Origin of the sequence: Treponema berlinense, from assembly GCF_900167025.1 — a bacterium.
GTDB lineage: Bacteria > Spirochaetota > Spirochaetia > Treponematales > Treponemataceae > Treponema_D > Treponema_D berlinense.
Genome location: NZ_FUXC01000002.1, coordinates 57,672 through 114,907 on the forward strand (window position 1 = coordinate 57,672; position 57,236 = coordinate 114,907).

Below are 57,236 nucleotides of genomic sequence, written 5' to 3' on the forward strand. Positions count from 1 at the left end.
TTGCCTTCGCCCGGCATTTTTCCTTCAAACGCGACCGACTTGTCTTCAAGAATTTTAATGGAATCAAAATTCCATTTTTTTAACAAAATCTGTCCGTCAGCGCAAATTTCTGCCGCAAAACCGTCTTCTGCCAAAAGTTTTTCCAAATCAGTGCGCGCAAAACTCTGTTCAGCCAAAAATGAACGTAAAAAAATTTTATCTTCTTCAAAAAAAATGCAATCCATACAACAAATTTATTTGTATTGAAGATAAAAGTAAAGTCAAAAATTTTATGGGCGGATTTTTTTGAGCAAACTCAAAAAAAACGAGCTTTTCAGGGCTGCGGCATTCGCCTCCGACCAAACGCCTGCGTTTGAACGCCTGCGTTTGTTTTCGCTTGCGCTCACCCTTACAATCTCTTCCGCATTTTGTTTTTGTTATCACCTTAAATAAAACAAATTTTTACATTCATAAAATTTTGATAACACTTATAATATATAACCATATGAATTTAAAAAAGATTTTTTCTGGTCTTGAAAAAAAATATGTGATTTTTACTCTTTTTACTCCTCTTGTCATGATTGGCGAAGTCGTTATGGAAACTGTAATTCCGCTTATAATGGCGCATATAATTGACAACGGAATCGCAACAAAAAATATAAATTATGTAGTCCGCACAGGAATCTTTATGGTTCTATGCACACTTTTTTCGCTTGCCTGCGGAGTTTGTGGCGGACGACTTGCTTCCCTTGCTTCTTATGGTTTTTCAAAAAACTTGCGGGCAAATTTGTTTAAAAGAATCCAGAACTTTTCTTTTGCTGGGCTTGAGCATTTTGGAACAGGTTCTCTTGTTACGCGTTTAACGACGGACGTTACAAACCTCCAGAATATGTACCAGAATTTAATCCGCAGTCTGGTCCGAGCTCCGCTTATGATGCTCACAGGAACAATAATTGCCTGTTTTATAAATCTGAAGCTGGCGCTCTTGTTCTTTATTGCAATTCCTCTGCTTGCCTTTCTTTTGATTTTTATTTCTGCAAAGGCATATCCGCGTTTTCAGGTAATGTTTAAAAAATACGACGCGCTCAACAGTTTTGTCCAGGAATGTATGATTGGAATTCGCGTCATAAAGGCTTTTGTCCGCGAAGATTTTGAATGTGAAAAATTTGAAAAAATTGCCGCTCAGTTGCGCGATTGTCAGGTTCGTGCCGAAAAACTTGTAATCTGCTCAATGCCGATTATGAAATTTGTAATTTACATGTGCATAATCGCAACTCTTTGGTTTGGCGGGAACATGGTTATCCTCGGTTCTATGAAAACCGGAGAACTTGTAAGTTTTCTTACTTATGTAACTCAGATTTTAATGAGTTTGATGATGCTCAGTTCGATTTTTGTTCAGTTCATCCTCTCAAAAGCCTCAATTTCTCGTGTTATGGAAGTTCTTGCGTTTAATACCGAAGAAGATGATTCAACTGACTGCTCAAAAATCAATTCTGTCAAAGACGGTTCAATCGAGTTTTTAAATGTTGCTTTTTCTTACGAAGGCAAAAAAGGCAACTGCGTTCTGTCGGACATAAATTTAAAAATTCCTTCAGGTTCGACTGTCGGCATAATCGGCGGAACCGGTTCTTCAAAATCAACCCTGGTTTCTCTGATTCCCCGGCTTTACGACTGCACCTGTGGCTGCGTAAAAGTTGGCGGAGCCGATGTAAAAAATTACAGTTACAAGGCTCTTCGCGGTGCTGTCGGAATGGTTTTGCAAAAAAATGTGCTTTTTAGCGGAACAATTGAACAGAATTTGCGCTGGGGAAACGAATACGCAATGCCAAAGCAGATTGAGCAGGCCTGTCAGGTTGCAGATGCGTTCAATTTTATTTCGGAGCTTCCGTCCGGCCTCAAAACTGAGCTTGGACAGGGCGGAGTAAACTTGAGCGGAGGACAAAAACAGCGTCTTTGCATTGCGCGCGCACTTTTAAAAAATCCGAAAATTTTGATTTTGGACGATTCGATGAGCGCCGTTGACACCGCAACAGATTCAAGAATTCGCTCCGCACTTAGAAATTGTCTGCCTCAAACCACAAAAATAGTGATTGCGCAGAGAATTGCTTCTGTTCAGGAAGCGGATTTTATTGTCGTGCTTGACGAGGGCAAAATCACTGGAATTGGAACTCATAGCCAGCTATTGCAGGACAACAAAGTCTATAAAGAAATTTATGATTCTCAAATTAGAAAAAACTAAAAATCGTGGAGAAAAATAGATGTCGTCTGTAAAAATTCGGGGCACTCAAAAGCCTAATCACACGGTAAAAACAGTCTTGCGGCTTCTTTCTTACATGAAAGCTTTTAAAGTTTTGCTGCCTCTTCTTTTTTTCTGCATAATTTTGTCGGCAGGAGCAGAAGTTGCCGGTGCATATCTTTTAAAACCTGCCGTAAATAATTATATTCTTCCTCTTATGGGAAAACAAAATCCCGATTTAGCAGGATTTGCCGTTTTAATAATAAAAATAGCCGGAATTTACGCAATCGGCGCAATTTCGTCTTTTTTAACCCAAAGACTTCTTTTAAAAATTTCGACTTCGACGCTTTACAAAATCCGTTGCGAACTTTTTAACCATCAGTCTAAGCTTTCGCTGCGATATTACGATTCTCATACTCACGGAGTTTTAATGTCGCTTTATACGAACGACACGGACACTTTGCGCGACATGTTTAGTCAGAGCATTCCCCAGCTTTTGACAGGAATTTTTCAGGTTGCAGGAATTTTTTGCATGATGCTTTTTTTAAGCATTCCTCTTACTGCCGTTATGGTTTTGACAGTCGCAGGAATCATGCTTTTGAGCGCGACAGTCGGAAAAAAGAGCGCAAAGGCTTATCGTGTTCAGCAGGAAAATATCGGCAAAATAAACGGATATATAGAAGAAATGATTGAAGGCCAGAACGTTGTAAAAATCTTTACACGGGAAGAACAGGCAAACAGAAATTTTTCTAAATTGAACGAAGCCTTGTGCGAGTCAGGAACTCAGGCGTCAACTTATGCAAATATTCTTGGCCCGATTATGAATAACCTTTCGCATTTTCAGTATGCCCTGATTTCTATTTTGGGCGCGGTTCTCGTAATTACCGGTTACATGGATTTGGGAACAATTGCAAGTTTTTTGCAGTCAACAAGAGAATTTTCCCGTCCGCTCAGCCAGTTGAGCCAGCAGTTCAATTCAATCTTGAACGCTCTTGCCGGAGCAGAAAGAATTTTTGCCGCAATCAATCAAAAGCCGGAAAAAGACAATGGAACTGTTTCTTTGGTAAATGCTTACGAAGCGAAATTCAAAAAAGACGAAAAAGTTCTTGTTCAGAGTTTTGCGCAGACAGGAACCTGGGCATGGCATTGTCCGGAACTCGACAGATTAAAACTTCTTTGCGGCGATGTTGTTTTTAAGGAAGTCGATTTTTCTTACAACAGACGCAAAAGAGTTTTAAATGGAATCAGTCTGCACGCAAAACCGGGACAAAAAATAGCTTTGGTTGGTTCGACAGGTTCTGGAAAAACGACGATTGCAAACCTTTTGACACGGTTTTACGACATTGAAGAAGGTTCCGGCTCTATTACATATGACGGAATTCCTTTAAATGACATAAAAAAGCAGGATTTAAGGCGTTCCATTGCTGTTGTTCTGCAGGATATTCACCTTTTTACGGGCACGGTTCTCGAAAATATTCGCTATGGAAATCTTGAAGCAACGGATAAACAGGTTTATGACGCGGTAAAACTTGCAAATGCCGATTCATTTATCCGCCACCTTCCGCAGGGATTTGACACTGTTATAAAAGGCGACGGCTCAAATTTAAGCCAGGGCCAGCGTCAGTTGATTGCAATTGCCCGGGCTGCGGTCGCAAATCCGCCGGTCTTGATTCTTGATGAGGCGACAAGTTCAATTGATACCCGCACAGAATCCTTGATCGAAAAAGGCATGGGGCAGCTTATGAGAGGACGCACTGTTTTTGTAATTGCACACAGGCTTTCGACAGTGCGCAATGCAGACTGCATAATTGTTCTCGAAGAAGGATCTATAATCGAACAAGGAACTCACGATGAACTTTTGCAAAAGCATGGAAGGTATTATCAGCTTTATACCGGTGCATTCGAGTTGAATTAAAAATTCCTGCAAAAACAAAATTTTCACGCTTTTACGCAGTGTATTTTTGTGTTAAACTCATTGCCTATGAGAAAATACCGCAAGAATTTGTCAAAAAAACTTTTAAATTTATATTTTGTTTCTTTTGTTTTAGGAATTTTTGGAGTGCTGGGGTTTTCATCCTGCCAGACGCCCCAGGCAACTTATGCGTCTCTTTCTGCTGACGGAAAATTTTATAAATCCATCGAAAATTCGCTTAACGCTCCTGATTCACTTTTTTTGCAGGACAACTCTTCCGAACAGAGCATAAATGGAACTTATCCTGAGCATATTTTTATAAAAACGCGGACACAGACTTTTACAAAAGATTACGAATTTATGATCCGCAACGGAAAGCTCTTGTTTAAACCGAAAACAGAAAATTTATGGAAACTTTATTGCGAAACAGGAATTCCGGAAGGTGCGCAGTCAGTTGCAGAAATTTCTGGAGATTCAAACTGCGTCTTTGTTTTTGACGGGCAGGGCAGGCTTTACAGAACTTACACTGAAAAAGAAGTCAGAAAAACGGCTGCAAGTCCTTTTTACGTAAAACCGTTCACTTGGATTTATCTTTACGGCTGGCCTGAGAGCGTGGTTTTTAAACCGGGAGTTGTCGTAAACAATTATCGGGCCTGGGCAATGGGAGCAAGACGAAAAGATGTCCTTTGGCACGAAGATATTTTTAAGAACGAGCATCATTTTGGTACAATGGGACTTGAAACAATCTATTTTTTGACAGAAAAAGGAAACGAGATTCGCTTTACAGATTCAGGACTTCCTGCCGACCTTTCAAAAACTTTTTTAACTCCAAAAAACGGACGTTTTATCGCCGTAAATTTAAGCAATTCTGCTTCGACAAATTTTATAATCGGCGACAAGGGCTCAATGTACACAAGGCTTATTGATTTTGACACTATGGGCTGCGATCCAATGTTTTTTAAATATACTTACGAGCCGTACCAGTCAAAATATAAAGGAAATGAATACCGCTCAAATTTTGAAAGCTGGGGACTTCCGGCAGAAGACTGGTATAAACAGCCGGACATCAAGCTTGACGGAAAAGCCCGCCTTACAAAATTCATTTCGATTCACCAAAACGGGCATGGAAATTCCGCGCGTGAACTTCGTGTTGCAGGATTGGATTTTGAAGGCAATACAGGATTTTATTCAAAACAGATTTTTGACGCTGAATGGACTTTTACAAAATGCAATTTGTTTTTTACAGAGCAGGATTATCTGAGCGGAAAATCTGAATGGGGAGAATCCTGCGAATACGCTTTTAAGGGCAGTGTTTTTGAAAACGGAAAAAATCTCGAAAATATAAGCGTTCAGGTTGAAGATTTTACGCTTGCAAACGAAGGCAGTTTTAATTTAAGAATAACAATGAAAAAAGACGGTTGGCAGGAGTCAAAGTCGATAAAATTCTATGACGTGGAAATGTGGACTTATATGCCGCGCTTTGATCCTGGAAAAGACGGAGTTCCAAAGAATTTTTTTGTTACGCCGGATTTTTCAAAAGAAGACATAAACTGCGAACATGAAGAATTTACAGAGCTCCTGAAAAAAATGTTTGACGGAATAAACCGAAAAACTTTTTGTGTAAAAAGTTCAGCAACCGAAAACTATTTGGAATTAAACTGGAAAAACTCAAAAGGCCTTCTTTCTGCAAACGAATTTAAAATTTTTATGGACAAAAGCGGAATTTCAGGCGATCCGGGCGCCTTAAAAGCTGTTTACATGTACGAAAATCCGTTTCTGCAGGCATTCAATCTTCCGGAAATGACATTTGAAAAAGCCGTCTACACTGCGCAGGACACCGAAAACCTCAAAAAAGCGGCAGAATCCAACAGTCAGTATGCAAAACTTTTGAGCGGACAGATGAAAGTTTACAACGGATACCGCCACAATACAAACAAATCCCGCTGGGAATGGAACCTTGCGGATTTAGTTTTATCCGTTACTTTTTTGAATCAAATTGATTTTCCAAAAATAAAGACAGTTTCAATGCATTCAGGCGACATTTTTAATACAAACGCCGACAGTTACGGTCTGAATTATGAATATATGAGCGTCTTGTATCCGCATGTAATAAATCTTGCGGCACAGCGCGCCGAAAAATATTCAAAAATTCTCGAAAAACTGGAAAAAAATCAAACTGCCGAAAACTTACCGGAATACAAAAACGACTATTCAGAATATTTCGACAGCCTTTGCGTAAAAGATGAATACAAAGGTCAGATTGTTCAGGAAAAAAGAGAAGGAAAACTTCTGCGCTTAAAAGGATTTCCGCTTTATCCGGGATTTGTCCTTTACACGCAAAAAAAATCTGGCGAAGTTGAGCAGTACGTAATTCTTGAACTCAAAAATTTTGAAAAAGAGGCAATGCATTCACTCAAAAAAAACAAAACCGATTTTGAATGCGATGTAAATTTCTATATTACGGCAAAAAGCGAAAGTTTTTTAAGTAAATATTTTGGAATTCAAAAAATCGAAAAGAAAAAAGGCAAAATCCACATTGACGGCAAAAAAATAAAAATCAAGGCCGGCTTAAAAACAATTTTTGAAGCGGATTGATTGTGAAAATTTTACAATTTTTGCGATTTTTGCGATTTGTAATTTTTCGCTTTTCATAATTTTTCAATCAATTTTGCGATTTTTCAATTTTGTTGACGGAAAAACAAAATTCTTTTATATTTTCTTTGTCAGATAGAAAACAAACTTTGCAAAGACGCCAGGCTTTTTAGTCCGGCGTCTTTTTTTTTTCTGGAGGCAAACAAATGAAACACTTTACAATTACAATGGCCGCGAATTCGGCTGCAATGCCCGCGAAATCGGACGCCAGACAGCGGCCGCTCTTGGTGTAAAATTTTATGACAAGGAACTTGTAACTCTTGCGGCAAAAGAGGGCGGAGTAGAAAAACTAACATTTTTCGCTCCAAAAGAACATCCCGGCATAACGGACAATTTTCAGACAGAGTTTGGATATGGAATTTCAGGAATGTTTTATTCTCCAAAAGCGGTTGAAGCACAGGCCGGCGTGATTCGAAAAATTGCGGGCTCAGAAAACTGCGTCATGCTTGGACGCTGTTCTGACTATTTTTTGCAAGATTTAAATTCAACCTTGAGCATTTTTGTTTATGCGCCGCTTTCTTATCGCGTAACTCATATTTCTCAGGCATACGGCTTAACACAAAAACAGGCGCAAAAAATGATTGCCAAAATCGACAGAAAACGCCACAGATATTACAAATACATAACTGGCAAAAACCGGGGCGACCGTCACGGAAGAAATTTAATGATTGATGTCGAAAAATTTGGCGTGGAAGGAGCGGTAAAAATTATAACAGACGCGGCAAAACTGCTCTTTTCCGAATAAAACAAATACTTTTTTGATTTTTGCGGGCGTCATTTTATTTTAAAAGTTTGTTTTTTGCTGTTAAAAAAAACATCGGCTTAAAAACCGGCTGCTCTGGGTTCGGTAGCCCTCATTGCCGTTTAAGAACAGATTGATAAAAATCAATCCGTTCTTAAACACCAACTAAAGCCCGGCGCATCCGGCGCAAGTTAAAACTTAGTTAAAGTGGTAGGTAATGCCGCAATTTCAAAAAACGTCATTTTATTTTGTTCTCTGTCTGCGCGCGATTTTTCGAAACGTTATCCTTATAATTGCCGATAAAATAAAAAGGACAAAAAATATGAAAGTAAAAATCGATGTTGAATCAAACAAAAATGAACCTTCAAAAATTGACGGCTACAAGTTGTCTTTGCAGCTTTCAAACGATGTTTCAGTTGCAAAAATTTTAACCGAGTCTGAGATGAAATTTCTTTTGAAAGATATTACGCAGGCTTTGGGCTACACTCCGATAATCGAAAAATTCGGATGCACGGTGGAAGAAGCAAAAGAGATAAAAGAAAAAATCGACAAGGACCGCGACTGCAAAGACTGTACGCTAAAAATGGAAGAGTGCTACCGTTGCTGTAATGTCTGCGAAAGTCCTTTGGAGCGTGATTTGCTCAAAGCTCTTGTAAAAAGCGATATTCAGGTGGAATTGCAGTTAAGACTGAACAAGGACGGCGAAATTTCGCATTTCCCGGAGCCTGTACTCCCGGAAAAAATTCTGACAATTCCAGACTTTTATATCGAGACTGAAAACAAGAAAATCTGCGTTTATACTGACGGACACACTTATCATGAGCGAACTGAGTATCAAGCGGTGCGCGATAGAAGCATTGACCGTGAACTTCAGAATCTTGGATACGAGGTTTTAAGATTCACAACATCAGAAATCAAGAATGACATTCAAAAAGTTGTCGCAAGTATAAAAAAGACAATGGGAATTTTAGAGAAGAATGATTTTGATGATGCCGAAAAAAGGCCAGACGAGCAGACCGAAATAGACGAAGGAACTTGCATCAGATGCGGCGTGAAAATCGCTTACGACTGCGACAGACCGTTCTGCCTTTCCTGCTGGAAAAAGTGGACAATTTTTGACAAATCAAAAGAAAAATACTGTCACAAATGCGGAAAAGAAATGGACTTTATTGATTATAAGCATCCGATTTGCAGAAAATGTCTTTAGCAAAAAATCTGCATTGAAAATGCCAGTAATTGTCATTTTAACGCTTGCTGTCCGCGCATAATTTCAAAAAAACGCTCCGCTTCATAAAGAAACGGAGCGTTTTTTGTTCGCGTTTTCGCGCGCTTAGTTAAAGTGGTAAGTAATGCCGATTCCTGCGTTGATTACGTCTTTGCTCAAGACAGTTTTTGTGCTGTCTGATTTTGAACCGAGGTAATAGTCTGTGTCAAAGTAGTTTGCGTACAGACAAGAAAGAGAAACTGTAAGTTTGTCTGTCGGATAGATTTCAAATCCGCCACCAATTACAACGTTGTCGAGCACTGGGTTAAATGAAGAGTTTGAAGTGTCTGTTGTTCCCTGGTTTCCGTAGCTTGCTCCGATTGAGGCTCCCACGTACTTGCAGAAGCGGTAGTCAACACCGAGGGCAACTTCCCATGAGTTGCCGTAGTCTGTCTCGCTCAAGATAGAATCCTGATGAGCAAAGTCGTTAAAGTAGTAGTTAAAGCTTGTGCTTACATACAGGTTGTCAAGAACGTGGTAGCCGGCTCCGAGGTTCAATACTGCCGGAAGGTCAGTGCGGAAGTTTTTATCGTTTGTAATATCATAATACTGTGCAATGTCGCCTTTTACGTTGTCAACATTGTATTCAATACGGCTCAAAGTCTGGTACTGAAGAGAAAGGTCGAGTTTTGGAACAACTGGTGGCTTTGCGTGGATTCCAAAAACCATGCTCTGGCCGTATCCAACAGCATCATAAGAAATTTTGTTGCTTTTGTTGATATCCTTGAAAGTTGAGTCGTTGCATTTAAGAGTCATGTCCTGAGTTCCAATCGTGTAGCGGTAGGCTGCAGAAAGTGAGAGCCAGTCAGTAACGAGGTAAGCTGCTCCGAGCTGAAGTCCGTAAGTAATCGAAGTTACATCGAGCGAGTGGTCTTTTGCCATAGCGAGAGAGGCTGATGCAATTTCTCCGCTTTTTGTTGCTGTTGCTGCGTATTTATCAGACTGTGTTTTAAATTCAGTGGCTTTTGAAGCAAAGTCTTCTGCAGCAGCGGCGGCTTTTGTAGCTTCCTCTGTCAAGCCTGCTGCGGCATACTGTTTTGCAGCGTCAGCATACTGTTCAGCAACCTTTGCGCTTAATGCGGCCGCTGTTCCTGCTGTAGTTGCAATTTCCTTGTCAGTAAGTGCAGAGGCTTTATAATTGTTTGCGCCATTCAAGAACATGAGTGTTGTTGCGCTTGTGCCGTTTTCGTAAGAAAGAGAGCCGCCGCCTGCGTAAACTCCAAAGTTCGAGAAAATTGACCATCTGCCTTTTTTGTATACTGCGTTCAAATCTGGATAGAGATAAACGTTTGTGTCGTCTGTAGCTTCGTAATCTTTAATTCCAAGAGCAGAGTAAGAATTGTTTGTGTCGAGCTTGTTTGAATATTCCTTAAAAACAAACTGGTTTCCGCCGCCAATCCAAAGTCCTTCCTTCAAAAAAGCAGTTCCTGCAATGTTGTAAAAAGCTGCTTCCGGGCGTTCGTTTTCTGTGTTGCGGCTTGGGTTTCTTAAATAGCCTGTGCTCAGGTTTGTCTTGTTTTCAACTCCGCTGGCAAAGATAAAGCTTGCAGAAATTGCTGCAAAAATTGTAGAGGCAATGAGTTTTTTCATTGTTTGTTCTCCTGTAAAACACCTTTTTTTGGTGAAAAAAAAGAATCTGTAAATACTGAATGACACAATGATAAAAAGTGTCATTTTGTCATACAAAGCGTTAGTTTATTCTCTTTTTATTTTGATGTCTAGTGCAAAGCTATAAATTGTTGCAAAGCCAGTCGCAGAAAGTGCAGATGTCGTCAGTGCGGCCATTTCCCGGCATTTTTTTGCCTGTTTTTGCAATTTCTTTGGCGCATTTTAAAAGTCCTTTTTCGTAGCAGTTTTTTATCATTGGACTGTTGCGTGCGTTTTGCATTATTTTTTCAAAAGTGTCCGTAATTTTTCCTATAAAGAGCGCGCTGTCCTCGTTTGCAAAACCGCAGCATGGAGCAATGTCGCCGGTCGGATGCACAAAAAGAATCTGTCCAGGTCCCTGACAAAAATCTTCCTTAAACCATTTTTTGCTCTGCCAGCCACGCTCGTCGTTACCTTTGAATGTCTGCGGCAAGATAAAAATATCTGCGGCAAAATCCTCGCTCAAGGCGTTGAGTTCTTCTTCAAGTTTTTTTGTTTTTTCGTCATTTAAAAGAGGATCTGCCACCGCCTGAATATTTATGTTTTCTTCTCCGAAAATTTCATTCACCGTGGAACAAAAATGGCGGACTTTTTCGTAATCCTGTCCATGAAAGTTGTCGTAGCTGATTCCGATTTTTCCGTCGTAGCCGCAATCCTGAATTTTTTTTAGGGTGGTGAATAATTCATCTTCGGTTTTCCACCATACGCCGTTCGTCATAATCTGGTCGAACATGAAGTCGTTTTTTCGGGCAAAACTTATAACTTCGCACAAAAAATAAACTGCCAAAAACGGCTCTCCGCCGGAAAAACCAACTTTATCAATCTGACAGTCATTAAAAGCACGGCACGATGCCAAAAATTGAACAGCATCTTTTGCCGAAAGCGAAACTGTTGTCCGGTTTACAAAGCAGTGCTCACAGTGCAGATTGCAGAGCGTTGTAGAAGCAAAAATAATTTCGGCAGGTTCAAAACCATAAATAGAAGCTGTATTTTTTATATTCATAATGGAAGAAAGTATATCATAAAAATAGAAAAAAAATGCGAAAAATATAAAATTGTTGAATTTTCAGCCTAAACTTATTATATTTAGAACGATATTTCTATTCGTTAAAAAGGAGGCATGATAAAAATTACATCCCTGTAATTTTTATCATTACAGTTTGCTCAAGCGTTGCTTTCACAAACTGTGATTCTCGCCATCCGTGGCTCGCCGCTAACGCGGGGTTTTATTAAGGAGAAATAAATGATTAAGACTGTAAAAGATGTTGACTTGAAAGGCAAACGCATCATCATGCGTGTTGATTTTAACGTTCCTATGAAAGACGGTGTTGTTCAGGATGATACCCGCATTATGGCGGCTCTTCCTACTATAAAATATATTCTTGAGCAGAATCCACGCTCTCTTGTTTTGATGAGCCACTTGGGCGATCCTAAAAAAGATGTAAAAAAGGCTCAGGAAAAGGCAGAAAAAGCCGGAAAAACATGGACAGAAGCTGATTCTGAAAAATTCATTAACGGCAAAAACCGCATGAAGCCGGTTGTTGAATATTTTGCTTCAAAACTCGGAAAGCCGGTAACTTTCTTGCCAGACGCTCTCGGACAGAAATCTGCAATCGACGCTCTTCCTGAAGGTGCTGTTGCAATGCTCGAAAATGTCCGCTTCCACAAAGAAGAAACTTCAAAAGACGCTGCAGAACGTGAATCAATGGCAAAAGAGCTCGCTACTTACGGCGACATCTTTGTAAACGATGCTTTTGGAACTGCTCACCGCGATCAGGCTTCTACTGCAACAATCGCAAAATTTATGAAAGAACAGCCGGTTGGCGGTTTCCTTATGGAAAAAGAAGTAAAATACATTCAGCCAATGGTAGAAAATCCTCCAAAACCACAGGTTGCAATTATTGGCGGAGCAAAGGTTTCTTCAAAAATCGCTGTTTTGGAAAGCCTCTTAAAAAATGCATCTGCCTTGATTATCGGCGGTGGCATGGCTTACACATTCCTGAAAGCTCAGGGACACAAGGTTGGAATTTCTTTGGTTGAAGATGATTTTATCGATACAGCTAAAAAACTTCTTGCTGACGCAGCAGAAAAAGGCGTAAAAATTGTTCTTCCTGTTGACCACGTCGCAGCAGATAAATTCGATGCCAATGCAACTCCTGTTGCAGTTGACGGTGTTGATATTCCTGATAATCTTATGGCAATGGATGTTGGTCCAAAAACTCTCGAACTTTACAAAGAAGTTCTTTCAACAGCAAAATCTGTCGTATGGAACGGACCTGTTGGAGTATTTGAATTTGACGCGTTTGCAAAGGGAACTGCTGCTGTTGCAAACCTCGTCGCAGAAGCAACAGGCCGCGGCGCAATGACAGTTGTTGGCGGCGGAGATTCAGTTGCCGCTGTAAACAAATTCCATCTTGCAGACAAAATGAGCCATGTTTCTACAGGTGGCGGAGCTTCTCTCGAATTCCTCGAAGGCAAAACTCTTCCAGGAATCGCTATTTTGGCAACAAAATAACTGGCCGCAAAATAGATTTTTAAAATAATCTTAAAAAGAACCGTGTCGTCTACTTTTTGATGGCGCGGCTCTTTTTTTTATTCAAAATAAACAGATAAATCACGGCTTTCTTTTTCAAATTTTCGTTCAGACATATTCAAATATTCGATTTAAAAACACAAAAACCTATTATTTTGACATATATCAAAATAAGCAATAAAATAAAAATTCAAGACGATACTGCTTTTTATGGGAGAATTAAAAATGCGTACAACTTATGTAGCTGGAAACTGGAAAATGAACATGGATCGCGAAGGAACAGTCGCCCTCGTAAAAGAGCTTGTGGCCCAGTTAAAGAACTGCAAGAACAAAGTTATGATTGCGCCTCCGTTTGTTTATCTTGACCTTGTTTCTCAGCTTGTAAAAGGAACAAATATTCTTCTTGGAGCACAAAACTGCGCCGCAACTGACAATGGCGCCCATACTGGAGAGATTTCTGTCGCAATGCTCAAGGATCTTGGTGTCCAGGTTGTAATTTTAGGACATTCAGAACGCCGTTACGAATTTGGCGAGTGCGACGAACTTATAAACATGAAGGTTACAAGAGCGCTCGCTGCCGGTCTTGACGTAATAATCTGTATTGGAGAGCTTTTGGCTCAGCGCGAGGTAGGCCGTGCGGAAAAAGTGTGCGAACGCCAGTTAAATTCAGCTCTAATGGGAGTTTCAAAGGAGCAGCTTTCGCACGTGACCATTGCTTACGAACCTGTCTGGGCGATTGGAACCGGAAAAACCGCAACTCCCGAAGACGCTCAGCAAATCCATTCTTATGCAAGAAAAGTAATTGCAAAAATGTACGATCAGGAAGCGGCCGACAATATCATAATCCAGTATGGCGGCTCAATGAATGTAAAAAACTACAAGGAACTTCTTGCTCAAAGCGACGTTGACGGCGGTTTAATCGGCGGAGCCTCGCTAAAGGCAGAAACTTTTATTCCAATCTGTAACGGTTAATTTTTTTTAGTTTTATAAGCCGGAGGCATTTTTGCCTTTGGCAAAAACCGGGCTATCCGCACTTCCGCGTCTTCGCGCTCCATCCGGCAAATGCCGGACGCTTCGCGGTGCTACTATCCCTTGCCCAGTAATAAAAAGTCTTTTTTCTTCTATACTCTATAGCAATAAATTGACAGTTTGTTTATATTTCGATAAAATGCAATCTGCAATTAAAAAGTGGCTGGGAATTATCTGCCAGCATTTTGGAGAAATAAATGAAAGTTGTTTTGTTGGTAGCATTTGTAATTATCTGTGCTCTTTTGGTTCTTTTGGTTCTCGTACAGGACGAAAATAGCAGCGGAATGGGCGGACTTTTGAGCGGCGGAAACTCAGCTGCATTTGGTTCACATTCTGCTTCAATTCTTACAAAGACTACAGTTGTTCTTGCAATTCTTTTCTTTGTTGTAACTTTGGCTCTCGCAAAAGTTCTTCCTTCTAAAAAACTTTCTTCTGATTCAGAACTCTTAAAGGCTGCTCAGGCAGAAGGAAAGGTTTCTACTGAAGAAGTTGCTCCAGAAGTAGAAAAGACTGCAACAGACTCTTCTGACTGGTGGAAAGAAGCCGCTTCTGCAGAATAAAATTAAAAGGCGGATTTTGATTTTTCTAAGTTGAAATCTGCCTTAAAAACAGTATTTAAAAAAATCGGTTTTCCGGTATTCAAATAATTCAGAAAACCAAGGGGATAGTAATGGTTCTTGAGAATGTTTTTACAAAGGAAAGCATCATTATTGGTCTGGAGAGTACAGAAAAAGACGAGTTGTTTGAAGAGATGGTGGAAGCCATTCATTCATTGCATCCTGATTTTGACAGGGCAGAAGTTCTTTCTGCGCTCGAAGAACGTGAAGCTCAGATGAGCACTGGAATTATGCATTCTGTTGCTGTTCCTCATGCTTTTGCTCCTTCTATAAATGGTACGATCGGTGCTATCGGTATCAGCAAAAACGGAATCGACTACGATTCGCTCGACGGTTCACCTGTTCATGTTGTTTTTATGCTTCTTGCAGGAAATGGACAGACCGAAAAGCATATTCAAATTTTAAAATCATTAGCACTTCTTATTCAAAAAAACGGATTTGTAGATAAACTTGTTTCATGTCAGTCGCAGTCTGAAGCCTACAACTTAATTGTGCAGACGGAAGAGGCAGTCTGAGGAGGCTGAAACCATGGAAGAAAACGAGTCAAACGTAATTGAGCACCTTCTTGAAGTTGAAAATATCGCTTCTTCTTTTACAGTTGATGCTCAGAATAAAGCGTCAGAAATCCTGAATTCTGCGAAAGCGAAAGCGGAACAGGATTATCTTTCAAAATTTAATATTCAATCTGCAGAACTTGAAAAATCTTTCAAAGACGAGTCTGCAAAAATAAATGAAAAAATCGTTTCTGAAATAAACTCTTACAAAGAGAATATTTATCTGTCAGTTCAGGATAAGACTGCTTTTAGCAATCTTATGAATAATTTGGTTTTGCAAAAATAGGTGGCGGCGCGGTATGATGGATAAATCTGCTGCAGATGCTTATGTTTATGCAAAAGTATCCGGAATACTGGCCAATTCTTATTCTGGAAAAAATGCGGACAAACTGTATTCTGCAAAATCTCTGACAGAACTTTATAGCCTTCTTTTTAAAACCGAAGTTCCTTCAATTCCTGAAAATTTGCTTGCCAAAAAAATTGAAGAAAAATCAGTTTTTACTTTTGTAGAACAGTATTGCCAGCTTGTCGAGTGTTATGCTCATCCTCAAAAAATTCTTTTAACCTTGCTTCGGCTTTATGATTACAGCAATTTAAAAATGCTTGCCGGTGCATTGTGCATGCAGGAAACAAAGTGTCCCGAAGTAATCGATTTGGGAAAGTATTCTCTCTTAAATTACAAAAACTGGCCGAATCTTGCAAAAATTACCGAAAATGGCGAACTTTCCTGGTATAACAAGGTTCCTGATATTTCCGAACAGCAGGTTTTAGATACAAAACTCGATTTTCAGTATCTGCACAGTCTTTGGAAGGACGCCTGCGCTTCTGAACAGTCTGTAAGAACTCAAATAAAATCTCTCGTTGCCGAAGAAATAAAAATCCGGAACATTGTCTGGGCGCTCCGCTTAAAAATTTATTACAAAATGGACAACGAAAGCATCTGTCAAAAGCTCTTTTTTGAAAATCCAAAATCAGCCGAAACCGATGTTTTTGCTGGCGAAGCATTGAAAATTTTAAGCAAGGATATTTCTAATTTTGATGAATGGAAAACCTGGAAATACAGCAAGATGCTAAATCCGCACGAGGAAGGTGTTTTTTGGGAAGTTGACCCGCGTTGGCTGGAAAATTCTTTCCGCACAGGCCTCGTAAAAAAGTATTCTACGGCTTTTCACAAATATCCGCTTACTTCTTTGTCGCTTGTCTGCTTTTTTAGGATAAAGCAGGATGAATTGAATAATATCCGTCATATGACGGAAGAGTTAAGGCTTGGAGGCGAATAATGGCAAAAACTGCAAAAATGCGTCTTGTTGAATTGATGGTTCTAAAAGAAGACATTGATGAGGTTGTTGAATTTCTTGGTAAAAAAGGAAATTTTCAATTTCAGCAGAAACTTGAACTAAATCATTCTATTTCAAACCCTGACGAAGACATTCTTTCAAAACTAAAAAATGTGCGTTCATTTTTGAATTTGCCGGACGTTACAACAGAAGATTTGCAGGCTTCGACACGCCCTTCTGAATACGACAGAGTGTTGTGCCAGAAATTCCTTTATACTGTGGACGTTTTGCAGAAAAAAGAGCGAGATGCTGACGATGAGCTTAAGCGCGTTCAAGATGCCTATAAGGAAGCTCTTTCTTTTTCAAATTTAAAAGTTCCTTACAGCGAATTGGATCATCTTTCTTTTTTGTCGCTCCGCATTGGAAAAATAGATCCTGCTATTTTTGACGAGCTGGTTTTTGATGTTGGACAAAGGGCTGTAATTGTTCCTCTTGGTTCTGATAAGTCAAAAATTCTTGCGGCAACTTCTAAAAAGGGGCGTTTTTCTCTTGACAGCGAACTGCGCAAGCACGGTTTTGTGAATATGGAAATTCCTAGCGACTTTAAAGGTGTTCCAGATGCCGTTTTAAAAAGCTTGCAGCAGCAGGTAAAAGAAAAAACTAAGGTTTTTGAGAATATCGAAGAAGAAAAGCACAATATTGCAAAAACCCATGCAGATTTTCTTAAAAAATTTTTGTGCCAGTTCTCGATTGCCGCTCAGATTAAACTTTTGGAAAACAGCCTTGAGTCAACTGATTTGGTTTATCGTCTTACAGGCTGGATTCCTGAAGCAGACTGCCATTCTATGATGACAGAACTCGACAGGCTTTCTGAAGGAAGAATCGCAATTCGCCTTTTTGAACCGAACGAAGTTCCTGCTGTTCAGGCTGGGGAAGAAAAAGTTCCAGTAAAATTGCATCACGGAAAACTGATTAGTTCTTTTGAAAGAATGATTTTTAGTTACGGCTCTCCGGCTTATGGAACAATTGATCCTACACCGTTTGTTGCGTTGTTCTTTACCTTGCTTTTTGGAATTATGTTTGGCGATGCCGGACAGGGCTTTGTTTTCTTGCTCGCCGGAATTTTAATGTCTGCAAAGGTTCTAAAAATCGGCGGATGGAATAAATTTGCTCCGATTTTTATGGCAATCGGCTGTTCAAGCATGATTATGGGAATTTTAACAGGTGAATTTTTTGCGACCGAAGGAATAATGAAACCTGTTTCTCTGTTTATTACCGGACTTTTTGGAGAAAGCCGCTATCCGATTCTTGAAATGAAATTCTGGGAATCGGCAAATGCAATCGGAATCATTTTTGGAATTTTCGGTTTTACAATGGCAGTTGGTTTTGTAATAAACTCAATCGGTCTTTTAATAAACATTATCAACAAGTTTTCATGCAAAAAATACGGAAGCGCGATTTTTGGAAAAACTGGAATTGCAGGAGCGCTTTGGTTCTGGTATGTCGTAATCTTTGCTTTGAGAATTGGATTTGCGCATCATACTCCTACGACTTTTGACTGGGTTTTTATTGCCGTTACTCTTTTCTTTGCAGCCTTTGGCGAGCCGTTTGAAAGATTTTTTGACGGAGAAAAGCCGGCTGTTGAAGGCGGAATGGGCGGTGTAATAATCGGTGGCGCGGTTGAATTGATAGAAGTTGTTTCTTCTTATCTTTCTAATTCAATTAGCTTTGTTCGTGTCGGCGCTTTTGCTCTTGCGCACGCTGTTTTGGGATTCATCATAGAAAAAATGTGCAGTATTGCTCCGGCAGGTTTTGCACAGATTTTGATATTGATTATTGGAAACGGAATTGTTGTTGTTCTTGAAGGAATGATTGTTGCAATTCAGGTTATTCGTCTTCAGTATTATGAATTCTTCTCAAAATTTTTCAATGAAACGGGAAAGGAATTTGTTCCTTTTGCGTTTACATATAAATAGGGGTTTTGAAGTGAATTTAAAAACCCTGATAATTAAATAAATTTTTTGTGAGGTAAAAATATGAACAAAAAAATTATTGCGTTGGCAGCTGCTTTGCTTTGTTTTACAGTAGCTGGCTTGTTTGCTCAGGAATCAGAAACTCCTGCTACTACACAGACTGTTGCAGAAGCCCAGGCTTCAACTGTAGAAGCTAAGGCTGACAGCAATTCTAGTGCTATAAAATATGTAGCTGCGGCTTTTGCAGTTGCACTTGCATGTATTGCCGGCGGTATGGCAGTAGGAAAAATCGGTGCTGCGGCAATGGGCGCTATGAGCGAAAATGCTGAACTTTCAGGAAAAGCTCTTCCTTTTGTTGGTCTTGCAGAAGGTATCTGTCTTTGGGGATTCCTTGTTGCACTTTTAATTATCATTCTCTAGGTTTTTAGTAAACGAAAATTATGGAATACTTTACGATTGCTCAGCGGGAACTTGTTCTGGCTTTTAAACTCGTCGGAGTTGACGGTGCAGTTGCCCTTAACAGAAAAGAAGCTCTTGATGCATTTAACCGTGTAACCGGTCATGGCGGCGAGAATGCTTTGCCTGTTGATGAGCGACCGAAAGTCTTGATTTTGTCAGAGGATGTTTCTGCCATGCTTGAACAGGAAGTGCTTGCCTGGCAGAAAAGTGCTCGGTTTCCGCTTATTGTTGAAATTCCTCCGCTGAACGGACATCTGCAGGGAAAAAAATCCCTTACGGATTCGATTCGCGAAGCAGTTGGTATTTCTGTGTAGATTTTGACTCAGGCAAAGCCTGATTTTACGGGAATTAAAAAATGGAAGAACTTAGATCAACTGAAATACTCGACAAAGAAATTGAAGCCGATGCTCGAAAAAAAGCGGCTAAAATTGTCGCTAAGGCAGAGAGTGAGGCAAAGTCAATTATTGAAGGCGTTGATGAACGCGTAAAAAAAGCTGTTGAGGAAAAATCAGCCGTATATAAAAATAAACTTTCTCTTTTGGAAAAAAATGCGGATGCCTATATTCCTCTCGAAAAAGAACGGTTCCTTGTTGCTTTCTACGATGAGCAGGTTTGCAAGGCTATGAACGAATATTTTAATTCAATTGGAAAAGAAAAACGCCTGTCTTTGCTCGAAAATAAACTTGAAAAGTGTAAATTTGCGTTAGAAAATAAAAAAATTGCTGTCAGTTATTTTGGCGGCCTCGAAGAAGCAGATGCCAGAAAAGTTGTAGAAAAAGCGTTTGCAAAAAATATTACAGGTTATGAATCAATTCAATTTGAAAAAAGTGGAGAAGAAGCTGTAAAAGGAAACGAAATCCACGAAGGAATGATTCTTAAAAGCGATGAAAAAAATTCCGTGATTGTTCGTCTTACAATGGATGAGCTTGTGCGCGAATTAAAAGATAAATATTCATACGAACTCTCATCAACACTGTTCGGAGGAAGGCTCCCGGAATGATAAAAGGAAAAATAACTAGAATTTCAGGACCGATTGTTTATGCTGAAGGTCTTGAAGGTTGCGGTCTTTATGATGTTGTTGATGTCGGCGAAAAGAAAATAATCGGCGAAATCATTCGTCAGAATAAAGGCATTGCCACAATCCAGGTTTACGAAGACGATACTGGAATGAAGATTGGAGAAGATGTTGTTTCTAACGAAAGACCTCTTTCCTTAAAACTTGGTCCTGGACTTGTCGGAACGATTTATGATGGAATTCAGCGTCCTCTCGAAACTATGTACAAAGAATCCGGAGCATTTTTGGTTCCGGGACAGAGAAGCGAGCCGATTGACGCAACTAAGGTCTGGCATTTTGATGCCTGCGAAGGTGTAAAAGAAGGAACTCCGATAAAACCTGGTTTTGTGCTTGGAACTGTGCAGGAAACTCAGTCGATTTTGCATAAAATTATGGTTCCGCCGCAGATTCGCGGACGTGTTCTTGTTTCTTTTAAGGGAAGCGGAGATTACACTGTCGACGATGTTATTGCTAAAACTGAACTTGATGAAGAAATCCGTTTGAGCCATTACTGGTCTTTGAGAACCCCTCGTCCTTTTGCAAAAAAATTGACTGTAAGCCAGCCTTTGGTTACAGGTCAGCGCGTAATTGATGTTTTCTTTCCGCTTTCAAAAGGTGGAACGGCCGCAATTCCTGGTGGATTTGGCACAGGAAAAACAATGACGCAGCATGCAATCGCAAAATGGTGCGATGCGGACTTAATCGTTTATATCGGTTGTGGAGAGCGCGGAAACGAGATGACCGACGTTCTTACAGAATTTCCTAGCTTGATCGACCCTAGAACCGGCCGCTCGCTTATGGAAAGAACAATTCTTATTGCAAATACTTCAAATATGCCGGTTGCTGCCCGGGAAGTTTCTCTTTATGCGGGAATTACTCTTGCCGAATATTACCGCGACATGGGCATGCATGTTGCAATCATGGCGGATTCAACTTCGCGCTGGGCAGAAGCCTTGCGTGAACTTTCCGGCCGTATGGAAGAAATGCCTGCTGAAGAAGGTTTTCCTGCTTATCTTCCGAGCCGCCTTGCTTCGTTTTATGAACGGGCTGGCCGTGTAGACGCGCTTTGCGGACAGGAAGGTTCTGTTTCTGTAATCGGCGCAGTTTCGCCTCCAGGAGGGGACTTTTCTGAGCCTGTAACACAGCACACAAAGCGTTTTATCCGCTGTTTCTGGGCTTTGGACAGGGAACTTGCAAATTCCCGGCATTATCCTGCGATTGGCTGGATTGATTCTTATTCTGAATATGCTGACGAAGTAAAAGAATGGTGGGATAATCTTGATCCTCGCTGGGCAAAGGTTAGGCTTGAAGCGCTTGAACTTCTTAAAAAAGAGCAAAAACTTCAGTCCATTGTCCGTTTGATCGGACCTGACGCCCTGCCTGACTATGAGCGCATTGTTCTTATTGTCGCGGACATGATTAAAAACGGATTTTTGCAGCAGAATGCTTTTGACGCGATTGATGTTTATTCTGTTCCTGAAAAGCAGATCCAGATTTTGCTTTTGATGATGGAATTTTATAACCGTGGTGCTGCCGTAATAAAAGCCGGTGCTCCGCTGTCTAAGGTGAACTCTCTTCCGGTTAAGGAAGAAATTGTCCGCCTAAAGACAACTGTTCCAAACGATAAGCTCGAAATGATAAAAGAAACGGAAAGCCGTTTTGAAGAGCAGATGGGCGGACTTGAACGGATGTACTCAAAAGTTTAAGGACGACTTCCAGGGGCGTTGCGGGGAAGTTCCCCGCAGAGTGGGGTGTGTGAGCAACGAAGTGCGAACCTAGGGGAGAGACTTCTCCCCCTCAAAATTTAAAAACTTTGTTTGCTTTTAAAATTGGAGAAAAAATGAAAGGCGTAGAATATAAAGGTCTGAATTCGGTTGACGGTCCGATTGTTGTTGTAAAACGCAGCGAAAATATTTTTTATAACGAAATCGTTTATATTCGTGACCGCAATGGCGATAAAAAAACTGGCCGTATAATTGATTTGAACGAAGATACTGCGATTGTACAGATTTTCGGAACGACGACTGGTTTGGATTTGAACGAAACTTCGGTTGAATTTTTGGACGAACCAATGGAACTTCGTGTTGGCGAGGGTCTTTTGGGACGTATTTTTAACGGTCTTGGAGAGCCGATTGACGGACTTCCGCCGATTGTTTCTTCTGAAAAAGTTGATGTAAATGGAATGCCGATGAATCCGTTTGCCCGCGTTTATCCGAGGGATTTTATTCAGACGGGAATTTCTTCGATTGACGGCATGAACACTTTGATCCGCGGTCAGAAACTTCCGATTTTTTCTGGAAACGGACTTCCGCATAACAGGCTTGCGGCTCAGATTATTCGTCAGGCAAAAATCCGCAATTCTGACGAGCAGTTTGTAATGGTTTTTGCGGGAATGGGAATAAAATACGACCAGGCGCAGTTCTTTATCAATTCATTTGAAGAAAGCGGTGTTCTTTCCAAGGTTGTTATGTTCCAGTCTTTGGCAGACGCTCCTTCGATTGAACGTATTATTACTCCGCGATGTGCTCTTACCGCTGCCGAATATCTGGCGTTTAAAAAGGGAATGCATGTTCTTGTCGTAATGACTGATATGACGAACTACTGCGAAGCTTTGCGCGAAATTTCTACAACTCGTGGTGAAGTTCCTGGAAGAAAAGGTTATCCTGGCTATCTTTATTCTGACCTTGCGGAGCTTTATGAACGTGCCGGAAAAGTAAAGGGTTCAAACGGTTCTATTACCCAGATTCCGATTTTGACTATGCCGAACGATGACATTTCGCATCCAATTCCTGATTTGACCGGATACATTACTGAAGGACAGATTGTTTTGAGCCGTGAACTGAGCCAGAGCGGTGTTTATCCGCCAGTCAGCGCGCTGCCAAGTTTGAGCCGCCTTATGAAAGACGGTATTGGCGACGGAATGACACGGGAAGACCATTCAAGTGTTTCGAGCCAGTTGTTTGCTTCTTATTCAAAAGTAAAATCAATCCGTTCTCTTGCGGCGATTATTGGCGAAGAGGAATTGAGCAGCGTTGACAAGCAGTATCTGGCGTTTGGAGATGCGATTGAAAGCCAGTTCTTCTCTCAGGGCGAATACGAAAACCGCTCTATTGAGGAGACTCTTGATTTGGGCTGGAAACTTTTAAAATTGCTTCCACAGAACGAACTTTATAGAATTAAACCGGAATTTATTGAAAAATATCTTCCAAAAGATGAAGAGCAGAACTAATGGCAAAGTTAAATGTTGCGCCGACAAAATCTAATCTTCTCGCAATAAAAGAGCAGCTTGCTTCCGCTCAAAACGGTTATGAACTGCTCGAGCAAAAGCGCGAAATTCTGGTAATGGAGCTTATGCACATGGTTGAACGCGTAAAGCTTCTTGAATCAGAAATGGACAAAGAGTATGCAAAGGCTTATCCTGCATTAAAGAATATGCTTAAGACAGTAGGTGGTGATCGTGTAGAGCGGATTGCCCACGCTGTAAAGTATGATTTTAAAATGAAGAACAAGACAATTACTGCCGGTGGAATGAACTTTAATTCGATTGAAGTCGAACTTCCTAAGCAGCAATTATTCTATTCTTTTATGGAATCATTTGCAGACAGCGATAAAGTTATGGTAGAATTCTTTAACTTGTTAAAGTTGCTTACAAATATGGCGAGCATTCGCACGGTTGCATGGCGGCTTGCAGGCGAAGTAAAGAAAACTCAGCGGCGTGTAAATGCCTTGGACAAGATGGTTATTCCTCAGACGAGGGATACAAAGGTTTATATCGAAAGTGTTCTTGAAGAGCGCGAGCGTGAAAATACTTTCGTTTTAAAATCTTTGAAAAACAGGAAGTCATAATGATAAAACCTTTATTTCAAAAAATTGTAGTTGCTATTAACGGTTCAGAACAGTCGCTTCATGCGGCTATGTATGCGATTCTTCTTGCAAAGCAGTATAAATGCTCGCTTAAGGCAGTTTATGTCGTTGATACTGCGGCTCTCAAATTCCTGAGCATGAGCAAATTCTTCCTTAAAACAGAAAGTCAAAAGTACGAAGAAAATCTTCTCAATGACGGAATAAAATATCTTGAGCAGGTTGTTACTTTTGCAAAGATTAAGGGCGTAAAAGTCGAAACTGAACTTAGAAAGGGAAGTCCGTGGTCAGAAATTCTGCATGTTGCGGACGATTTTGGCGCCGACCTTATTTTGCTTGGCGGAAAAGAACATTCGGCTTCTTCACTTTCGAGCGAAGTTGCGCGCGACAGGGCAAGTTCAACAAATATGGACATTATTGGCAGCGCAAGATGCAATGTTCTTGTTGTCCGCCAGAAAGATATTGAAAAACTTTTTAAAATCGGCTGATAAAATTTAATCCGGCTGTATTTGCCGGGCTTTTTGCGAAAATGCAATTTGTATTTGAACTGGAGAATTTATGTTTTATTACGGTGGATTGGATTTAACATACCTTGTTTTTGCTGTTCCGGCTCTGCTTTTGGGACTTTGGGCGCAATCTGCCGTAAAAAGCCGTTTTTCAAAATACGACAAAATTTTGACAAAAAAAGGCATAACCGGAGCTCAGGCGGCGGCAATTTTGCTTAAGGCAAATGGAATTACAGACGTAAAGATTGCCCGCATAAACGGTTCTCTTACCGATAATTACAATCCGACAGATAAAGTTTTGAGCTTGAGCGAGGCGACTTATTCAAGTGCGTCGGTTGCTGCCGTTGGAGTTGCTGCTCACGAGACCGGACACGCAATTCAGCATAATACAGGTTATTTTCCGCTTGCTTTCAGGCGATTGCTTGTTCCTGTTGCAAATTTGGGTTCGACACTTGGCCCGGTTCTTGCAGTTGCCGGTCTTGGCTTCGGCTATTCTGCTCAGGTTGAATCTTATCTGCCTTTTTTCCAAATGATTACGAATATCGGACTTTTGCTTTTTGCCTGCGCAACTCTTTTTTATATTGTTACTCTTCCTGTTGAATTTAATGCTTCGTGGAGAGCTCTGAAAATTTTAAAAGGCGCTGGAGTTTTTACAGACAAAGAAGAGCTTTCTGGCGCACGCGAAGTTTTGTGGGCGGCGGCAATGACGTATGTTGCAAGCGCGCTTGGCGCAATTGGAAACTTTGTAAGGCTTTTGCTTTTGACACAAAAACGCCGTCGCCGTTAGAGTTTTTCTTTACAAGTGTTTTTCTTTAAGTTGACAATCCGCTGATTTTTTGTAAACTGTAAACTATATTTTTAAATAAAGAGGTTTACAATCAAAAATGAATAAATCTATCCTCCGTTCTGCAATTGTTGCTTTTTTTGCAGCGATTATCTGCGCTTCAAGTTTTTTTAGAATCCCGATTCCAGGAATTGCAAGCGGCATTGTAATTCAAAATGCGCTTTGCGTTATGACAGCCGTTCTTTTGGGTGGAATTTGGGGCGCTGCTCCGACCGCGCTTTTTTTTGCTGTCGGCGTCATCGGCCTGCCTGTTTTTTCTGGCGGTCAGGGCGGTTTTCAGGTTTTGATGAATATTAACGGTGGTTTTCGGATTGGCTGGGTTATCGGAGCGCTTGTAGCAGGTATGATTTCTGGCCGTCCATCTGTTACAGAAAAGCACATCACCGTAAAAAGCATAATCCGCCTTACTCTTGCGGTTTTGGTCGGCATGCTTGTTCTTTATCTTCCTGAAGTTTTTTATGTAATAGGTTTTAAAAGCGCGGAACTTGGAGTCTTGGGTGCTGTAAAACTTTTTGTTGCTGCATTTTTTGCTCCATTTTTGGCGGTTGATTTTGTTAAAGCGGTTGTTGTAATCTTAATTTCGTTAAAATTTCGTCCGGTTGTTGCAATGTATCTTTATGAGCCAGTAGAAAATGAATAAAATCGCAATCGACGGAATCACGAAAATTTACGCGACTTCTGAGGGCAATAAAACCGCCTTGAACAATGTTTCTTTTCAGATTGATGAAGGTTCGGTTACGGTGATTGGCGGAGAAAACGGTTCAGGAAAAAGTGTCCTTATGAACATTATCGCCGGACTTGAAAAACCGACTTCTGGAAAAATTCATTCATTTGCAAAGGCTGGACTTGTTTTTCAGGAAGCGGACACTCAAATTTTAGGCGAGACTCCGCGCGAAGACATCTCTTTTGGTCCAAAAAATCAAAAAAAATCAAAAATCCAGGTTGAACAAGCTGTGGAAAATTCTCTTGAGCAGGTCGGCCTTGCAAAAAAAGCAGACTATCCTGCAAGATTTTTGTCTGGCGGAGAAAAACGCCGGCTTGCTGTTGCCTGCATGCTTGCAATGGAGCTTCCCGTTATTATTTTTGACGAGCCTTATGCAAACCTTGATTATGGTGGCGTAAAGCAGGTAAATGCTCTTGTAAAACGCCTTCACGGGCAGAAAAAAACGGTGATTATTTTGACGCACGAGCTTGAAAAATGTCTTGGCTTGGCAGACAAATTTGTGGTTTTGTTCCGAGGCGATAAAGTTTTTGACGGAACTGCGCAAGAAGGGCTTTTGCAAAATCTTGAGCAGTGGAATATACGCAATCCGCTCAACGCTTATTCAAAAGTGGAAGATTTGGTCTGGCTGTAAAAAAATGAATCAGAATTGTTACGCGTTTAGCTACAAGGCTGGAAAAAGTTTTTTCCACAAACTGCCTTCCTGGATAAAAATACTTTTTATTCCTCTTTTTAACATTGCGATTTTTTCGTCCAGCTGGAAATTCGCTGTTTTTTTTGTATTTGCCCAAATCCTGCTTTTTTTCTGCCTTCATTTTTCCGTAAAGGAGCAGGTTGCCGACTTGACTCCTGTCTTGTGGTACGGAATTTTTTTATATCTTATAAATATTCTTTCCGACACATACTTGAATTATGCCGGATATGGAATTATAAAAAGTTTTGTTCAGGCGATAAAAAATTGCATTCACAACGAAAAGACATTTTCTACCGTTGTCAAATTCTTTGCCTGCAATCAGAGCGCTTCTCTTATGTTCAAGACCTCAACTTCTCTTGAGCTTCGCGAGGGAATCGAAAAAATTGAACTTTTTATCCGAAAGTTTCTTCCCTGCAAAAAAGAATCGAAATTTGCCACAGTTGTTTCTATGTTCATAAATTTTATTCCAGCAGTTTTTAAAATGTGGGCTCAGTTAAAAAGGGCATGGTTTGCACGCGGCGGAAAAGTAAGCTTAAAAATGTATCTGGCGCTTTTTCCGGTTCTTTTTAGCCTCGGATTAAAATACTCAATGGACACGGCAAAGGCAATTTTAATCCGCGGATAATCTTTTATAATTTATCGGATCAAGCTCCAAAATTTATTTTAAGCAAAAACAGTTGCGGCAAAACGACAATTGCAAAAAATGCAAGGCTAATCCAGGTAAAAGTTTTTATAAAGTCAAACGATTTTCCCGGAAATTCCTTGACATAAATCCGTAAATTTATGACAGAAGCCAGACTTCCGATTAGTGAGCAAAGACCTGCGCTGTCTAAACCGTACAAAAGCGCGCAAAGGCCGTTTTTGTCAGTAAAAGGCCAGAGAACGATTGCTGCCGGAACGTTTGAAATAATCTGGCTCAGCAAAATAGAGCAGACATATTCGTGTCCAGCCACAACCTTCTTCAAAAAGTCCGCAATCGCCGGATTCTTGCAAATCGAAGACGAAAAAATAAAAAAACACAAAAAAGTAAGCAGAAGAACATAATCGGTTTTTAGCAGAATCTTCCGGTCAAAAATCAAAAGTGTGGCAGCAACAAAAATAGTCACAAAAGGCCAAAAAACTGTCCTGCTCACGATTGTAAAAACAATTAGGACAAAAAGAAAAATATACAGAATTCTCTTTTTATTCCAAAATTTTTCGCCATCAGAAGCATTAAACATTTTAAAATCATTTTTGTTCAGACAAATCTCTTCGGTGCTGTTTTTCCTGTACAAAAAACTTATAAATCCGTAAAGCAGAAAAAAACTGAAAATACAAAGCGGACTCATTATTTTTAAAAATTGTCCAGCAGAAATTCCGCTCTGGCTAAACAAAAAAAGATTTTGCGGACTTCCAAAAGGCGTCAAAAGCGAGCCACGGACCGCCGCAATGTTTTCAAAAGCAAGAACGCTCAAAATATATTTTTCTTTTCCGCAGGCTCTGAACATTATAATCGTCAGCGGAACAAAAATTATGAGCGAAACATCGTTTGTTACAAACATCGATGAAAAAAAAACGCCGTAAACAAAAAAACATGTCAGGTTTTTGAGCTTGGAAATTCTTCCGGTTTTGCGTAAAAGAGGATTAAAAATATTTTCCTGCTTAAAACCTTCCAGAACCGACAAAAGCATAAAAAGCGTCGCAAGCGTCTTCCAGTCAATCTCAAAAAAAAGAGCGGAAGAAGGCGGAGTTATAAAAAGCGCGGCAAGCGCGGCAATAAGCGCAACTGAAAGCATCAGTTCCTTTTTAAAAAAAACAATAATCTTAGACAAGTTAAAACCCTGATTTTTTTGGACGGCATCTTTCTTAGAAAAAACATTTTTTTGTTTGGAAAAAAAATGTCCCAAAAACCGGCTGCTCCGGCTTCGCTTTTCGCTCACTGGCTAAACGCCAGCTTCGGTCTACGCATCCGGCGTAAGTTTTTTTGTTTCCCGAAATTTTTCTAAAAAAACATCCAATGAATTTAAAATAAAAAAAACTCAGTACAAAGTACTGAGTTTTTAACGGCTCCTGCTGGGCTTGAACCAGCGACACACGGATTAACAGTCCGTTGCTCTACCGACTGAGCTAAGGAACCAAACCTCATTCGCTTGAATGTGAATTTATAATATAAAAATTATAAAAATGTGTCAATATATAAAATGCAATTTTTTTAATTTTTTTTGCAAAAAGTTATTTAATAAGCGTCCAGACAAAAATCCAGATAAAACTTATTACGCAAAGCATTTTAATTCCTGTTCCGAGCAAAAATCCTATAAACGAGCCGGTTGCGGCTTTTAAGGCGCGTGAGGCGTCTTCTGGATTTTCAATCAGTTCGCCGATAAATGCTCCTGCAAACGGTGCAAGAATTATAAAAAACGGTCCTAAAAACATTGCAAGAAAAAGACCGATTGTCGCTCCAAGAACAGCTTTTTTGCTTCCGCCGAATTTTTTTGTAAGAAATGGCTGCAAAACCGAGTCGGCAATCGTTACAATCAGGGCAATAATTCCCGTAATCGTAAGGACAGTCGCAGAAACGTTAGAAAGCGTGCAAAAATGCGCTGTAAAAAGTCCTGCCCATGCAAGAGGAACTCCGGGCAAAATTGGAACTACGCAGCCGGCAAGTCCTGTCAAAAGAAAAATTCCGGCAAGAATTGAAAGTAAAATATCTAAATCCATAGTTTTATTTTATGATATAATCAGTCTGAAAACAATTGAGGAAAGTTATGGACTGTAAAAATGTTTACGAAGAAAAAAAACTTTTGCGTTCAAAAATGCGGAAGCTCTTAAAAGAAAAATATTCTGACGTAAAAAACATTCAGACTGCCGGAAATTCCGCCGCGCAAAAAATAATTTTATCTGAGGAATTTAAAAATTCGGATCTGGTTTTTTCTTATATTCCCTATGGATTTGAAATTGATCCTATGTTTCTTGTCGAATTTGCCTGGAAAATGAAAAAAACAGTTTGTGTTCCGCGCGTTGTTCCTGATTCAAATTTGATGGATTTTTATTTTTTGGAACCGGAACTTTCTATTCAAAATCAGCTCGAAAGCGGAGCATTTGGAATTTTAGAGCCAAAACTGACCTTAAAAAAAGTTTTGACGGATTCTTCCCTAAAAGGCAAAAAAATTTTTATGGTTGTTCCCGGACTTGCTTTTTCTAAAGACGGAGCAAGGCTTGGAAAGGGAAAAGGTTTTTACGACCTTTATATTCCCCGGCTTTTAAAAAGCGGCTGCTCGCTTTTTACAGCAGGTTTTGCTTATTGCGAGCAAATTGTCGAAAATATTCCTGTCGAAAAGACTGACTTTTTTTTGGACAGAATTTTTACGCCTTAAAATTTATCTTTTTGTGTCAGCGGAATAAATTCTCATCCGCGGAAAATCTTCCAGATACGAACTAAAAACAAGATAGTAATCTTCTGCCGTTGCCTTGCTTACGGCTTCGTATTGGTCTAGATATAATTCCGGATTGCCGGACGAAAGCCCTTTTTGAATTAAAAATGCGGTTCCTTCGTTTGTCGAAGTTTTTTCAAGTTCGTTTATAATCCACTGATTTTCAAGCTCCGATAAAAAATCATCTTTTTCTAAATCCTTAAAACCGTGAGTGTCGGTGTTTATTATTTTTTTGAGTTCCTGAGAAATCTCTTTTATTGCCTGCTCGTAAATTTTTTCTGTCTGAAGATAATGCTTGACTTTTGTAATTACGATTCTTGCATAAGGCAAATCCGAATCTGCTGGAAAAACCTTTGCTTCCTGCCCGAATTCTTCAAGTTTTTTTTGAAGACTGTCTTTTAGAAAATAGAGAAGCGCGTTAAAAATCGCATTGTCGGTCGAAGAAATGTCCGGCGTTTCGAGCATAAACAAAAGAGGATCGGAAAAATCTGTCGTCGGAACTAAAATCGCCGGTCTAGGACCTGCTTTGTCGGCGCTTACGTCTGTAAAAAACTGGTGACGGAGCGGAATTCTCTTTATTTTTTTTGGAAGCGGAAGTTTTTTTACTTTTAACTGAATGTTTTGTGTCTGGGAAAGGCTTTGCAGTTCTCCAAAAGTTGAATTTAACGAGGCTTTTAATTCTTCGCTCTGGTAAATTCCTCCAGTCAAAATAATCGAAAATCTGGTGCAGTCTAAAATTTTGGGATATGCCGCCTGAATTTCTGTAAATTCCATCTGAGCCGGTTTATCTTTTGTGTCCTCGTAAAGAGCGGAAACCGGTTTTTCGTATATTGTTCTTGCGGCTTCGCACAAAAGCTGAAAATCCGCAGAGCCTGTTTTTATCCGCCATTGTGTGCGTAAATCGTAACTGATTCCGTCTGCAAGAGCCGGACTTATGTCGCCAAAAATCGTGCAGTAAGCCATTGCTTCGAGGCAGGCGTTTATGTCTTTTGCCGAGCAGTTCACCGTCAAAACAGAATTTTCTGAATTTGTCCGGGCGTTTACGCTTGCCTGCGAGTTTAGTTTTCCGGTTTTATAAAGTTCGTCCAGTTGCCATTGAATCATTGCCGAAAGCGAATTTGCCAGCACAGAAGCAAGTCCTGCATTTTTTTCTGCAAAAAGCAGTTCTCCGCCTGCAATCGAAAGCATTACGGTTGCCGTATTTTTTGAAGAAGAATTTTTTATTGTTACCGGAATTCCGTTTTTTAAGGTGAATTGAGAGAATTCTTCCCTGCTTTTTTGAATAAATCGTCTGGCAGAAAAGTTAAAGTCTTCTTCTGACGGCTGGTTTTCTTTTTTATCTTGAAAATTTTCTTCATTTATGAAATTTTTGTATTGTGGCAAAAGGTACCAGGCGCCGTTTTTTTGGGTGATTCTTTCGTAGCCGTATTTTTTAAATTCATTCGCGTGTTTTGTGTAATTTTTTGTATTGCAAAGAATAAAAACGTAAGGCTTTGCGTTTTCGTAGGATTCGTTGAGCTTTTCGGCAGAAATCGAATTCAATTTGTCGTTTTTGGCAAAAAAATCTTCCGCCAGACCGCCGCTTGTCCGGTTAAAAATTGCAAGGTTTTTCATAAGAAGCGTAGAGTTGTCAGAAATTTTTGCAAATGAACTGTTTATTTCCCGGAGAACGGATTCTGCTTCTTGAGAGGAAATTCTCTCTTTTTCTTGCGACATTTCTAAAAAAAGTTCTCCCTGAACCGCAGGTCCAACCTTTGTTTTTTCGCAAATTGCCTGGATTATGAGCCTTTCGCGGCTGTTTTTCGGAACGGACGAAACGTCCATGTATTGTGGAGAGCGGATTGCAAGATTTCTTTGTTTTAAAAGCAGTTTTTTAAAAGACGAATTATTTTTGTTAAAAACGGCAGCCATCAATTCCGCTTCTTCTGGAAAAAAATCCGTGTATTGAAGTACAATTTGCGTCAAATCCAGCGAAAGCTGGTCGTCTGTAATTACAAATTTTTTCTGAATTTTCTGGTTTTCTGAAATTTTAAATTTTTTTTCTTCGGAAAAATGATTTTGTGGGCGGCGGACTGGCTTTTCAAAATATTTTTTTGCCAGGGAAAGTGCTGTCTTTTCTGTTATGTTTCCGCTTATGTAGAGAATTGCGTTTTGCGGACTGTAATATTCATCGTGAATTTGAGTTAAAATCGTGCGCGCTTCGTTTATTGAAACTGAATTAAAAGTTTTAGGAAAAATTCCGCTTTCTGTTTTCCACGGCTCTTCATAAAAAATTCTGCTGTCGATTGCCTGGTTTATAAATCCTGCTGGCGAAGATGCAAACTCCTTGAGAGAAAATTGGGATTTTTTTAGTTCTTCGTTCAGTTTTTTGTCGGAAATAAAATTCGGCTTAAAATATTCTGCAAGGCCGATGAAAATTTTTTCGGTTTGGGCAGGAGCCACTGTCTTTTCGATTTTTACGCAGTCTGGAGAAATTTCGAGTCCCAGAAGATTTGCATAAAGCGAAAAAAATCCGGCGTTTTGTGGATTTTGGTTTTTTGTTCCGGCTTTTATGTTCAGTTCGATTCTGACTGTGGCGGTCGCTTCATCTTCCAGAAAAAAGACTTTAAAACCGTTTTCGAGCGTAAATGTTTTTATGTCGCTTTGAGAAAATGAAAATAAAAAAAATGCGTTTAAAAAAAACAGAATTCCTGCAAAAAATTTTTTTGTTTTGAAAAAATTGCAAAAAAGTGAAGAAAAATTCATAGTTCGATTATAGAAGATTTAGACGAACAGTTCTATTTTTTTGGTATTTTCTGTAGAATAAAAAAGTTAAAATTCATCGAATTTCTAAAGGCTGCGGTTTTTAGACGCATTTTGTTGCGGAGAAGAGGATAACGGAAAAATGCCGGTAATTACATTAAAAGAAAAAAAAACAGAAACAAAAATTCCTGAAAATCTTGCTGAAATTTTAAAGTCAAAAAGACATTTGACAGAGCAGGAAATTGCAGTTTTAAAAGCAAACGGAAATACGAACAGCGACAGTTTGTGGCAGAATGTTTTTGTTTCCGCAAAGGACGGAGAATTTGACGCGAATTTGATCCGCTCTTCAGAAATCCATGGTTTTTTAATTTTGGGCAGGCTTGTTCCTTCAACCTTGAAATTTCACGACCTTGTTCTCGATACAGGAATCTACAGTTCTTATGTGGAAAATGTTGTTCTGGAAGATGATGTTGTAATAAGAAATGCTGCCTATCTTTTAAATTACAGAATCGGTACGCGTTCAATTATTTTTAATGTGCAGGAAATGAGCTGTACAAACCATTCTAAATTCGGCAATGGAATTTTAAAAAACGGCGAATCCGAAAAAGTCCGAATATGGATTGGAGTTGGAAACGAAAATGACGGAAGGGCGATTCTGCCTTTTGAAGACATGATTCCTGCCGACGCTTACATTTGGAGCCGTTATAGAGAAGATTCTGAATTGCAAAAGCGTTTTGTTGAGCTTACCGAATATGGCCAGTCAAAAGAACTCGACACTTTTGGAATTGTGGAGAACGATGCCGTCATAAAAAATTCAACTTTGATAAAAGACGCAAAAATTGGCGCGCATTGTTATATAAAAGGCGCATTCAAGCTAAAAAATATCACTGTTCTTTCGAGCGAAGACGAGCCGAGCCAGATTGGTGAAGGCGTTGAGCTTGTAAACGGAATTTTAGGATTTGGTTCAAAAGTATTTTATCAGGCGGTTGCAGTAAGGTTTGTAATCGGCAGAAACTGTCAGTTAAAGTACGGAGCTAGGCTTTTGAATTCTGTTTTGGGCGATAATTCTACCGTAAGTTGCTGCGAAATTTTAAACAATTTGATTTTTCCATTTCACGAGCAGCATCACAATTCTTCGTTTCTTATCGCTTCTACGATTTGCGGTCAGTCTAATATCGCTTCTGGAGCTACAATCGGCTCAAACCACAATTCCCGCTCTCCTGACGGCGAAATGTTTGCAGGAAGAGGATTCTGGCCGGGACTTTGTTCTGATTTTAAGCATAATTCCCGTTTTGCAAGTTTTACGCTTGTTTCAAAGGGAAGCTATCAGCACGAACTGAATATAAAATATCCTTTTTCTCTCGTTGCATCGAACGGCGACCAGAAATGCATAACGATTATTCCTGCATACTGGTTTTTGTACAATATGTATGCAATTTCCCGCAACAAGTCAAAATTCTTTAAGCGCGACAAACGTTTTGTAAAAGTTCAGCACATTGAAACAGATCCGCTTGCGCCTGATTCAATCCAGGAAGTTGTCTGTGCGCTCAGCCGGATAATTGAACTGACTGGAGAATATCTTGTAAAAAAAGGTTTGGAAAAAGCCGTAAATGCAAAATCGCCGGAAGAACTTTATAATGTTACGAAAGATTTCCTTCATCGAAATTCTGAAGTTGAATTTACATTGTGCGACCCTGAATCTCAAAAAAAATACGGAGCGGAAATTCACAAGCCGATCCGTGCGTATAAAATGTACCGGAAAATCATCAAATATTTTGCCTGTTCTGTTCTTGTTGACTACTGCGCGCTTTACAACACTCGTATTGATCGCGAGGAATTAAAAGTTATTACGACCCAGTTTCCGCTTTATACGCAATGGCTCAATGTTGGAGGCCAGATAATTCCCCAGAAAAAAATCGAAGAGCTTTTTGAAAATATTAAATCGCACAAAATTGAAAACTGGCGGCAAGTTCACAATTTTTACGATAAATGCGAAAAAGAATATCTGATTTACCGGACTAACTACGCGATTTATCTTTTGGAAAGGCTTTATTCGACGAAAGTGCGGAATTTTACGCCAGAAATTTTCAACGATATTATCAGCGACGTTACTCTGGTAAGCAACGAAATGCTGAATGCGGCTCATTCGTCCCGCGAAAAAGACTTTATCGATGAATTTAGAAAAATAACTTTCCGCAATGACGAGGAAATGGCGGCAGTTCTTGGAAAAATTGAGGACAATGAGTTTTTGACAGAAATGAAAGAAAAAACTCAAAAATTTAATGAAGCCTTACTTAATCTCTTTAATATAGATTAAGTCTTGCAATTTTTTTTACAAAACTGCATAATAAAAATATGAATTCTTTATCACTACTTCTACAGCTAGAAACTTTTCTCATTAAGGCCTAAGCAAGTCGGGTAGTGTAGAATATTATTTTTGCATTTAGAAGACCTGGTGCTTTAGGCGCCGGGTCTTTTTTTTATCCGCGGATATTTTTGCGGATTATAGGGGGAAAAATGAACGCATCAAAGTACAGACCGGTTATTCAGCCGGCGTTGAAGAACAGAAAGTGGCCGGATCAGCGTATTACAAAAGCACCTGTTTGGTGTTCCGTTGATTTGCGCGATGGAAATCAGGCTTTAATCGACCCGATGGGAGTTGAAACAAAACTAGCGTATTTTGACCTTCTTGTAAAAATTGGCTTTAAGGAAATTGAAATTTGTTTTCCGTCTGCGAGCGATACTGAATTTGAATTCTGCCGCCGTCTTATCGAAGAAAATCATATTCCAGACGATGTTTCGATTCAGGTTTTGTGCCAGGCCCGTGAACATTTAATCCGCCGCACAATGGAAGCAATCAAGGGTGCTCCGAATGTTATCTTCCATATCTACAATTCAACATCTCCGGCTCAGCGCAAATATACTTTTAATAAATCAAAAGAAGAAATCATAAAAATTGCTGTTGACGGCGTAAAATGCATAAAAGAATGCATGAAAGATTTGCCGGAAGAAGAACAAAATAAAATTCGCCTTGAATATTCTCCGGAAAGTTTTTCAATGACAGAACTTGACTATGCAGTTGAAATCTGCGAAGCCGTAAAAAATGAATGGGGAACAAGTCCAGACAAAAAAATCATCTTTAATCTGCCGACTACAGTTGAGTGCTATACCGCGAATGTTTATGCGGATTCAATCGAATACTTTTCAGAGCATATTTCTGACCGCGAAAATGTTGTAATTTCGACACACTGCCACAATGACCGCGGAACAGGAGTCGCTTCGTGCGAGCTTGCCCTTATGGCAGGCGCTGACCGTGTTGAAGGCTGTCTTTTTGGAAACGGTGAACGTACCGGAAACCTCGATATTGTGACTGTTGCCCTCAATATGTTTGCGGAAGGTGTTGATCCAGAACTTGATTTTTCTGATTTGCCGGAAATTGCGGATTCTTATCAGGAATTTACAAAAATGGATATTCCTCCACGTACTCCTTATGCCGGCGGTCTTGCATACACGGCTCTTTCTGGCGGACACCAGGATGCTATTGCAAAAGGACTTTCTGCACGCGATAAAATGCCAAAAGACGCAGTTTGGGATGTTCCTTATCTTCTTATTGATCCGAAAGACATTGGCCGCAAATACGAAGGAATTATCAGAATCAATTCTCAGTCTGGAAAGGGAGGCGCAAGTTTTATTTTGGAGCACAATTTTGGCTATGCTGTTCCAAAGGCAATGCAGCCGGCTGTTGGAAATTTGATAAAATCGGAAAGCGACAAAGCCCAGCGCGAGCTTAAGCCTGAAGAAATTTTGCACTTTTTTGAAAAACAATGGCTCGAAAATAAATCTAATCTCGAAATTATCGATCTTGCAACGACGATGGTTGGAAGCTCCGGTTCGGAAGAGGTTGTTTCTGTCCGTGGCGTAATAAAATGCAACGGAGAACAGATTTCTATCGGTGCAAAAGGAAACGGACCTCTTGATGCCTTTGTTGCAGCTCTCCGCGAAACAAAAATCCCTAATTTTAATATTACTGCTTTCCACGAGCATTCTGTTGGCGAAGGTTCAGATACTTCGGCTATTGCTTATGTTCAAATTATGGAAGAAAACGGAAAACAGGTTTGGGGTGTAGGAAAATCAAGCAACGTTGGAAGAGCCGGAATTGCGGCTGTTGTTTCTGCCTTAAACCAGTAGTTTACGCCGGATGCGAAAGGCTTTAGTTGTAGCGGCAAACTGTTTTGCCGCGGCAATGAGCGTGAGCGAACCTGTAGCAGCCGGTTTTTGAGTATGATGTCTGGCTGAACGCCGGACATTTTTTTAAGAAACGTGTCGTCCTTTAAAAATAAAAACTTTTTTGATATGTTGCTTTTTATCAACTTTTTTTTGACACTTGCATAGTATTTAGATAGAATTGTAATCTGAGGTATATAAATGAAACTTCGTATCCGTTCAATTTTCTTTAAGTTGGTTTGTCCTGTTATCCTTGTTCTGGGTATTTCTGCAATTGTGCTTGTTTTGGGACTTGTAAAAATTGTTTCGACAAAGCTTATTCAGAATATGCAGGCAGACGTTGCCAGCAACAGGTTTATTGTCGAAGATCTTATAAATGAAGAGCTGGTTTATGGTGACAGCGTTGCAGATTTTGCTTCTAGTTTTTTCTCTGGAATTCTTACGAATAACGCGGCAAATGCTGTCAATGAAGTTTCTAAAATGGCTTTTGAATCGCTTGATTTGGAATTTATCGCCATTTTTGATACTGACGGAAATTTGATTTCTCCTTCGGAATATGCTCATGGCGCAGTTGTAAATGACGATGTTCAGGCTGCTTTGGAAGGAAATCCGGTTTCTAACTTGAAAATGATTTCGGGTTCACTTTTGACAACTGATTCCTGCCGTCCGATTTATGTTAACGGCGAAGTTGTTGCCGCTGTGGAAATTACTACGAATTTGAGCGATTCTGATTTTTTGGATCGTATGCCTGAAAAAGTTGGCTGCGATGTTGCGATTATCTACAAAAATAAGGTTGTTGCGTCTACGATAAAACCTCTTCTCGGACAAAGTGTTCCTGCCGATGTTCTTGCCGATATGGAAGATGATGATACTTGGGTTGGGGAATACGGTATAGGTTCTACAACTTATGTTGCGCACTGCTGGGAATTTTCCGAACTTGACGATTGCAAGATTCTTGTTGCCCAGAAAGCTACCGGAATCTATAAATCTATCAGCGGCATAAAATCAATTGTCCTTGTTGCAAATATCATAAACACGATTGTTGTTATGATTGTAACTCTGATTCTCATCTGGATTTTCGTTTATAAACCGTTAAAGAGAACAAATAAAGCGATTATTAATCTTTCGAGCGGAGAAGCTGATCTTTCTGTTCGTCTTCCGGAACGCGGCGGCGATGAATTTGAAGATTTGGCTTCCGGCGTAAACAAATTTATAGCTTTGCTTCAGCAGCTGATGAAAGATTTGAATTTGCGCGCTAGCGATATTAAGGCGGTTATTCAGGAGCTTGGTACAAGTTCTCAGGAAACAGCAAGCGCTACTGCCGAGATTATGGCAAATATTGAATCTGTAAAAAATCAGTCTTCAAATCAGGTAAATGCCGTTCAAAATGTTTCCAGCGTTATTGAAAATTCAAGCAATTCTATGAATAAGCTTAAGGAAAATATTGTTGCCCAGACTTCTGATATTACAGAATCTTCCGCTGCGATTGAACAGATGATTGGAAATATTCATTCTGTAACTGATTCCACCGAAAAAATGTCTTCTTCGTTCTCTGACCTTGAAAGGCTTATTAAAGAAGGCGCAGAAAACGTTAAGGCTTGTTCCGATGTTATTAAGCAGGTTGAGGAAAAATCTCTCGTTCTTGCCGATGCAAATAACACAATCAAGTCGATTTCTTCTCAGACAAACCTTCTTGCAATGAATGCGATGATTGAATCTGCCCACGCTGGCGAAGCCGGAAAAGGATTTGCAGTTGTTGCGGACGAAATTCGCAAGCTCGCAGAAAATTCTAGCGCGCAGGCAAAGGCAATCGAAGAAAATATCAAGGATATAACCGATTTGATTAGCGAAGGCGGACGGCTCTCTGACCTTTCTCAGTCAAGTTTTGAAAATATCGACAATCAGGTAAATGTCGTTGATCCTCTCGTTTCTCAGATTTCAAATGCTATGGAAGAGCAGACAAGCGGTTCTTCTCAGATTCTGGAAGCTCTTGGAAATATGAAGGATGAGTCCGTTCTTGTTGATGACAGTTCAAAATTGCTTTCTGACGGTTTTGTAAAAATCGACAAAGACATGCAGGCCGTAACTCAGATTTCTTCAACTGTCATGGGAAGCATGGACGAAATGGCCGCCGGTTCAAAGCAGATTAGCCAGGCAACCCAGATTGTAAGCGAACTTGCTGCAAAAACAAAAGATGCGATGTCCGCAGTTGACGAAATGCTTCTCAAATTTAAAGTTTAACCGGCATGAATTGTTATTCAAATCTGAAAAAAACAAAAAAAACAGCGGAAAAAATTTGGAAAATTTTTCCGCTGTTTTTGACTTCTTTTTTTATTTTATCCTGCGCTTCAAAGGCTGAAAAGCAAAGATTGTACGAAATTGCAGTTCAAGATTCAAAAAAAACTGCAATCGAACAGTTTGTAAGCCAGTTGCCAGAAAACGTAAAGATTTCTCAGCTTTTTTTGGTTAACATCGAAGGAAACAAAAATTATTTTCCTGTCGAAAAAACAGGTTCGCTTTATGGCAAAAAAAACGAAGGCGAGCCTCTTCTTCCTGGTGGCTGTCTTTTTTTTAGCTATAATATTGCGGATTCTAAAGAGCAGGTTCGTTCGTTTATAAAGTCTATAAATTCATTTTATTCAAAAAATAACAACGTTCTTCCGTTTATCGCGGTTGATCAGGAAGGCGGTTCAGTCAACCGTCTCCGAAAAATTACCGGAAATTTTCCTTCAGAAAAATATATTTCTCAAAATTTCGATGAGGCAAAAGCCCGGGAGCTTTATGAAAAACAGGCCAGTCAAATGGCAGAACTCGGTTTTAACTTGAACCTTGCGCCTGTTGTTGAAGTCGAGACTTTGGAAAATTCCGGTTTTTTGGACACGCGCTCTTTTGGTTCTCTTGAAAAAGTTCTTTTTTATGCGCCTTTGGAAATAAATGCCTTTGAAAATCAAAAAATTGCGACGGTTTTAAAGCATTTTCCGGGAAATTCAAATACCGATCCTCATACAGGTCTTCCTGAAATAAAAATTTCTTCGGAAAGACTTAAAAATGAACTTCTTGAGCCGTTTAAAAAGCTTCTTCCTCTGTCTTCTTCTGTTCTTATGAGTCATGCGAGAATTACCGTTGAAGATGATCCTTCTTATTGCGATTCTTCAATTCCGGCCTGCATTTCAAAATTTTGGGTAACAAAAGTTTTGAGGGAGGATTTTGGTTTTGAGGGGCTTATTTTGAGCGATGATATTTTTATGGGCGCTTTGGCGGACAATGGTTTTTTGAGCGAAGATGCGGCGATTAGGGCGATTGAGGCCGGTGTTAATATAATTATGCTGAGCGAAAAGCGTTTTGGTTCTGTTGCAAAAATTTTACTCAAAAAAGCATCTGAATCTCAAGAATTTAATCAAAAAATTCAAAAAAGCGTTCAAAAAATAATTGAATATAAAATTAAGGGCGGAGTTTTGGAACTTAGGCAGATTGATTTTGATTCAGACGGCAAAAAACTGAAAGTTCCGGCTTTTAAGGTTGTTGCTGCGGATTTTTAAGAATGAAACAAAAAGACAAAAAAAATAAACTTTCTGGAGCCGAAGGCTTTGATTCATATTATTCAGAAATTTTTGGTTCAAGATGGAATTTGCTGAAGTCATCTCTTTACGGCGAAAACCAGCTTACGGAATTTAATGCCGGCGGAAGCGAAAGTTATTTTCTTGACAGTGCTTCTGTTCGCGCTGCTGTAACTCTTCCATTAAAAAATGCCAGGACTGTTTTGGACATGTGCGCCGCTCCTGGAGGGAAAACAATTGTCCTTGCAAGCTGTATGGAAGAAAATGCCGGACTTTTGGCAAATGAACGTTCTCCTGAGCGCAAAATACGCCTTTTTCATTCTGTGCAAAATTGTCTTCCAGAAAATGTAAAAAAACGTGTCAATGTAATCTGCAAAGACGGAGCTACACTTTGTCTTGCTGAATCAAACAGATTTGACCGAATTTTGCTCGACGCTCCATGTTCTTCCGAAAGGCATGTTCTTTGCGATTTGAATTATTTAAAAGACTGGTCGCCGTCGAGAATAAAAACTCTTGCAATCGCCCAGTGGTCGCTTTTGTCCTCTGCCTGGCGCATGCTCAATGTGGACGGCTATATGGTTTATTCAACCTGTGCCCTTAATCCGGACGAAAATGACAATATTATAAAAAAACTGTTAAAAAAATTTGATGATGTGGAAATTTGCGAGCCAAAAATTTCTTCAGATGTAAGCGGTTTTTGCAATGCGGTTTTGCCTGAGGGCGAAAAAACAGAATTTGGAAGCCATGTTTTGCCGGATTTCTGCAATGGAGCAGGGCCTCTTTATTTTTCGCTTTTGCATAAAATATAAAAAAATGAACAAAATAATGAAGCTAAAATACTAAAATAATAGAAGAACTTAAATTTAAGTGTTAAAATGTTGATGGTTTATTTTAAAAATTGAGAGGAAAGAGATGTCTTCAACTACAAAGGAACAGAAACTTCAGAGCCTTATCGAAATGGAGCGAATGCTAAATGAAATTCAGGATTTGGATGTTCTTCTGGAAAGAATTTTAACGGAAGCAAGAAAAATTGTTCATGCAGATGCCGGTTCAATTTATGTAGTTGAAGGAAATAATTTAAGAATAAAATATGCGCAAAATGATACCCAGTTAAAAACTGTTCCTGCCGGCTCAAAAATTCCTTATGTTTCTTTTTCTTTTCCTATTTCAAAAAAATCGATTGCCGGTTACTGCGTAGTTTCCGGAGAACCTGTAAATATTGCCGATGCGTATAACCTTTCTGAAGACGTGCCGTTTTCGTTCAACAGGGCGACGGACGAAGAAACAGGCTATCGCTCAACCTCAATGTTTTGTATTCCTTTAAAAATTGCCAGCGGAAAAATTCTTGGAGTTCTCCAGATTATAAACGCGCAGGATGAAAACGGAAATGTAATTCCTTTTGACTCCGATTCTGAGCTTTATATTACTCACTTTGCGGCAAGTGCGGTTCAGGCTCTGGAACACGCCCGCCTTATCGGAAATATGATAAAATCGCTTCAGCTTATGGCGCAGTTTCGGGATCCGAAAGAAACTTTTAAGCATGTCGAAAGAGTCTCTTCGTTTGCGATTGAAATTTATGACCGCTGGGCAGCGAATAATAACGTTCCATTTTTTGAACAGCAAAAATACCGCGATAATTTAAAGATTGCCGCAAAATGCCACGATTTTGGAAAAGTTGCCGTTCAAGATGCAATCCTCAAAAAAATAACGCCGCGCTTGACTTGTGACGAGCGCAACATTATGAAAGGCCATACTTGCGCCGGAGCCTTGATTTTTAATGAACCTGAATCCGCCCTCGAAGAAATGTGCCGCGATGTTGCATTGAGACATCACGAATGGTGGGACGGTCAGGACAAAGGTTATCCTGGAGATTTTGATTTTTCAAAATATGAGCCAGGAATGGCTATTCCTCAGGCAAAACCCTTAAAAGGCGAGGAAATTCCTCTTTCTGCGAGAATTGTTTCGATTGCCGATGTTTTTGACGCTTTAAGCCACAAACGCGCCTATAAAAGCGCCTGGTCTCTGGAGGATTCCTTTTTTGAAATTGAAAAACTTTCTGGTAATCAGTTTGATCCAGAACTGGTAAAGGCTTTTTTGCAGATAAAAGACCGGATTATTGCAATCAATTCTGCGTTTGTGGCAAATGGCTCTGTTGAGGACATTGACTGATATTTTTAGTTCTTTTTTGAAAAATTTTCGTTTACGATAAGCTGGCTTGTTTTTCGTTCAAAACAGTCTGCAAATTTTTTTAATTCTCTGTTGCCGTAACGGCTTGCATTTTTTTCTGAAAGCCCAAGCTGTGCAAGATTGAGATTGAAATTTCTTTCGCTCAGTCGTTCGTGTATATTGTCCTTTGTAAAAACCGTTCCGCGGTCGTTCATTACGAAGATTCCTTTTTCTACGAGCCGTCCTGCAAACGGAATGTCCCTCGTAATTACAATGTCGTTTTTTTCTGCATTTTCAAAAATAAAATTATCGGCGGCACCTTCCTTTTTTTCGCAGATAATCATTTTAAAAAGAGGATTGTTTTTTGGATGGGAAATTTCATGGTTTGCGACAAAACTAACATTTAAGTTTTTTGCTTTTGCCATGTCGATTACGTAATTTTTTACAGGAAGAGGGCAGGAATCGGCATCTATCCAGATGAAAAAAGAATACATTTTTTTTGTAACCTATGCTTTTAAAACCTGATCAAGTTTTTTTATCATTTCGGAAGCCAGTTTTTCTGCTTTTTCGTTGCTAAGCGAAGGTTTTTGAGAAACTGCGCTTTTTGATTTTTCTTTGTAGAGCTCGTCGCAGAGCATTATTCCTGCGAGAATTGAAATGTGAAGCTCGGATTTTAACATTCCGCTTTTTTGAATTTCGTCCACGATATTTTTATAATAGCCAAGCAACTTTTTGAGATAGTCATCGTCTTCACTTGCTTTTATTGAAAAAGATGTTCCTAAAAGCTCTATCTTCAATGTTCCCATTAAACTGCCTTTTTTGGTTGATTAAAAAATATCAAATGACGGCTGAATTGTCTCTGGTGTTTCAGAAGATTCTTCGTTTTTAACTGAATTTTCCTGTTCTGGCTGCTGGGCTTGAACTGGAGTTGCCGTATCAAACGAGTGCTGGGCAGGCTCTTCTTGAATTGAATTGTTTTCTGTGTTTTTTTGTTCTGAATGATTTTGAACTGAAGCCTGTTCTGTAGTTTTGTCTGCCTGCTGAACCGGCATCTGCGGTTGTTTTTGTACAGACGCTTGAACGGCTGCTGTTGCCGTATGAACTGCATTTTCTACAGCATTTAAACGTTCAAGCGCCTTTAAGATTCCTTCCTCGATCTTGCCCTGGTCTGTCTGAAAACTAGAAAATTGCTCCGTTTTTGCTGAAAGTGCGTTTGTGAGCTCTGCGCATTTTCTACGCAAAGCAGCATTTTCCGCATTAAGCTGTACGATTTTCGCAACAGCATTTTCTACTTTTTCTTCAAGAAGAATGACTTGATCGAGTGAAATCATTTTTACGTCTCCGTAAAATTATTTGCTGAGTGCTTTTTTAGCAACTTCAACAACAGCTTTGAAAGCTGCCGGGTCTTCAATAGCCATGTTTGAAAGAGCCTTGCGGTTCAATGTTACACCTGCTTTGTTAAGACCATCGATAAAGCGTGAGTAAGAAAGACCTTCATCACGAACTGCTGCGTTGATACGTGCAATCCACAACTGGCGGAAATCGCCTTTGCGGTCGCGGCGGTCAACATAAGCGTGGCGAAGAGCCTTTACAACAGCGTCTTTTGCTGCTTTGTAGTTTGTTCCGCGACGTCCAGTAAATCCGCTTGCGAGTTTAAGAATCTTTGAACGGCGGTTATTGCGTTTTGTTCCATCTATTGCTCTAGACATTTTATTCTCCTTTAATTAGCGGTTATTAGCCGTATGGAAGCTGCTGTTTGCGGATTCTTGCTGCTGAATCTTCAGAAAGAATTCCAGCACCACGAAGGTGCATCTTACGTTTTGGTGATTTCTTAGTCAAAATATGACGAAGATTCATTTTCTTGTACTTTACTTTGCCAGTTCCAGTAAGAGAGAATCTCTTAGCTGAGGCTTTCTTTGTCTTCATCTTAGGCATTTTACTTTACCTCATTCCTTTACTTGACTTTCGAATTTAAGGTCATAGACATGAAACGGCCTTCCATTGCTGGAGCCTTTTCGATTACGTATGAACCTTCACGAAGTCTTTTTTCTACTTCCTTCAGGACATCAAATCCAAGTTCTGTGTGGGCAAGTTCACGTCCGCGGAAACGGATCGTTACTTTTACCTTGTTACCGTCATCAAGGAATTCCTGAATGTGTTTTGCCTTAGTGTCAAGGTCGCCTGCGCCGATTTTTGGCTGCATGCGGATTTCCTTGTTCTTAAGGGCTTTTTGGTTCTTGCGGGAATCACGGAGTCTTTTTTCCTGCTCGTACCGATACTTACCAAAGTTAAGAATCTTGCAAACCGGTGGATTTGCGTTAGGGGACACTTCAACAAGGTCGAGATTTCTCTCTTTTGCTAATTCCAGTGCGTCGCGAGTTGAAATAATTTTTACTTCACTCTTTTCACCTTCACCATCAATCAAACGAACTTCACGAACACGAATCTGTTCATTGATTCTTAAACCTTTAATGTCTGCCAACGTTCCTCCTAGTGTTTTACAAAACACTTGTATCAATAAGTCTTTACATAATATCAAATTCTGAGATTCTTTGTCTAGTTGTTTTTTCTCTGTTTTTGTATCCGATATATTGAAAAAATAGAACTTTGCTGATATTTTTTATTACACCTATGTATTTGTTTCCTTTTTTATTGTTTCCAATAGTAACTTTTTTTAAGGCGTGTTCTGATTATAAAAGATTAGGTTTTGAATACTTAAAAAGCCGTTTTTTAGTTGTGCTTTTTGGCGCTTTGAGCGGATGCGCGCTCTGTGCAATTTTTGAATTCTGTATTTTTGTTCCGGAATATCAGGGAACTGACCCTGCGTTTTTCTTTTTGTTGCAGTGGATTTTTAGTTTTTTTATTCCCGCCCTGTTTTTTGTGTTTTTTATTTTGTGGTCGAACGATGAATGGCAGGTAAGAATCGACGGCTTTTTGTATTTTCTTCTTCCTTTTTTGTGCGTTTATGTTCCGTTTTGGATTTTTACAAAAACTGCGGAGTTTTCGTTCTTTGTGCTTTTTGTTTTGCCGGTGATGTTCCTTTTGGCAGTTTTTGCGCTTGAGACGGACGTCAAGGCTTTTTATTTGAACTTGAAAGGCAGGTCTGCAAAATTTGTGCTTAACGGTTTTTTGATTTTGGCTGAGTCCGTTTTTGCTTCGCTTGTTATGACTCTTTATTATTTTGATTTTGACTGGTGGATCTGGATTTCTGTCTGCGCTGTTTTTTCAGTTTTGTGTCTTTTTAGATTTGGCTTTAAGTTGAAAAAATAGTTTTTTTTAAGAAAAATGCGCTCCGTTCCGCAGTGGCGGCAAAGCCGGTCCGAAGGACTGAGGGTTACCGAACCACGGAGAAACGCTGGACGGCAGAATTTGCGCCTGAAAAAAACAAAAAGGCTGTCAAAAGCAGTGCCTGTAAAAAACTGGCATTTGCTTTGAACAGCCTTTTTTTATTAAGAAGCGGCAAATCCTAGTCGAGCGCGTGTCCTGCTGAGCCTAAAACGTCGATGTTTTTGTGCATGTACATTTTTTTGAGCTCGTCGCGGGCAGGTCCAAGGTATTTTCTAGGGTCAAATTCGCCCGGGTTTTCTGCAAGGACTTTGCGGACAATTGCTGTCATTGCAAGGCGGCCGTCTGAGTCGATGTTGATTTTGCAAACGGCTGATTTTGCTGCCTTTCGGAGCTGCTCTTCAGGAATTCCCACGGAATCTGGAATTTTTCCGCCGTACTGTTCAATCATTTTTACATACTGGATTGGTACGGAAGATGAGCCGTGCAGTACAATCGGGAATCCTGGAAGCTGTTTTTCGATTTCTGCGAGAACGTCGAATGCGAGTGGCGGTGGAATTAAAATTCCGTCGGCGTTGCGTGTGCACTGCTCCGGAGTGAATTTGCAGCGGCCGTGAGAGGTTCCAATCGAAATTGCGAGGGAATCGCAGCCTGTTTTGCGTGTAAAGTCTACGACTTCTTCTGGTTTTGTGTAGTGGCTTTCTGCCGCGCTTACTTCGTCTTCAACTCCGGCTAGAACGCCGAGTTCTGCTTCTACGGTAACGTCGAATTTATGTGCGTAGTCAACGACCTGTTTTGTGAGCGCAATGTTTTCTTCGTATGGAAGTGAAGAGCCGTCAATCATAACTGAAGAAAAGCCGTTGTCGATACAGTCTTTTGCTACTTCAAAGTTAGGACCGTGGTCAAGATGAAGAACGATTGGAATATCGCAGCCGAGTTCATGAGCGTATTCAACTGCGCCGCGGGCAAGATTTCTGAGGATGAATTTGTCTGCATACTGGCGGGCGCCTTTTGAAACCTGAAGAATTACAGGAGATTTTGTTTCTACACAGGCCTGGATAATTGCCTGCATCTGTTCCATGTTGTTGAAGTTGTAGGCAGGAATTGCATATCCGCCTTTTATTGCCTTCGCGAAAATATCGCGGGTGTTTACGAGTCCTAAATCTTTGTAATTTACCATAAACTTTTACGCCTCCATTGGTGTTGTTCTCTTGTCTTTATTATGCAGCGTCAGAAACGAAAAATCAAGTTAAGAAGAAAATGCGCAGATTTGTGTAAAGTTTTTGGGTTTTAGAAAATAATGATGCTAAAAGAGTTTGACAAAGGACAAAGAGAAAAATATAATTTGAAATGTTGTATAATTATTTTAGAAAATAATGCCGATAACTAAATTGTCGTATTATCAAGTAATACGCATGAAGGAGTTTTTAGATGAAAAAAAGCGTTGTTGCTTTAACTAGTCTTGCTCTTCTTTTTGGATTCTGTGCTCCGGTATTTGCACAGCCAAGCAGCAGGGCGGTAGAAACTTTTATTGTTGATGATTTTGACAATAAAGGTGAAAAAAATGCATACCAGAATATGGCTGGTACTGAGTTGTGGACTTGGGGTGTTCAGACAAGCCGTTTCATTGAAGAAGGCTTTCCGAAAAAAGATTTTGTGCCTGGACAGCCAAATTCTCTTAGAGTTTTAAATAGAGATAAAAATGCTGAGCCTAAGGTTCTCGGTATAAAAACTAAATTTGCCCGCAAGGGAGAAAACTGGTTTGAACTTTATCCTGAAGTTGATGGAAAACCTTACGAAATTCCTTTTGTTGGAACTTGTACACAGATTGATTTCTGGGTTTGGGGCGCGAACTATCTTTATTACATCGATATTCTTGTCCGTGACTCTGATGGCCGCGTTCATACTCTTCCTGCAGGAAACCTTGCGTTTAACGGCTGGAAAAATGTTATCGTAACAGTTCCAACTTCAATCCGTCAGCACTCAAGACTCCGCAGCGGTCCTGATACAATGATGTTTGTTGGTTTTAGAGTACGCACTGATCCAGATGAATTTGTAGATGATTTTAACATCTTCTTCGATCAGCTTAAATATACGACAAATACTTTGAGCAATATTTTTGATGGATATGAACTTAAAGATATTGATTTTGGTGATTCATCATCAAGCTCAAGCAGTGAGGATGCAAAATAATGAAAAAGTTAATTTCTGTAATTTTTACATTGGCAGCGGCAAGTATTGCTTTTGCACAGAATTCAAGCCTTTCAGATCCTGATCCGACAATTATCGGTGCGGATTCTGCAAAACAGGCTCTCCGTGAAATTTCTGTAGACAAATTTGAAATTGAAGGTTCTTGGAATGCTTCGATTTCTCCGGATTTTGGTGTAATTTCGAGCCGCCTTTTTGACGGTTCTCCTGCAATGAAGGAGCCTGTAAAAGGTGAAGAAGAAGCGGAAGATTCAAAAGTTTTGGGCGTTAAAGTTGAATTTTTCAGACGCGGTGTAAATTCTTTCTTTGTCCGCTCTGCCCGTCCAATTCCGATTGAAGGCGTTACAAAGACTGTTTCTGTTTGGGTTGCAGGACGCAATATGGGACATAGCCTTTATCTTTTGGTTCAGGATTATTTTGGAAACAACTTTGAACTTTACATGGGAAATCTTGCATTTTCTGGCTGGAGAAAGATGACTGTTGCAATTCCTCCGACTCCGGATGGAGAACATGGAATTATCCAGCAGAGCGCTTATAATGGAATTAGACCAGGACTTCGTATTCTTGGATTTAGAATTGACTGTGATCCGGCTCTTGCCCGCGGTCAGTACTATGTTTATTTTGATGCTTTGAATGCCGTAACTGATCTTTATGACGTTGAAAACCGTGATGAAGATGATATTATGGATGACTGGTAGTCGATAGACTTTCTTAAAAAGGGACTGTTCTAAAAGTTTTATTCCAAGTGGTTTGTATGAATTACTGAGAATTGGCTTTTTTGGATAGTCCCGTTTTTTTTGCGTGAGGGGCATTAGTGGCCGCAAAGCGGGTGCGGGGCACCGAAAGCGCGAAGACGCTGTAGCCACGTTTGACCCGACGTTTTTTTGCAAAAAAAAACGGCACGCCCTAATTGATTTTATAAATCCAGCTTTTTCCTTTCTTTTTGTCTGTTTTTTTTATTAGCTGCATTTTTTCCAAAAACCAGATTAAGAGCGTGTAGTATTTTACGCATGATTTGATGTTTGTCTTAGAGAAATTTTTTGGCCAGTTTTTTTCTAAAAGAGATTTTTGTAGTTCTGGTGGTGTAAAAAATGCTGGAAGTGACAACGGAAGCAGGTTTTTCCAGTCTTCTTTTGTGCAGAAAATTTGTTTTGAATTGATTGTTTCGAGAATTTTGTCGGTCACAAGGTAATTTTTTAGGTGCCGGCGGCTTTTTGTCTTGTTTTGGACGTTTTGTTCTGTTTGACGGCGGATTTCTGTAATTTTTACGTTTAAAAATTCTATAGAAAGATTTTTGTTTTCTAAAAAACTGTAAATTCCTGTAAGGGAGCGGAGCGCGGTGTAGACGGTTTGTTTTGCCGGGCTCTTTCTTTTTGAAAGGAGAATGTCGTCTTGAGAAAAAGTTTTTATGATTTTTTCCTCGATTAGCGGATGGACGATTCTTATTTTTGTGTTTTTATTTAGAAAGTATTCGATTTTTCGTTTTAGGGCGGAGATGTTTGAGGTTTGAATTTCGATTATCTCGTTGTCCTGGGTGATTATGTCGCAGACGAAGCGTCCGGATTTTTGTTCGGTTTTTCCGTTGAACTCAAGGGCGTAGATGTTTTTTAGCGTGTGGTGCAGGGAATTTTCGTTGTATGTGTTTATGACGGTCATTTTGATTGCTTTGTTTTAGTTGCTTTTTGTCGCTTAATTTTTTTTTTCTAAACATTAAAATATTCATTTTATCGGCTTAAAAAGTGGTTGACTTTATGATTTTATTGGTTAAAATGTATTTTAAGTGGGAAAAAGTGGAGTAAAGTGGTAAAAAAGTGGAACTTCTGACCGGTGAGTACCGGAACACGCTGGACGAAAAAGGGAGAATTCTCTTTCCGGCAAAACTTAGAAATGAGTTGTTCGGTGAATCAGAAAAAAATATTCTCATCGTTACGCAGTCGTTTGACCGCTGTTTATGGCTTTATACGCTGGAAGAATGGAAGGCGCTTTCTTCTAAAATTATGGAAACGGCTTCTCCTTTCAGCAAGCAAAATCGTCTTGTTCTTCGTAGTCTTATTGCTCCAGCTCAAGAAGTTGAACTTGATAAAGCTGGACGGCTTTCTATCCCGCAGAGTTTGCGCGAGTATGCAGGACTGTCTAAAGATTGCATAATTCTTGGAATTAACAGGTATATGGAACTTTGGGACAGTGAATCTTATAAATCTTATCTTGAAGAAAATGAGCAGGATTTAAAAGACGCTGCAGAAGCGCTCAGTACTATAAATTTGTAAATTTTTTTTGAAAAAACTGCTGTGTGCCGGACATTTTTTGTCTGTGCAGTTTTTTCTTGAAATTTGCGGGAGTTTTTAAATTGGAAATTGTTCATACTCCGGTTCTTTTGCAGGAATGTTTGGATTATTTAAGTCCTGTTGGAGAACTTTTTGAGAAAAATGCTTTGATGATTGACTCAACTTTGGGAGAAGGTGGACATTCTTTTGCTTTCCTTTCTAAATTTCCCGGACTTCATATCATTGGACTTGATGCTGATAAAAATATTCAGGCCAGAGCGAGAGAAAGGCTTTCTTTGTTTGGCGAACGAATGAAATTTTTTAACGGCTGGTTTAATGATTTTTATGAGAATTATGATATGTCTGGCGAAAGACCGGATTTAATTCTCTTTGATTTGGGCATAAGTGTTTATCATTACGAAAAGAGTGGGAGGGGATTTTCTTTTCGGCATGATGAACCTCTGGATATGAGGCTTAATGCTTCTGAAGGGGAAAGCGCAAGTGATATTGTAAATTCCTGGAAAGAAGATGAGCTTGCAAATATGATTTATTTGTACAGCGATGAAAAAATGAGCCGAAGAATTGCAAAGGCGATTGTTGAAGCGAGAATGGGTGGAAAAATCACTTCTTCAAAAGCTCTTGCGGAAATAATTTGGAATGCGGTTCCTGCAAACTATCGTTACGGTCAGATTCATCCGGCGACAAGAACTTTTCAGGCTTTGCGAATTGCTGTAAACAGTGAATTGCGCCGCCTGCCAAAGGCTTTGCACAGTGCGTTCAATGTTTTGAAAGACGGTGGAAAAATGGGCGTGATTACTTTTCATTCTCTGGAAGACCGCATTGTAAAAAATTATTTTAGAAATTTAGGAAAACAGTGCGTTTGTCCTCCGGAACAGGCTGTCTGCACTTGCGGTGGTACTGCCTGCGCTGAAATTCTGACCAGAAAACCTGTTGAGCCGACTGCCCAGGAAGTAAAGACGAATTCTCCGAGCAGAAGCGCAAAACTTCGTGTCGTGCGGAAAATCCATGATGCGAGCGCCCAGCATTTTATGGCAATCGAAGAAGAGGCTATGTGATGAAAAGAAAATTTTTTAAATCATATTTTTTTGCCTGCCTTGCAACTTTTTTGATTCCTGTTTTGCTGGTTTTTCAGGCGTTTCAGTCTTATCGCTATAAGAAACTGCGCGCAGAGATAAAATCTTTGGAAAAAAAACAGATCGAGCTTGTTGAACAGAATAGAAAATTGATTTCTGATATAAGCGTGCTTTCGAGTTCTGAAAGAATTGAAAAAATTGCTGAGGGAGAACTTGGAATGCGAAAAGCCAATACCGAAGATATTGTCCGTGTTGAGATTAAAGGGGAAAATTAAAATTTAAGGTAACTTAAAATGAAGAATCTTGCTGCTGAAAATACAAATACATCTCTTTTGACGCTGAATGAGCTTCTTGAAGCTGTTTGTGGAAGCGTTGTCGGAAATTTTGATTCTTCTCTTTTTTCTTTTAAATCTGTTGTGACCGACAGCCGCAGAGTCGTTCCTGGTTCGCTTTTTGTGCCTTTAATTGGAGAATTTCAGGACGGACACAAATATATTCCTCAGGCTTTGGAAAAAGGCGCGTCTGTTGTTTTTGTTGCGCGATGTGCTTTTGAAAAATCTTCTGAAGAATTCAAAAAACTGGCAGAAAATAACCCGAAAACTGCATTCATTCTTGTTGAAAATACCCTTTATGCGCTTCAAAAAGCTGCCGGACGCTATGTTGAGAAATTTCCGGACTTGATTCGCGTGTCTGTAACAGGTTCCAGCGGAAAAACTACGACTAAAGAAATTGCGGCATCTGTTTTGAGCGAAAAATACAATGTTGTCTGCAATAAAGGAAACTTGAATAGCGAAACTGGTCTTCCTTTGAGCTGTTTTGAAATTCGCAGCGAGAATCAGGTTGCGCTTCTCGAAATGGGAATGAACCGCGAGGGCGAAATCGGTGAGCTTGCCGAAACTTTTAAGCCTCAATTTTGCGCAATTACGAATATTGGAACGGCTCACATTGGAAAACTTGGAAGCCGTCAGAAAATTGCGGAAGAAAAAAAGAAGATTTTTAATTTCTTAAAGGAAGATGGAACCGCCGTAATTCCGGAAAGTGATGATTTTTCTGACTTTTTGGCAAAAGGCGTAAAAGGAAAAATTGTTTTTTATGGAAAAAATGTAAAAAACAACGGAATTGAATTTTTGAGCGATGATGGAATTGACGGAACGAGTTTTAAGCTGGATGGCGAAACTGTTCATCTTGCGATTCCTGGAAGCTACAATTATTTAAATGCTCTTGCCGCAGTTGAACTTGGCCGCGCTCTAGGACTTTCCAGCCGGCAGATTAAAAATGGAATTGAAAAAGTAAAGCCTTTAAATGGCAGAAGCCGTATTTTAAAGGGAAAATATAAAATTCTTGAAGATTGTTACAATGCAAATCCAGATTCTATGGAAAAGGCTTTGGAATTTGCTGGCAGCATAAAATTTAGTGGAAAAAAGATTTTTGTTCTCGGGTCTATGCTTGAACTTGGGCAGGAGTCGTGCGAAGCTCACAAAAAAGCCGGTCTTGAAGCTGTAGAAGGCGGAGCGGATATGATCGTTTTTGTGGGAAAAGACATGCTCAGCGGGTTTGAATGTGCAAAAAATTGCGGACAGAGGGCAGAAAATCTTCGCCTTGAATATTTTGAACACAGCGATGAAGATTCAATCCGGAAAATTGCTGAAATAATAAAAAAATTTGCAGTTGAAGGCGATTTTATTCTTCTGAAGGCAAGTCACGGAATTGCATTGGAACGTCTTGTTCCGCTTTTAAACGGTGGTGGGACTGAAAATGCATAATTTTAATTTTTTTGCCGAAAAACCGAGTTCAACTTATAGAAAAAGCGACTCTCATTTTTTAATTCTCGTTATTTTGTTGTGGGGAATTGGAATTGTAACGCTTTATTTTTGTTCGATGACTTACGGCCTGCGTTTTCATCAAAATCCGTTTCATTCTACTCAAAGACAGCTTGTAAGTTCGTTTATCGGGCTTCTTTTTATGATTTTTTTTGCGGTGATTGATATAAAAAAACTCCGCAAAATACTGCCTTTTATTGTTTTGGGTTCTCTTTTTCTGTGCATTTTGACTTTTATTCCGGGAATTGGAGTTGAAAGAAACGGTGCCCGCCGCTGGATAAGAATTCCGTATTTTTCGACTTTTCAGCCTTCCGAAGCTATAAAATTTTCGATGGTTTTGTATTTGGCCAATCTTTTTGACAAGCAGCGCAATTGCCTCGAGGAAGAAAGGTCGGATTTTCCGGCTGTTATTGGTCTTGTAGTTTTTGGTGGAATCGTTTTTGCCCAGCAGGATTTTAGTACTGGAATTTTTATAATTGGCTCAGGACTTTTGCTTTTTTTTGTTTCTGGCGTCAAATTAAAGATGTTTATTCCTCTTGCGGGACTTGCAATTCCTTTTTTTGCGCTTTTTATTCTTCTTGAACCATACCGTGTAAACCGAATCGTTGGTTTTTTAGCGCCGGACAGTTACGAGCAGACGCTTAACTGGCAGGTAAACGGCGCAAAACGCGCAATTATTGACGGCGGACTTTTTGGCCAGGGAATTGGAACCGGTTTGACAAAATTGGGCGGAGTTCCGGAAATCCAGTCCGACTATATTTTTGCAGGCTGGGCGGAAGCTATGGGACTTTTTGGAGTTGCGGTTTATATTGCAATTCTTTCGGCCTTTGCTTACCGGGTTATAAAAATAAGTTTGCACTGCGGAAATTATTTTGCCGCACTTTCTTCGTTTGGCTTTGGAATGATGATTGTCTTGCAGTCGCTTGTGAATATTGGCGTAGCCGGCGGAGTTTTGCCTTCTACAGGAATTCCGTTGCCGTTTTTTAGTTCTGGCGGTTCTTCAATTATTTTTACACTTGCAATGTGTGGTTTTATCCTAAATGCGTCGAGAATTGAAGAAGGAAATGAATTTGAAATTTTTTACGGAGAAGGGATAAGATGAGCGAGATAATGATAACCTCTTTTGAGGATTTTAAGGTTCAGGATCATAAGAAAAAAGACACGAAAGGCAAGGTTTTGAAGGTTGTGTTTGCAATTCTTCTTGTTTTGCTTTTTGTGGAGGCAATCGTTTATATTTTTGTTTTTCCGTGTCTGAACAATGTAAAGATAAATTTTTACGGCTTGAATAATTGTACGCGTCAGGAAATTGTAAATGCCTGTGGCGAAAAACTCGACAGGAATTTTATCCGGTTCAATAAGGTTCAGGTTCAGTCGATAATTGCAAGTATTCCGGGAATCGAAGATGTTGAAATTGAACGGCGGTTTCCTGACAGAATTTTTATAAAAATAAAGGAAAGAGAGCCGGTTGCAGTTACTTTTGTGAATAAAAATGACAGAACTGTGCCTATTCAAATCGACAAAAACGGAGTACTATTTCCTGTAAAATCTGCCGAACTTCCTGTTGACGGTTCAATTCCGATTATTTCTGGAGTTCCTGTGGAAAATATTCCCGAGGGAATGAGGCTTCCTTCAAAATATCATTTGCTTATTGATCAGATTGCAAAAATTCAGTCTGTAAACAAAAAATATTTTGCGGCGGTTTCCGAAATTCATGTTGTTCCTCGCGAATACGGCAATTTTGAGCTTGTTTTGATTCCGTTAAAAGCCCATCTTCGGGTTCTTGCAGATCGCATTTTGGACGAAGATACGCTGCAAAAGATGATGGTAACTCTTGACGTTGTGACTGGTTTGGATCGCGATGTTGATGTAATCGATTTGCGCTACGGTTCAATTTCTTATCATTCCCGTTCTTCAAAGTAACGGTTATTTTTATGGGAGCATATTTTGGGCAATATTATAGTTGGTCTTGATTTGGGCACAAGCAATGTGCGCACTGTAATTGGAGAAATTACGGAAGACAACAAAATTGAAATTATCGGTACGGCTCAAAAAGCATCTGCAGGTCTGCGAAACGGCATAATCGTAAACCGCGAAAGTGCAATGGAATGTATAAAAAGTTGTATTGAAGAAGCGGAGCAAAAGGCTGGATACGAAGTTTATTCTTGTGTGACTGCGATTGGCGGTCAGCAAGTTGAAAGCCAGAATTCAACTGGATTTTTGCCGATTGCTTCTCACGGAAAAGGCGCACGCGAGATTACAAAACAGGACATTAAAAACGTTATTGACGCTTCAAATTCAATAAATATTCCTTATGACAGAAAAATGCTTCACGTAATTCCTCAAAATTTTATTATTGACGGAAATCTGCCTTGCAAAGAGCCTCTTGGAAATCTTGCTGTCAGGCTTGAAGCAGAAGTTTTGATAATTACCACTTCAAAAACTGCAATTGCAAATATAACTCAATGTATTGAACGCGCAGGCTATTCGCTTGATAATATCATGCTGAAAACCCTGGCTTCTATGCACGCCGTAATGGACCCTGAAGAAAGGGATTTGGGTTCGATTATAATAGATTTGGGCGGCGGAACTACGGACGCAATCGTTATAAACAAAGATGCTCCTGTCTGTACAGTTTCGATTCCTGTCGGCGGCAACCTTGTTACGAACGATATTGCTGTTGTAAAAGGCGTTTCTGCCGCAAATGCCGAAAAAATTAAAATCGAAGACGGATGCTGCTGGCTCGATGCAATGGAAGGCGAAAGAGAGGTTATTATTCCTGGTGCAGGTGGCCGTCCGCCGGAAGTTTGTACTCGTTCAGAAATTTGCGAAATTATTGAGCCTCGAATGCAGGAAATTTTTACAATGATTCGGGATGAAATAATCGACCGGGCAAATTTACAGTTGTCTGGAAATATTATTTTGACGGGTGGCGGAGCGCTTATGCCTGGAGTTGTCCAGCTTGCCGAAAGCGTTTTTGGTACAACTGCCGTTAGAATCGGAGTTCCTGGAGATTTTGGCGGAATTCGGGAAGAATACAGAAGACCGGATTTTGCAACTGCTGTTGGACTTGTAAACGGTTATTTTGAAGAATTTTGCGGACCAGACAGTCCGAACAAAAAAAGTAAAAAAGGACAGAACGAAAAACATTCGGATGAAATGGGACTTATCCAGAAATTTTTCAAAAAGTTCTTTTAGAAGGTCAAAAGTCAAGTTTTAGAATGTTTTGATGAAACTCGATGTTTGTCCTGACAGAACATTTAAAAACTGGAGTTTATAAAAAAGCAGATGGGGATTTGCTAAAAAAATATGGGCGGGAGGACAAAATGAATATTTTAGCCGTAAACGAGGAAAAATCTGAAAAAAAAGAACCTGATTTTTCAGTAAAAACAATCGAACCTGTAAATCCTACAAAAATTAAGGTTATCGGTTGCGGTGGCTGTGGCGGAAATGCCGTAAATAATATGATTGATGCCGGAATTCAGGGTGTTGAATTTATTGCGCTCAATACAGACTTGCAGCATCTTGCCGTTTCTAAGGCCGACTATAAAATTCAAATCGGTAAAAAAATTACCGGAGGTCTTGGAGCGGGAATGCATCCAGAAATTGGTGAAGAGGCCGCAAAAGAAGAAGCTGAAAATCTAAAAAAACTCCTGCAGGGAACAAATATGGTTTTTATTACGGCAGGAATGGGCGGTGGAACAGGAACTGGATCTGCCCCTGTCGTTGCAAAACTCGCAAAAGAACTTGGAATTCTTACTGTCGCTGTAGTCACGACTCCTTTTGATTTTGAAGGTGAGGCACGACGCGAGCTTGCGGAAGAAGGTATAAAAAAACTCCGGACAGAAGTTGATTCTTTGATTGTGATTCCAAACCAGCGCGTTTTTGAAGGTCCTGAAAAAAAGCCTTCAGTTT

At 39.8% G+C, this 57,236-nt stretch carries 54 protein-coding genes, 1 tRNA gene and 1 pseudogene (2 of these 56 cut by a window edge); 41 read left to right on the plus strand and 15 right to left on the minus strand.

Features of this window, described 5'->3' with window-relative positions:
* Nucleotides 1-224: the beginning of a hypothetical protein gene (locus B5D47_RS02125; protein ID WP_078930181.1), read on the minus strand. The gene continues 1,534 nt to the left of window position 1, outside the view; the window shows 224 of its 1,758 coding nt (coding positions 1-224); it begins with the start codon at nt 222-224; its stop codon lies off the left edge, out of view.
* Nucleotides 225-484: 260 nt separating this feature from the next.
* Here B5D47_RS02125 and B5D47_RS02130 point away from each other — a divergent pair, with 260 nt between their 5' ends.
* From B5D47_RS02130 to B5D47_RS02150, 5 genes and pseudogenes are all read left to right on the plus strand, one after another.
* Nucleotides 485-2,218: an ABC transporter ATP-binding protein gene (locus tag B5D47_RS02130; protein ID WP_078930182.1), complete on the plus strand. Its 1,734-nt coding sequence runs from the start codon at nt 485-487 to the stop codon at nt 2,216-2,218.
* Nucleotides 2,219-2,237: 19 nt separating this feature from the next.
* Entirely contained in the window at nt 2,238-4,130 is a 1,893-nt protein-coding gene (locus tag B5D47_RS02135; RefSeq protein ID WP_078930183.1) for an ABC transporter ATP-binding protein, read from the plus strand.
* A 66-nt stretch (nt 4,131-4,196) separates the two neighbouring features.
* On the plus strand, nt 4,197-6,722 hold the full coding sequence (locus B5D47_RS02140) for a hypothetical protein (protein WP_078930184.1): 2,526 nt from the start codon (nt 4,197-4,199) through the stop codon (nt 6,720-6,722).
* A 238-nt stretch (nt 6,723-6,960) separates the two neighbouring features.
* Nucleotides 6,961-7,524, plus strand: a pseudogene (locus B5D47_RS02145) (cytidylate kinase-like family protein); the annotation flags it as partial.
* Between the two features lie 319 nt (nt 7,525-7,843).
* A complete protein-coding gene (locus B5D47_RS02150; protein ID WP_159443469.1) occupies nt 7,844-8,728 on the plus strand; it encodes a DUF559 domain-containing protein in 885 nt (294 codons plus the stop codon).
* A 123-nt stretch (nt 8,729-8,851) separates the two neighbouring features.
* On the opposite strand, the gene B5D47_RS02155 is transcribed toward B5D47_RS02150, so the two are convergent.
* Both B5D47_RS02155 and B5D47_RS02160 read right to left on the minus strand, forming a co-directional pair.
* The gene (locus B5D47_RS02155; RefSeq protein ID WP_078930187.1) at nt 8,852-10,375 is read right to left on the minus strand and encodes an OmpP1/FadL family transporter; all 1,524 of its coding nucleotides are present in this window, start codon (nt 10,373-10,375) and stop codon (nt 8,852-8,854) included.
* Between the two features lie 139 nt (nt 10,376-10,514).
* Complete coding sequence (locus tag B5D47_RS02160) at nt 10,515-11,435, minus strand: radical SAM/SPASM domain-containing protein (RefSeq protein ID WP_078930188.1); 921 nt, start codon at nt 11,433-11,435, stop codon at nt 10,515-10,517.
* A 240-nt stretch (nt 11,436-11,675) separates the two neighbouring features.
* Between B5D47_RS02160 and B5D47_RS02165 the strand changes: the two genes are divergently transcribed.
* The 18 genes from B5D47_RS02165 (at nt 11,676) to B5D47_RS02250 (ending at nt 27,179) form a co-directional block, all read left to right on the plus strand.
* On the plus strand, nt 11,676-12,947 hold the full coding sequence (locus B5D47_RS02165) for a phosphoglycerate kinase (protein ID WP_078930189.1): 1,272 nt from the start codon (nt 11,676-11,678) through the stop codon (nt 12,945-12,947).
* Nucleotides 12,948-13,190: 243 nt separating this feature from the next.
* The gene (gene tpiA / locus B5D47_RS02170) at nt 13,191-13,937 is read left to right on the plus strand and encodes a triose-phosphate isomerase (RefSeq protein ID WP_078930190.1); all 747 of its coding nucleotides are present in this window, start codon (nt 13,191-13,193) and stop codon (nt 13,935-13,937) included.
* Between the two features lie 254 nt (nt 13,938-14,191).
* Entirely contained in the window at nt 14,192-14,554 is a 363-nt protein-coding gene (gene secG / locus B5D47_RS02175) for a preprotein translocase subunit SecG (RefSeq protein WP_078930191.1), read from the plus strand.
* A gap of 110 nt (nt 14,555-14,664) precedes the next feature.
* Nucleotides 14,665-15,126 (plus strand): PTS sugar transporter subunit IIA, encoded by a 462-nt coding sequence (locus tag B5D47_RS02180; RefSeq protein WP_078930192.1) that lies wholly within the window; start codon nt 14,665-14,667, stop codon nt 15,124-15,126.
* A gap of 13 nt (nt 15,127-15,139) precedes the next feature.
* Complete coding sequence (locus B5D47_RS02185) at nt 15,140-15,451, plus strand: hypothetical protein (RefSeq protein WP_078930193.1); 312 nt, start codon at nt 15,140-15,142, stop codon at nt 15,449-15,451.
* Nucleotides 15,452-15,464: 13 nt separating this feature from the next.
* Complete coding sequence (locus tag B5D47_RS02190; RefSeq protein ID WP_078930194.1) at nt 15,465-16,445, plus strand: V0D/AC39 family V-type ATPase subunit; 981 nt, start codon at nt 15,465-15,467, stop codon at nt 16,443-16,445.
* Entirely contained in the window at nt 16,445-18,418 is a 1,974-nt protein-coding gene (locus tag B5D47_RS02195) for a V-type ATP synthase subunit I (RefSeq protein ID WP_078930195.1), read from the plus strand. Before B5D47_RS02190 ends, B5D47_RS02195 begins: the two co-directional genes overlap by 1 nt.
* 60 nt (nt 18,419-18,478) lie before the next feature.
* The gene (locus B5D47_RS02200; protein WP_078930196.1) at nt 18,479-18,835 is read left to right on the plus strand and encodes an ATP synthase subunit C; all 357 of its coding nucleotides are present in this window, start codon (nt 18,479-18,481) and stop codon (nt 18,833-18,835) included.
* A 20-nt stretch (nt 18,836-18,855) separates the two neighbouring features.
* On the plus strand, nt 18,856-19,188 hold the full coding sequence (locus tag B5D47_RS02205; RefSeq protein ID WP_078930197.1) for a V-type ATP synthase subunit F: 333 nt from the start codon (nt 18,856-18,858) through the stop codon (nt 19,186-19,188).
* A gap of 41 nt (nt 19,189-19,229) precedes the next feature.
* Nucleotides 19,230-19,874, plus strand: coding sequence for a hypothetical protein (locus B5D47_RS02210; RefSeq protein WP_078930198.1), 645 nt, complete (start codon nt 19,230-19,232; stop codon nt 19,872-19,874).
* Nucleotides 19,871-21,634, plus strand: a complete 1,764-nt coding sequence (locus tag B5D47_RS02215) for a V-type ATP synthase subunit A (protein ID WP_078930199.1) — start codon at nt 19,871-19,873, stop codon at nt 21,632-21,634. The genes B5D47_RS02210 and B5D47_RS02215 overlap by 4 nt, the downstream gene beginning before the upstream one ends.
* 134 nt (nt 21,635-21,768) lie before the next feature.
* Nucleotides 21,769-23,157, plus strand: a complete 1,389-nt coding sequence (locus tag B5D47_RS02220) for a V-type ATP synthase subunit B (RefSeq protein ID WP_078930440.1) — start codon at nt 21,769-21,771, stop codon at nt 23,155-23,157.
* On the plus strand, nt 23,157-23,774 hold the full coding sequence (locus B5D47_RS02225; RefSeq protein WP_078930200.1) for a V-type ATP synthase subunit D: 618 nt from the start codon (nt 23,157-23,159) through the stop codon (nt 23,772-23,774). The genes B5D47_RS02220 and B5D47_RS02225 overlap by 1 nt, the downstream gene beginning before the upstream one ends.
* Nucleotides 23,774-24,277 (plus strand): universal stress protein, encoded by a 504-nt coding sequence (locus tag B5D47_RS02230; RefSeq protein WP_078930201.1) that lies wholly within the window; start codon nt 23,774-23,776, stop codon nt 24,275-24,277. The genes B5D47_RS02225 and B5D47_RS02230 overlap by 1 nt, the downstream gene beginning before the upstream one ends.
* A gap of 70 nt (nt 24,278-24,347) precedes the next feature.
* Nucleotides 24,348-25,082, plus strand: coding sequence for a zinc metallopeptidase (locus tag B5D47_RS02235; RefSeq protein ID WP_078930202.1), 735 nt, complete (start codon nt 24,348-24,350; stop codon nt 25,080-25,082).
* A gap of 97 nt (nt 25,083-25,179) precedes the next feature.
* The gene (locus B5D47_RS02240; protein WP_078930203.1) at nt 25,180-25,779 is read left to right on the plus strand and encodes a biotin transporter BioY; all 600 of its coding nucleotides are present in this window, start codon (nt 25,180-25,182) and stop codon (nt 25,777-25,779) included.
* Nucleotides 25,772-26,494 (plus strand): energy-coupling factor ABC transporter ATP-binding protein, encoded by a 723-nt coding sequence (locus tag B5D47_RS02245; protein ID WP_078930204.1) that lies wholly within the window; start codon nt 25,772-25,774, stop codon nt 26,492-26,494. The genes B5D47_RS02240 and B5D47_RS02245 overlap by 8 nt, the downstream gene beginning before the upstream one ends.
* A gap of 4 nt (nt 26,495-26,498) precedes the next feature.
* Complete coding sequence (locus B5D47_RS02250) at nt 26,499-27,179, plus strand: energy-coupling factor transporter transmembrane component T family protein (protein WP_078930205.1); 681 nt, start codon at nt 26,499-26,501, stop codon at nt 27,177-27,179.
* A gap of 19 nt (nt 27,180-27,198) precedes the next feature.
* Here the strand turns inward: B5D47_RS02250 and B5D47_RS02255 are convergent, their stop codons facing one another.
* The 3 genes from B5D47_RS02255 to B5D47_RS02270 all read right to left on the minus strand — a co-directional run bounded on the left by B5D47_RS02255 (nt 27,199) and on the right by B5D47_RS02270 (nt 29,251).
* Nucleotides 27,199-28,329 (minus strand): SLC13 family permease, encoded by a 1,131-nt coding sequence (locus tag B5D47_RS02255; protein ID WP_143592582.1) that lies wholly within the window; start codon nt 28,327-28,329, stop codon nt 27,199-27,201.
* A gap of 268 nt (nt 28,330-28,597) precedes the next feature.
* Nucleotides 28,598-28,670: transfer RNA gene (locus B5D47_RS02265), tRNA-Asn, on the minus strand.
* 95 nt (nt 28,671-28,765) lie between these two features.
* Nucleotides 28,766-29,251: a DUF456 domain-containing protein gene (locus tag B5D47_RS02270; RefSeq protein WP_078930208.1), complete on the minus strand. Its 486-nt coding sequence runs from the start codon at nt 29,249-29,251 to the stop codon at nt 28,766-28,768.
* A 47-nt stretch (nt 29,252-29,298) separates the two neighbouring features.
* Here B5D47_RS02270 and B5D47_RS02275 point away from each other — a divergent pair, with 47 nt between their 5' ends.
* A complete protein-coding gene (locus B5D47_RS02275; protein ID WP_078930209.1) occupies nt 29,299-29,907 on the plus strand; it encodes a 5-formyltetrahydrofolate cyclo-ligase in 609 nt (202 codons plus the stop codon).
* Between the two features lie 3 nt (nt 29,908-29,910).
* On the opposite strand, the gene B5D47_RS02280 is transcribed toward B5D47_RS02275, so the two are convergent.
* Nucleotides 29,911-32,709 carry an insulinase family protein gene (locus B5D47_RS02280; protein WP_078930210.1) on the minus strand — a complete coding sequence of 933 codons (2,799 nt, stop codon included), beginning with the start codon at nt 32,707-32,709 and terminating at the stop codon, nt 29,911-29,913.
* A 139-nt stretch (nt 32,710-32,848) separates the two neighbouring features.
* On the opposite strand from B5D47_RS02280, the gene B5D47_RS02285 reads away from it, so the two are divergent.
* The 6 genes from B5D47_RS02285 to B5D47_RS02310 all read left to right on the plus strand — a co-directional run bounded on the left by B5D47_RS02285 (nt 32,849) and on the right by B5D47_RS02310 (nt 42,656).
* Nucleotides 32,849-35,023 (plus strand): DUF4954 family protein, encoded by a 2,175-nt coding sequence (locus B5D47_RS02285; protein ID WP_078930211.1) that lies wholly within the window; start codon nt 32,849-32,851, stop codon nt 35,021-35,023.
* Between the two features lie 200 nt (nt 35,024-35,223).
* Nucleotides 35,224-36,894 (plus strand): 2-isopropylmalate synthase, encoded by a 1,671-nt coding sequence (gene leuA / locus B5D47_RS02290; RefSeq protein ID WP_078930212.1) that lies wholly within the window; start codon nt 35,224-35,226, stop codon nt 36,892-36,894.
* A gap of 237 nt (nt 36,895-37,131) precedes the next feature.
* Nucleotides 37,132-39,171 (plus strand): methyl-accepting chemotaxis protein, encoded by a 2,040-nt coding sequence (locus B5D47_RS02295; RefSeq protein ID WP_078930213.1) that lies wholly within the window; start codon nt 37,132-37,134, stop codon nt 39,169-39,171.
* Nucleotides 39,172-39,299: 128 nt separating this feature from the next.
* Entirely contained in the window at nt 39,300-40,469 is a 1,170-nt protein-coding gene (locus tag B5D47_RS02300) for a glycoside hydrolase family 3 N-terminal domain-containing protein (RefSeq protein ID WP_234969877.1), read from the plus strand.
* A gap of 2 nt (nt 40,470-40,471) precedes the next feature.
* Nucleotides 40,472-41,296 (plus strand): SAM-dependent methyltransferase, encoded by an 825-nt coding sequence (locus B5D47_RS02305; protein ID WP_078930215.1) that lies wholly within the window; start codon nt 40,472-40,474, stop codon nt 41,294-41,296.
* Between the two features lie 103 nt (nt 41,297-41,399).
* Nucleotides 41,400-42,656 carry an HD family phosphohydrolase gene (locus B5D47_RS02310; protein WP_078930216.1) on the plus strand — a complete coding sequence of 419 codons (1,257 nt, stop codon included), beginning with the start codon at nt 41,400-41,402 and terminating at the stop codon, nt 42,654-42,656.
* A gap of 5 nt (nt 42,657-42,661) precedes the next feature.
* Here the strand turns inward: B5D47_RS02310 and B5D47_RS02315 are convergent, their stop codons facing one another.
* The 6 genes from B5D47_RS02315 to infC are packed head-to-tail and all read right to left on the minus strand — an operon-like array spanning nt 42,662 to nt 45,135.
* Entirely contained in the window at nt 42,662-43,147 is a 486-nt protein-coding gene (locus B5D47_RS02315; protein ID WP_078930217.1) for a DUF188 domain-containing protein, read from the minus strand.
* A 12-nt stretch (nt 43,148-43,159) separates the two neighbouring features.
* The gene (locus B5D47_RS02320; protein WP_078930218.1) at nt 43,160-43,459 is read right to left on the minus strand and encodes a cell division protein ZapA; all 300 of its coding nucleotides are present in this window, start codon (nt 43,457-43,459) and stop codon (nt 43,160-43,162) included.
* A 21-nt stretch (nt 43,460-43,480) separates the two neighbouring features.
* Complete coding sequence (locus tag B5D47_RS02325; protein WP_078930219.1) at nt 43,481-43,984, minus strand: cell division protein ZapB; 504 nt, start codon at nt 43,982-43,984, stop codon at nt 43,481-43,483.
* Between the two features lie 18 nt (nt 43,985-44,002).
* Nucleotides 44,003-44,362, minus strand: a complete 360-nt coding sequence (gene rplT, locus B5D47_RS02330) for a 50S ribosomal protein L20 (RefSeq protein ID WP_078930220.1) — start codon at nt 44,360-44,362, stop codon at nt 44,003-44,005.
* A gap of 25 nt (nt 44,363-44,387) precedes the next feature.
* On the minus strand, nt 44,388-44,588 hold the full coding sequence (gene rpmI / locus B5D47_RS02335) for a 50S ribosomal protein L35 (RefSeq protein ID WP_078930221.1): 201 nt from the start codon (nt 44,586-44,588) through the stop codon (nt 44,388-44,390).
* Between the two features lie 19 nt (nt 44,589-44,607).
* Nucleotides 44,608-45,135, minus strand: coding sequence for a translation initiation factor IF-3 (gene infC, locus B5D47_RS02340; protein ID WP_078930222.1), 528 nt, complete (start codon nt 45,133-45,135; stop codon nt 44,608-44,610).
* Nucleotides 45,136-45,389: 254 nt separating this feature from the next.
* Between infC and B5D47_RS02345 the strand changes: the two genes are divergently transcribed.
* On the plus strand, nt 45,390-45,923 hold the full coding sequence (locus B5D47_RS02345) for a hypothetical protein (RefSeq protein ID WP_143592583.1): 534 nt from the start codon (nt 45,390-45,392) through the stop codon (nt 45,921-45,923).
* Between the two features lie 196 nt (nt 45,924-46,119).
* On the opposite strand, the gene B5D47_RS02350 is transcribed toward B5D47_RS02345, so the two are convergent.
* Nucleotides 46,120-47,118, minus strand: a complete 999-nt coding sequence (locus tag B5D47_RS02350; RefSeq protein ID WP_078930224.1) for a class II fructose-bisphosphate aldolase — start codon at nt 47,116-47,118, stop codon at nt 46,120-46,122.
* Between the two features lie 251 nt (nt 47,119-47,369).
* Between B5D47_RS02350 and B5D47_RS02355 the strand changes: the two genes are divergently transcribed.
* Nucleotides 47,370-48,131, plus strand: coding sequence for a flagellar filament outer layer protein FlaA (locus tag B5D47_RS02355; RefSeq protein ID WP_078930225.1), 762 nt, complete (start codon nt 47,370-47,372; stop codon nt 48,129-48,131).
* Nucleotides 48,131-48,844 carry a flagellar filament outer layer protein FlaA gene (locus B5D47_RS02360; protein WP_143592584.1) on the plus strand — a complete coding sequence of 238 codons (714 nt, stop codon included), beginning with the start codon at nt 48,131-48,133 and terminating at the stop codon, nt 48,842-48,844. Before B5D47_RS02355 ends, B5D47_RS02360 begins: the two co-directional genes overlap by 1 nt.
* 208 nt (nt 48,845-49,052) lie before the next feature.
* Here B5D47_RS02360 and B5D47_RS02365 read toward each other — a convergent pair whose 3' ends face one another.
* Nucleotides 49,053-49,802, minus strand: a complete 750-nt coding sequence (locus B5D47_RS02365) for a DUF8091 domain-containing protein (protein ID WP_078930227.1) — start codon at nt 49,800-49,802, stop codon at nt 49,053-49,055.
* A gap of 164 nt (nt 49,803-49,966) precedes the next feature.
* Here B5D47_RS02365 and mraZ point away from each other — a divergent pair, with 164 nt between their 5' ends.
* From mraZ to ftsZ, 8 genes are all read left to right on the plus strand, one after another.
* The gene (mraZ, locus tag B5D47_RS02370; protein ID WP_078930441.1) at nt 49,967-50,413 is read left to right on the plus strand and encodes a division/cell wall cluster transcriptional repressor MraZ; all 447 of its coding nucleotides are present in this window, start codon (nt 49,967-49,969) and stop codon (nt 50,411-50,413) included.
* An 80-nt stretch (nt 50,414-50,493) separates the two neighbouring features.
* The gene (gene rsmH / locus B5D47_RS02375; protein WP_078930442.1) at nt 50,494-51,486 is read left to right on the plus strand and encodes a 16S rRNA (cytosine(1402)-N(4))-methyltransferase RsmH; all 993 of its coding nucleotides are present in this window, start codon (nt 50,494-50,496) and stop codon (nt 51,484-51,486) included.
* On the plus strand, nt 51,486-51,779 hold the full coding sequence (gene ftsL, locus B5D47_RS02380) for a cell division protein FtsL (RefSeq protein WP_078930228.1): 294 nt from the start codon (nt 51,486-51,488) through the stop codon (nt 51,777-51,779). Before rsmH ends, ftsL begins: the two co-directional genes overlap by 1 nt.
* An 18-nt stretch (nt 51,780-51,797) precedes the next feature.
* Nucleotides 51,798-53,267 carry a UDP-N-acetylmuramoyl-tripeptide--D-alanyl-D-alanine ligase gene (locus B5D47_RS02385; protein ID WP_078930229.1) on the plus strand — a complete coding sequence of 490 codons (1,470 nt, stop codon included), beginning with the start codon at nt 51,798-51,800 and terminating at the stop codon, nt 53,265-53,267.
* Entirely contained in the window at nt 53,260-54,426 is a 1,167-nt protein-coding gene (locus B5D47_RS02390; protein ID WP_078930230.1) for an FtsW/RodA/SpoVE family cell cycle protein, read from the plus strand. Before B5D47_RS02385 ends, B5D47_RS02390 begins: the two co-directional genes overlap by 8 nt.
* On the plus strand, nt 54,423-55,244 hold the full coding sequence (locus B5D47_RS02395; RefSeq protein WP_078930231.1) for a cell division protein FtsQ/DivIB: 822 nt from the start codon (nt 54,423-54,425) through the stop codon (nt 55,242-55,244). Before B5D47_RS02390 ends, B5D47_RS02395 begins: the two co-directional genes overlap by 4 nt.
* Nucleotides 55,245-55,268: 24 nt before the next feature.
* Complete coding sequence (gene ftsA / locus B5D47_RS02400) at nt 55,269-56,519, plus strand: cell division protein FtsA (RefSeq protein ID WP_159443470.1); 1,251 nt, start codon at nt 55,269-55,271, stop codon at nt 56,517-56,519.
* Nucleotides 56,520-56,647: 128 nt separating this feature from the next.
* Nucleotides 56,648-57,236, plus strand: partial view of a cell division protein FtsZ gene (ftsZ, locus tag B5D47_RS02405; RefSeq protein WP_078930443.1) — the 5' end (the start) only. 788 nt of this gene lie beyond the right edge of the window; the window shows 589 of its 1,377 coding nt (coding positions 1-589); the start codon lies at nt 56,648-56,650; its stop codon lies beyond the right edge, outside the window.

Excerpts from the sequence above, each read along its gene's own strand:
- B5D47_RS02235 (WP_078930202.1), top strand. The coding sequence starts at position 24,348 with ATGTTTTATTACGGTGGATTGGATTTAACATACCTTGTTTTTGCTGTT.
- B5D47_RS02205 (WP_078930197.1), top strand. The coding sequence starts at position 18,856 with ATGGAATACTTTACGATTGCTCAGCGGGAACTTGTTCTGGCTTTTAAA.
- B5D47_RS02200 (WP_078930196.1), top strand. The coding sequence starts at position 18,479 with ATGAACAAAAAAATTATTGCGTTGGCAGCTGCTTTGCTTTGTTTTACA.
- B5D47_RS02250 (WP_078930205.1), top strand. The coding sequence starts at position 26,499 with ATGAATCAGAATTGTTACGCGTTTAGCTACAAGGCTGGAAAAAGTTTT.
- B5D47_RS02270 (WP_078930208.1), bottom strand. The coding sequence starts at position 29,251 with ATGGATTTAGATATTTTACTTTCAATTCTTGCCGGAATTTTTCTTTTG.
- B5D47_RS02215 (WP_078930199.1), top strand. The coding sequence starts at position 19,871 with ATGATAAAAGGAAAAATAACTAGAATTTCAGGACCGATTGTTTATGCT.
- B5D47_RS02195 (WP_078930195.1), top strand. The coding sequence starts at position 16,445 with ATGGCAAAAACTGCAAAAATGCGTCTTGTTGAATTGATGGTTCTAAAA.
- B5D47_RS02325 (WP_078930219.1), bottom strand. The coding sequence starts at position 43,984 with ATGATTTCACTCGATCAAGTCATTCTTCTTGAAGAAAAAGTAGAAAAT.
- B5D47_RS02165 (WP_078930189.1), top strand. The coding sequence starts at position 11,676 with ATGATTAAGACTGTAAAAGATGTTGACTTGAAAGGCAAACGCATCATC.
- B5D47_RS02190 (WP_078930194.1), top strand. The coding sequence starts at position 15,465 with ATGATGGATAAATCTGCTGCAGATGCTTATGTTTATGCAAAAGTATCC.
- secG (WP_078930191.1), top strand. The coding sequence starts at position 14,192 with ATGAAAGTTGTTTTGTTGGTAGCATTTGTAATTATCTGTGCTCTTTTG.
- B5D47_RS02135 (WP_078930183.1), top strand. The coding sequence starts at position 2,238 with ATGTCGTCTGTAAAAATTCGGGGCACTCAAAAGCCTAATCACACGGTA.
- B5D47_RS02210 (WP_078930198.1), top strand. The coding sequence starts at position 19,230 with ATGGAAGAACTTAGATCAACTGAAATACTCGACAAAGAAATTGAAGCC.
- B5D47_RS02305 (WP_078930215.1), top strand. The coding sequence starts at position 40,472 with ATGAAACAAAAAGACAAAAAAAATAAACTTTCTGGAGCCGAAGGCTTT.
- B5D47_RS02295 (WP_078930213.1), top strand. The coding sequence starts at position 37,132 with ATGAAACTTCGTATCCGTTCAATTTTCTTTAAGTTGGTTTGTCCTGTT.
- B5D47_RS02255 (WP_143592582.1), bottom strand. The coding sequence starts at position 28,329 with ATGCTTTCAGTTGCGCTTATTGCCGCGCTTGCCGCGCTTTTTATAACT.
- B5D47_RS02185 (WP_078930193.1), top strand. The coding sequence starts at position 15,140 with ATGGAAGAAAACGAGTCAAACGTAATTGAGCACCTTCTTGAAGTTGAA.
- B5D47_RS02285 (WP_078930211.1), top strand. The coding sequence starts at position 32,849 with ATGCCGGTAATTACATTAAAAGAAAAAAAAACAGAAACAAAAATTCCT.
- B5D47_RS02240 (WP_078930203.1), top strand. The coding sequence starts at position 25,180 with ATGAATAAATCTATCCTCCGTTCTGCAATTGTTGCTTTTTTTGCAGCG.
- tpiA (WP_078930190.1), top strand. The coding sequence starts at position 13,191 with ATGCGTACAACTTATGTAGCTGGAAACTGGAAAATGAACATGGATCGC.
- B5D47_RS02275 (WP_078930209.1), top strand. The coding sequence starts at position 29,299 with ATGGACTGTAAAAATGTTTACGAAGAAAAAAAACTTTTGCGTTCAAAA.
- B5D47_RS02150 (WP_159443469.1), top strand. The coding sequence starts at position 7,844 with ATGAAAGTAAAAATCGATGTTGAATCAAACAAAAATGAACCTTCAAAA.
- rpmI (WP_078930221.1), bottom strand. The coding sequence starts at position 44,588 with ATGCCTAAGATGAAGACAAAGAAAGCCTCAGCTAAGAGATTCTCTCTT.
- B5D47_RS02360 (WP_143592584.1), top strand. The coding sequence starts at position 48,131 with ATGAAAAAGTTAATTTCTGTAATTTTTACATTGGCAGCGGCAAGTATT.
- B5D47_RS02350 (WP_078930224.1), bottom strand. The coding sequence starts at position 47,118 with ATGGTAAATTACAAAGATTTAGGACTCGTAAACACCCGCGATATTTTC.
- leuA (WP_078930212.1), top strand. The coding sequence starts at position 35,224 with ATGAACGCATCAAAGTACAGACCGGTTATTCAGCCGGCGTTGAAGAAC.
- B5D47_RS02130 (WP_078930182.1), top strand. The coding sequence starts at position 485 with ATGAATTTAAAAAAGATTTTTTCTGGTCTTGAAAAAAAATATGTGATT.
- B5D47_RS02355 (WP_078930225.1), top strand. The coding sequence starts at position 47,370 with ATGAAAAAAAGCGTTGTTGCTTTAACTAGTCTTGCTCTTCTTTTTGGA.
- B5D47_RS02245 (WP_078930204.1), top strand. The coding sequence starts at position 25,772 with ATGAATAAAATCGCAATCGACGGAATCACGAAAATTTACGCGACTTCT.
- B5D47_RS02160 (WP_078930188.1), bottom strand. The coding sequence starts at position 11,435 with ATGAATATAAAAAATACAGCTTCTATTTATGGTTTTGAACCTGCCGAA.
- B5D47_RS02365 (WP_078930227.1), bottom strand. The coding sequence starts at position 49,802 with ATGACCGTCATAAACACATACAACGAAAATTCCCTGCACCACACGCTA.
- B5D47_RS02315 (WP_078930217.1), bottom strand. The coding sequence starts at position 43,147 with ATGTATTCTTTTTTCATCTGGATAGATGCCGATTCCTGCCCTCTTCCT.
- B5D47_RS02225 (WP_078930200.1), top strand. The coding sequence starts at position 23,157 with ATGGCAAAGTTAAATGTTGCGCCGACAAAATCTAATCTTCTCGCAATA.
- B5D47_RS02155 (WP_078930187.1), bottom strand. The coding sequence starts at position 10,375 with ATGAAAAAACTCATTGCCTCTACAATTTTTGCAGCAATTTCTGCAAGC.
- B5D47_RS02385 (WP_078930229.1), top strand. The coding sequence starts at position 51,798 with ATGAAGAATCTTGCTGCTGAAAATACAAATACATCTCTTTTGACGCTG.
- B5D47_RS02230 (WP_078930201.1), top strand. The coding sequence starts at position 23,774 with ATGATAAAACCTTTATTTCAAAAAATTGTAGTTGCTATTAACGGTTCA.
- rplT (WP_078930220.1), bottom strand. The coding sequence starts at position 44,362 with ATGTCTAGAGCAATAGATGGAACAAAACGCAATAACCGCCGTTCAAAG.
- B5D47_RS02310 (WP_078930216.1), top strand. The coding sequence starts at position 41,400 with ATGTCTTCAACTACAAAGGAACAGAAACTTCAGAGCCTTATCGAAATG.
- B5D47_RS02220 (WP_078930440.1), top strand. The coding sequence starts at position 21,769 with ATGAAAGGCGTAGAATATAAAGGTCTGAATTCGGTTGACGGTCCGATT.
- B5D47_RS02320 (WP_078930218.1), bottom strand. The coding sequence starts at position 43,459 with ATGGGAACATTGAAGATAGAGCTTTTAGGAACATCTTTTTCAATAAAA.
- B5D47_RS02180 (WP_078930192.1), top strand. The coding sequence starts at position 14,665 with ATGGTTCTTGAGAATGTTTTTACAAAGGAAAGCATCATTATTGGTCTG.
- B5D47_RS02140 (WP_078930184.1), top strand. The coding sequence starts at position 4,197 with ATGAGAAAATACCGCAAGAATTTGTCAAAAAAACTTTTAAATTTATAT.
- B5D47_RS02395 (WP_078930231.1), top strand. The coding sequence starts at position 54,423 with ATGAGCGAGATAATGATAACCTCTTTTGAGGATTTTAAGGTTCAGGAT.
- ftsL (WP_078930228.1), top strand. The coding sequence starts at position 51,486 with ATGAAAAGAAAATTTTTTAAATCATATTTTTTTGCCTGCCTTGCAACT.
- B5D47_RS02390 (WP_078930230.1), top strand. The coding sequence starts at position 53,260 with ATGCATAATTTTAATTTTTTTGCCGAAAAACCGAGTTCAACTTATAGA.
- B5D47_RS02280 (WP_078930210.1), bottom strand. The coding sequence starts at position 32,709 with ATGAATTTTTCTTCACTTTTTTGCAATTTTTTCAAAACAAAAAAATTT.